At 72.1% G+C, this 55958-nt stretch carries 52 protein-coding genes and 1 tRNA gene (1 of these 53 running past the window's edge); 19 read left to right on the forward strand and 34 right to left on the reverse strand.

Features of this window, described 5'->3' with window-relative positions:
* The 6 genes from HPY23_RS08220 to HPY23_RS08245 form a co-directional block, all read right to left on the reverse strand.
* The coding region (locus HPY23_RS08220) for an ABC transporter ATP-binding protein (RefSeq protein ID WP_200649590.1) at positions 1 to 565 on the reverse strand (565 nt) is incomplete at its 3' end.
* Entirely contained in the window at positions 558 to 1304 is a 747-nt protein-coding gene (locus HPY23_RS08225) for an ABC transporter ATP-binding protein (RefSeq protein WP_060845732.1), read from the reverse strand. The genes HPY23_RS08220 and HPY23_RS08225, both read right to left, overlap by 8 nt.
* Before the next feature lie 4 nt (positions 1305 to 1308).
* Positions 1309 to 2292: a branched-chain amino acid ABC transporter permease gene (locus HPY23_RS08230; RefSeq protein ID WP_091885291.1), complete on the reverse strand. Its 984-nt coding sequence runs from the start codon at positions 2290 to 2292 to the stop codon at positions 1309 to 1311.
* Complete coding sequence (locus HPY23_RS08235) at positions 2289 to 3161, reverse strand: branched-chain amino acid ABC transporter permease (RefSeq protein ID WP_060845734.1); 873 nt, start codon at positions 3159 to 3161, stop codon at positions 2289 to 2291. The genes HPY23_RS08230 and HPY23_RS08235 overlap by 4 nt, the downstream gene beginning before the upstream one ends.
* A gap of 2 nt (positions 3162 to 3163) precedes the next feature.
* On the reverse strand, positions 3164 to 4381 hold the full coding sequence (locus HPY23_RS08240) for an ABC transporter substrate-binding protein (RefSeq protein ID WP_060845735.1): 1218 nt from the start codon (positions 4379 to 4381) through the stop codon (positions 3164 to 3166).
* Positions 4378 to 5196 (reverse strand): GntR family transcriptional regulator, encoded by an 819-nt coding sequence (locus tag HPY23_RS08245; RefSeq protein WP_091885294.1) that lies wholly within the window; start codon positions 5194 to 5196, stop codon positions 4378 to 4380. The genes HPY23_RS08240 and HPY23_RS08245 overlap by 4 nt, the downstream gene beginning before the upstream one ends.
* 302 nt (positions 5197 to 5498) lie before the next feature.
* Here HPY23_RS08245 and HPY23_RS08250 point away from each other — a divergent pair, with 302 nt between their 5' ends.
* The 8 genes from HPY23_RS08250 to HPY23_RS08285 all read left to right on the forward strand — a co-directional run bounded on the left by HPY23_RS08250 (position 5499) and on the right by HPY23_RS08285 (position 16547).
* Positions 5499 to 6545, forward strand: coding sequence for a sensor histidine kinase (locus HPY23_RS08250; RefSeq protein WP_091885297.1), 1047 nt, complete (start codon positions 5499 to 5501; stop codon positions 6543 to 6545).
* An 857-nt stretch (positions 6546 to 7402) separates the two neighbouring features.
* Entirely contained in the window at positions 7403 to 7837 is a 435-nt protein-coding gene (locus HPY23_RS08255) for a TadE/TadG family type IV pilus assembly protein (RefSeq protein WP_063919995.1), read from the forward strand.
* A complete protein-coding gene (locus HPY23_RS08260; RefSeq protein ID WP_091885300.1) occupies positions 7834 to 9468 on the forward strand; it encodes a pilus assembly protein TadG-related protein in 1635 nt (544 codons plus the stop codon). The genes HPY23_RS08255 and HPY23_RS08260 overlap by 4 nt, the downstream gene beginning before the upstream one ends.
* Before the next feature lie 148 nt (positions 9469 to 9616).
* The gene (locus HPY23_RS08265; protein ID WP_091885303.1) at positions 9617 to 12064 is read left to right on the forward strand and encodes a bifunctional diguanylate cyclase/phosphodiesterase; all 2448 of its coding nucleotides are present in this window, start codon (positions 9617 to 9619) and stop codon (positions 12062 to 12064) included.
* Positions 12065 to 12220: 156 nt separating this feature from the next.
* On the forward strand, positions 12221 to 13033 hold the full coding sequence (locus HPY23_RS08270) for a pentapeptide repeat-containing protein (protein ID WP_060845741.1): 813 nt from the start codon (positions 12221 to 12223) through the stop codon (positions 13031 to 13033).
* Between the two features lie 298 nt (positions 13034 to 13331).
* On the forward strand, positions 13332 to 13547 hold the full coding sequence (locus tag HPY23_RS08275) for a hypothetical protein (protein WP_060845742.1): 216 nt from the start codon (positions 13332 to 13334) through the stop codon (positions 13545 to 13547).
* Positions 13548 to 13626: 79 nt separating this feature from the next.
* A complete protein-coding gene (locus HPY23_RS08280; RefSeq protein WP_091885306.1) occupies positions 13627 to 15177 on the forward strand; it encodes a cation:proton antiporter in 1551 nt (516 codons plus the stop codon).
* A gap of 266 nt (positions 15178 to 15443) precedes the next feature.
* Positions 15444 to 16547, forward strand: a complete 1104-nt coding sequence (locus HPY23_RS08285; protein ID WP_276530184.1) for an alpha-hydroxy acid oxidase — start codon at positions 15444 to 15446, stop codon at positions 16545 to 16547.
* A gap of 51 nt (positions 16548 to 16598) precedes the next feature.
* Here HPY23_RS08285 and HPY23_RS08290 read toward each other — a convergent pair whose 3' ends face one another.
* On the reverse strand, positions 16599 to 16862 hold the full coding sequence (locus HPY23_RS08290) for a hypothetical protein (protein WP_048429722.1): 264 nt from the start codon (positions 16860 to 16862) through the stop codon (positions 16599 to 16601).
* 220 nt (positions 16863 to 17082) lie between these two features.
* Here HPY23_RS08290 and HPY23_RS08295 point away from each other — a divergent pair, with 220 nt between their 5' ends.
* Positions 17083 to 17223, forward strand: a complete 141-nt coding sequence (locus tag HPY23_RS08295) for a hypothetical protein (protein ID WP_175539924.1) — start codon at positions 17083 to 17085, stop codon at positions 17221 to 17223.
* A gap of 44 nt (positions 17224 to 17267) precedes the next feature.
* Here the strand turns inward: HPY23_RS08295 and HPY23_RS08300 are convergent, their stop codons facing one another.
* From HPY23_RS08300 to HPY23_RS08310, 3 genes are all read right to left on the reverse strand, one after another.
* Entirely contained in the window at positions 17268 to 17744 is a 477-nt protein-coding gene (locus HPY23_RS08300) for a hypothetical protein (RefSeq protein WP_139234936.1), read from the reverse strand.
* Positions 17745 to 17814: 70 nt separating this feature from the next.
* Complete coding sequence (locus HPY23_RS08305) at positions 17815 to 18138, reverse strand: hypothetical protein (RefSeq protein ID WP_139234937.1); 324 nt, start codon at positions 18136 to 18138, stop codon at positions 17815 to 17817.
* A 338-nt stretch (positions 18139 to 18476) separates the two neighbouring features.
* Positions 18477 to 18552, reverse strand: a tRNA-Glu gene (locus tag HPY23_RS08310).
* A 470-nt stretch (positions 18553 to 19022) separates the two neighbouring features.
* Here HPY23_RS08310 and HPY23_RS08315 point away from each other — a divergent pair.
* Positions 19023 to 19319 carry a PilZ domain-containing protein gene (locus tag HPY23_RS08315; protein ID WP_175539925.1) on the forward strand — a complete coding sequence of 99 codons (297 nt, stop codon included), beginning with the start codon at positions 19023 to 19025 and terminating at the stop codon, positions 19317 to 19319.
* 167 nt (positions 19320 to 19486) lie between these two features.
* Here the strand turns inward: HPY23_RS08315 and HPY23_RS08320 are convergent, their stop codons facing one another.
* From HPY23_RS08320 to HPY23_RS08330, 3 genes are all read right to left on the reverse strand, one after another.
* Positions 19487 to 20869, reverse strand: a complete 1383-nt coding sequence (locus HPY23_RS08320; RefSeq protein ID WP_091885320.1) for a class II 3-deoxy-7-phosphoheptulonate synthase — start codon at positions 20867 to 20869, stop codon at positions 19487 to 19489.
* Positions 20870 to 21007: 138 nt separating this feature from the next.
* Positions 21008 to 21328 (reverse strand): AzlD domain-containing protein, encoded by a 321-nt coding sequence (locus HPY23_RS08325; RefSeq protein WP_091885323.1) that lies wholly within the window; start codon positions 21326 to 21328, stop codon positions 21008 to 21010.
* Positions 21325 to 22059, reverse strand: coding sequence for an AzlC family ABC transporter permease (locus HPY23_RS08330; protein ID WP_091885326.1), 735 nt, complete (start codon positions 22057 to 22059; stop codon positions 21325 to 21327). Before HPY23_RS08330 ends, HPY23_RS08325 begins: the two co-directional genes overlap by 4 nt.
* 176 nt (positions 22060 to 22235) lie before the next feature.
* Between HPY23_RS08330 and HPY23_RS33525 the strand changes: the two genes are divergently transcribed.
* The gene (locus HPY23_RS33525) at positions 22236 to 23057 is read left to right on the forward strand and encodes a helix-turn-helix domain-containing protein (protein ID WP_091885329.1); all 822 of its coding nucleotides are present in this window, start codon (positions 22236 to 22238) and stop codon (positions 23055 to 23057) included.
* A gap of 110 nt (positions 23058 to 23167) precedes the next feature.
* On the opposite strand, the gene gor is transcribed toward HPY23_RS33525, so the two are convergent.
* The 5 genes from gor to HPY23_RS08360 all read right to left on the reverse strand — a co-directional run bounded on the left by gor (position 23168) and on the right by HPY23_RS08360 (position 27731).
* A complete protein-coding gene (gene gor / locus HPY23_RS08340; RefSeq protein WP_091885332.1) occupies positions 23168 to 24565 on the reverse strand; it encodes a glutathione-disulfide reductase in 1398 nt (465 codons plus the stop codon).
* Positions 24566 to 24570: 5 nt separating this feature from the next.
* Positions 24571 to 25710 (reverse strand): O-antigen ligase family protein, encoded by a 1140-nt coding sequence (locus tag HPY23_RS08345; RefSeq protein WP_091885567.1) that lies wholly within the window; start codon positions 25708 to 25710, stop codon positions 24571 to 24573.
* A 101-nt stretch (positions 25711 to 25811) separates the two neighbouring features.
* A complete protein-coding gene (locus HPY23_RS08350; RefSeq protein ID WP_091885335.1) occupies positions 25812 to 26345 on the reverse strand; it encodes a DUF2059 domain-containing protein in 534 nt (177 codons plus the stop codon).
* Positions 26346 to 26407: 62 nt separating this feature from the next.
* Positions 26408 to 27118 (reverse strand): ribose-5-phosphate isomerase RpiA, encoded by a 711-nt coding sequence (gene rpiA / locus HPY23_RS08355; protein ID WP_091885338.1) that lies wholly within the window; start codon positions 27116 to 27118, stop codon positions 26408 to 26410.
* A gap of 184 nt (positions 27119 to 27302) precedes the next feature.
* Complete coding sequence (locus HPY23_RS08360) at positions 27303 to 27731, reverse strand: hypothetical protein (RefSeq protein WP_091885341.1); 429 nt, start codon at positions 27729 to 27731, stop codon at positions 27303 to 27305.
* A 264-nt stretch (positions 27732 to 27995) separates the two neighbouring features.
* Here HPY23_RS08360 and HPY23_RS08365 point away from each other — a divergent pair, with 264 nt between their 5' ends.
* Positions 27996 to 28268: a GlsB/YeaQ/YmgE family stress response membrane protein gene (locus HPY23_RS08365; protein ID WP_060845757.1), complete on the forward strand. Its 273-nt coding sequence runs from the start codon at positions 27996 to 27998 to the stop codon at positions 28266 to 28268.
* 155 nt (positions 28269 to 28423) lie between these two features.
* Here the strand turns inward: HPY23_RS08365 and HPY23_RS08370 are convergent, their stop codons facing one another.
* The 10 genes from HPY23_RS08370 to HPY23_RS08415 all read right to left on the reverse strand — a co-directional run bounded on the left by HPY23_RS08370 (position 28424) and on the right by HPY23_RS08415 (position 36642).
* Complete coding sequence (locus tag HPY23_RS08370) at positions 28424 to 28666, reverse strand: YgaP-like transmembrane domain (RefSeq protein ID WP_060845758.1); 243 nt, start codon at positions 28664 to 28666, stop codon at positions 28424 to 28426.
* Between the two features lie 127 nt (positions 28667 to 28793).
* Entirely contained in the window at positions 28794 to 29432 is a 639-nt protein-coding gene (locus HPY23_RS08375; protein ID WP_091885344.1) for a glutathione S-transferase family protein, read from the reverse strand.
* A gap of 107 nt (positions 29433 to 29539) precedes the next feature.
* On the reverse strand, positions 29540 to 29797 hold the full coding sequence (locus HPY23_RS08380) for a hypothetical protein (RefSeq protein ID WP_091744593.1): 258 nt from the start codon (positions 29795 to 29797) through the stop codon (positions 29540 to 29542).
* Positions 29798 to 29871: 74 nt separating this feature from the next.
* A complete protein-coding gene (locus HPY23_RS08385; RefSeq protein WP_060845761.1) occupies positions 29872 to 30516 on the reverse strand; it encodes a TetR/AcrR family transcriptional regulator in 645 nt (214 codons plus the stop codon).
* A gap of 111 nt (positions 30517 to 30627) precedes the next feature.
* Positions 30628 to 31809 carry a bifunctional 3-oxoadipate enol-lactonase/4-carboxymuconolactone decarboxylase PcaDC gene (gene pcaDC, locus HPY23_RS08390; protein ID WP_091885347.1) on the reverse strand — a complete coding sequence of 394 codons (1182 nt, stop codon included), beginning with the start codon at positions 31807 to 31809 and terminating at the stop codon, positions 30628 to 30630.
* Positions 31810 to 31821: 12 nt separating this feature from the next.
* Positions 31822 to 33180: a class-II fumarase/aspartase family protein gene (locus tag HPY23_RS08395; protein ID WP_091885351.1), complete on the reverse strand. Its 1359-nt coding sequence runs from the start codon at positions 33178 to 33180 to the stop codon at positions 31822 to 31824.
* A gap of 4 nt (positions 33181 to 33184) precedes the next feature.
* On the reverse strand, positions 33185 to 34018 hold the full coding sequence (locus HPY23_RS08400) for a 3-oxoadipate:acetyl-CoA acetyltransferase (RefSeq protein ID WP_091885354.1): 834 nt from the start codon (positions 34016 to 34018) through the stop codon (positions 33185 to 33187).
* Positions 34019 to 34306: 288 nt separating this feature from the next.
* Positions 34307 to 34942, reverse strand: coding sequence for a protocatechuate 3,4-dioxygenase subunit alpha (pcaG, locus tag HPY23_RS08405; protein WP_060845765.1), 636 nt, complete (start codon positions 34940 to 34942; stop codon positions 34307 to 34309).
* A gap of 21 nt (positions 34943 to 34963) precedes the next feature.
* Positions 34964 to 35692 (reverse strand): protocatechuate 3,4-dioxygenase subunit beta, encoded by a 729-nt coding sequence (pcaH, locus tag HPY23_RS08410; protein WP_091744581.1) that lies wholly within the window; start codon positions 35690 to 35692, stop codon positions 34964 to 34966.
* Positions 35693 to 35829: 137 nt separating this feature from the next.
* Entirely contained in the window at positions 35830 to 36642 is an 813-nt protein-coding gene (locus tag HPY23_RS08415) for an IclR family transcriptional regulator (RefSeq protein WP_060845767.1), read from the reverse strand.
* 101 nt (positions 36643 to 36743) lie between these two features.
* On the opposite strand from HPY23_RS08415, the gene HPY23_RS08420 reads away from it, so the two are divergent.
* A complete protein-coding gene (locus HPY23_RS08420) occupies positions 36744 to 37646 on the forward strand; it encodes a DMT family transporter (RefSeq protein WP_060845768.1) in 903 nt (300 codons plus the stop codon).
* Positions 37647 to 37691: 45 nt separating this feature from the next.
* On the opposite strand, the gene HPY23_RS08425 is transcribed toward HPY23_RS08420, so the two are convergent.
* Positions 37692 to 39317: an alpha-D-glucose phosphate-specific phosphoglucomutase gene (locus tag HPY23_RS08425; protein WP_091885357.1), complete on the reverse strand. Its 1626-nt coding sequence runs from the start codon at positions 39315 to 39317 to the stop codon at positions 37692 to 37694.
* Positions 39318 to 39411: 94 nt separating this feature from the next.
* The gene (locus HPY23_RS08430) at positions 39412 to 41691 is read right to left on the reverse strand and encodes a bifunctional diguanylate cyclase/phosphodiesterase (protein WP_329618812.1); all 2280 of its coding nucleotides are present in this window, start codon (positions 41689 to 41691) and stop codon (positions 39412 to 39414) included.
* A 370-nt stretch (positions 41692 to 42061) separates the two neighbouring features.
* Between HPY23_RS08430 and HPY23_RS08435 the strand changes: the two genes are divergently transcribed.
* Positions 42062 to 42595, forward strand: a complete 534-nt coding sequence (locus HPY23_RS08435; RefSeq protein ID WP_091885363.1) for an ankyrin repeat domain-containing protein — start codon at positions 42062 to 42064, stop codon at positions 42593 to 42595.
* A gap of 98 nt (positions 42596 to 42693) precedes the next feature.
* Here HPY23_RS08435 and HPY23_RS08440 read toward each other — a convergent pair whose 3' ends face one another.
* The 3 genes from HPY23_RS08440 to HPY23_RS08450 form a co-directional block, all read right to left on the reverse strand.
* Positions 42694 to 43770 carry a lysylphosphatidylglycerol synthase domain-containing protein gene (locus tag HPY23_RS08440; RefSeq protein WP_091885367.1) on the reverse strand — a complete coding sequence of 359 codons (1077 nt, stop codon included), beginning with the start codon at positions 43768 to 43770 and terminating at the stop codon, positions 42694 to 42696.
* Positions 43767 to 44108: a (2Fe-2S) ferredoxin domain-containing protein gene (locus tag HPY23_RS08445; protein ID WP_244537552.1), complete on the reverse strand. Its 342-nt coding sequence runs from the start codon at positions 44106 to 44108 to the stop codon at positions 43767 to 43769. The genes HPY23_RS08440 and HPY23_RS08445 overlap by 4 nt, the downstream gene beginning before the upstream one ends.
* 243 nt (positions 44109 to 44351) lie before the next feature.
* Entirely contained in the window at positions 44352 to 46445 is a 2094-nt protein-coding gene (locus HPY23_RS08450; RefSeq protein ID WP_175539933.1) for a YgiQ family radical SAM protein, read from the reverse strand.
* A 345-nt stretch (positions 46446 to 46790) separates the two neighbouring features.
* Here HPY23_RS08450 and hutH point away from each other — a divergent pair, with 345 nt between their 5' ends.
* Together hutH and hutG are read left to right on the forward strand one after the other, a co-directional pair.
* Complete coding sequence (hutH, locus tag HPY23_RS08455; protein ID WP_091885374.1) at positions 46791 to 48329, forward strand: histidine ammonia-lyase; 1539 nt, start codon at positions 46791 to 46793, stop codon at positions 48327 to 48329.
* Positions 48326 to 49150, forward strand: a complete 825-nt coding sequence (hutG, locus tag HPY23_RS08460; protein WP_091885377.1) for an N-formylglutamate deformylase — start codon at positions 48326 to 48328, stop codon at positions 49148 to 49150. The genes hutH and hutG overlap by 4 nt, the downstream gene beginning before the upstream one ends.
* A gap of 116 nt (positions 49151 to 49266) precedes the next feature.
* Here hutG and parE read toward each other — a convergent pair whose 3' ends face one another.
* On the reverse strand, positions 49267 to 51369 hold the full coding sequence (gene parE, locus HPY23_RS08465) for a DNA topoisomerase IV subunit B (protein ID WP_091885380.1): 2103 nt from the start codon (positions 51367 to 51369) through the stop codon (positions 49267 to 49269).
* 304 nt (positions 51370 to 51673) lie between these two features.
* Here parE and HPY23_RS08470 point away from each other — a divergent pair, with 304 nt between their 5' ends.
* From HPY23_RS08470 to HPY23_RS08480, 3 genes are all read left to right on the forward strand, one after another.
* On the forward strand, positions 51674 to 51877 hold the full coding sequence (locus HPY23_RS08470) for a hypothetical protein (protein WP_091885383.1): 204 nt from the start codon (positions 51674 to 51676) through the stop codon (positions 51875 to 51877).
* Positions 51878 to 52255: 378 nt separating this feature from the next.
* Entirely contained in the window at positions 52256 to 54076 is a 1821-nt protein-coding gene (gene treZ, locus HPY23_RS08475; protein WP_091885385.1) for a malto-oligosyltrehalose trehalohydrolase, read from the forward strand.
* A 1-nt stretch (position 54077) separates the two neighbouring features.
* On the forward strand, positions 54078 to 55958 hold the 5' portion of the coding sequence (locus tag HPY23_RS08480; protein WP_091885390.1) for a malto-oligosyltrehalose synthase. Its footprint extends 3066 nt past the window's final position; the window shows 1881 of its 4947 coding nt (coding positions 1–1881); its start codon is at positions 54078 to 54080; the stop codon falls past the right edge of the window.

A 55958-nucleotide genomic window follows, 5' to 3' on the forward strand; every position in this document is an offset into this window, starting at 1 on the left:
AGGCGGGGCTACTGTGAGCCCCTATCAACCCCGAATGACGAAGAACCAACATCTCCTCGACGAGGAGCGGCGAGAGCCCGAGCGAGGGCTCGTCGAGGATGAGGAGGCGGGGTTCCGCCATCAGCCCGCGGCCGATGGCGAGCATCTGCTGCTCGCCGCCCGAGAGCGTACCGGCGGCCTGGGCCGCCCGCTCGCGCAAGCGCGGAAAGGTGGAAAAGACCCGCTCGATGTTTTGCGCGCGCCGCGCCCGGCCGCGGCGGTAGCTGCCGAGCACCAGGTTCTCGCGCACGCTCAGGTTCGGGAAGATCTTGCGGCCTTCCGGGACGTGGATCAGCCCGGCCTCGACGATGGCAGAGACCGAGGCGTTGGTGATGGCCTGGCCGTCGAAGCGGATCGTGCCGGTCCGCGCCGAGACGACCCCGGACAGGACCTTGTTGAGCGTCGTCTTGCCGACGCCGTTGGCGCCGAGAACCGCGACGATCTCGCCCGGCTGCACGCAGAGGTCGAGGCCGCGCAGGACCTCGGTGGCGCCGTAGCCGGCGCGGAGCCCGGAGACCTCAAGCATCGACGGCCTCTTCGGCTTTCATGCGGGCGGCCGCGCCCTTGCCGAGATAGGCTTCGATCACCTGCGGATCGGCGCAGACCTGCCGCGGCGGCCCCGAGGCGATCATCCGCCCCTGCGCCAGGACGAAGACCTCCTCGCACAGGGTCATCACCGCCTGCATGATGTGCTCGATCATCAGGATGGTAACGCCGCCGTCGCGGATGGAGCGCACCACCGGTAGGATGTCGCGGATCTCGGACGGGTTGAGGCCCGCCAGCACCTCGTCGAGGAGGAGGAGGCGCGGCTCGGTGGCGAGCGCCCGGGCGACCTCCAGGCGCTTGCGCCCGGCGACCGTGAGGTCGGAGGCCGGCTTGTCGAGCTGGTCGCGCAAGCCCACCCGGGTCCCGACCTCCCGGGCCTTGGCGACGGCGTCGGCGCGTTTCGGATGGCGCAGATAGGCGCCGACCGCGATGTTCTCGGCCACCGTGAGCCCGGCGAAGGGCTGGACGATCTGGAAGGTGCGGGCGATGCCGCGGCGCGCCCGCAGGTGCGGCGCCTCGCCGGTGACGTCGGCGCCATCGAACAGCACCCGGCCCTCGCTCGGGGTGAGGAAGCCCGAGATCATCCCGAACAGGGTGGTCTTGCCGGCCCCGTTCGGGCCGATCAGCCCGGTGATCGAGCCGGCCGGCACCGCGAGCGAGGCGTGATCGACCGCGACGAGGCCCTGGAAGCGCTTGGTGAGGGAATCGACGGCGAGCATCGGGTCAGGCTCCCACCGGGACGGTGCGCTCGCCGCGGGCCTTGCGCCGGCGGCGGAAGGGACGCAGGCCGAGCAGCCCCTGCGGCGCGAAGGCGATGACGGCGATCAGGCAGGCGCCGAACACCACGAGGTCGACCCCCGGGATGCCGCCGGCGAGGTGCTTGGTGATCTCGCCGAGGCCCTGCAGGGCGAGCGCTCCCACGAGCGGCCCGAAGGCGGTGCCGATGCCGCCGACGATCGGCGCCAAGAGTGCCTCGACGGAGATCCAGGTGCCGTAGGCGACGCCCGCATCGAGGTAGAGGAAGGACTGGACGTAGAGCCCGCCGGCCGCCCCGGTGATCGCCGCCGAGAGCGCGATCGCGCGCAGCTTGACCGCGAGGGCGTCGACCCCGAGCGCCCGGGCCGCCTCCTCGTTCTCGCGCACGGCGATGAGGTGGGCGCCGAAGCGCGAGCGTTCGAGCCAGCGCGAGATCAGGAGCGCCACGCCCACGAAGGCGAGGACGAGGAGGTAGAACAGCTTGCGGTCGGCAAACTGCAGGGTCGCGAGGCCCGGCCGCAGGGGCAGGAGCAGGCCGGCCGCCCCACCGGTGAAGTCGGCGGCGTTGGCCAGGATGCGGAAGACCTCCGCGAAGGCCAGGGTGACGAGCGCGAAGTAGGAGCCGCGAAGCCCAGCCCGGAAGCTCAAGTAGCCGATGGCGAGGCCGACGAGCGCGCCGAACCCGATTCCCGCCCCGAGCGCCCCCCAGGCGTTCCAGCCGAGCTTCATCTGCAGGATCGCGGTGGCGTAGGCGCCGGTGCCGAAGAAGGCGGCGTGGCCGAAGGAATACTGGCCGCCGAAGCCGCCGAGCACGTTCCAGCCGAGGCCCGCGAGCGCGATGATCAGCGTCGTGACCAGGAAGTTGAGGACGCTGCCCGACAGCCCGAGGAAGGGCAGGGCGGCGAGCAGGGCCAGGGCGACGATCGCGGGCAGGAGGTCGCGGGCGCTCATGCGCGGGCTCCGAACAGGCCGGTCGGGCGCACCAGCAGCACCAGGATGAAGATCAGGAAGATGCCGATCTGGCCGAGGCTGTCGCCGAGCAGCAGCCCGGAAAAGCTCTCGACGACGCCGATGATCAGGCCGCCGACGAGAGCGCCGGCGATCGACCCCATGCCGCCGAGCACCACGATGGTGAAGGCGACGAGCACGAAGGCGGCGCCCGAGCGCGGGTTGACGTAGTAGGTCGGCATCAACAGGCAGGCGGCGACGGCGAGGCAGGCGCAGCCGATGCCGAAGGTGACGGCGTAGACGTGATCGACCTCGATGCCGACGAGGCGCGCGCCGAGCTTCTCTCGCGCCACCGCCCGGATCGCCCGGCCGGTGTCGGTGCGGTTCAGGACAAGCCAGAGCAGGCCGGTGACGGCGAGCGAGGCGGCGAAGCCGATCACCCGCGGCGTCGAGAGGAGGAGCGGCCCGAGCTCGATCACCTGGAGCGCGGCATCGGAATCGAGCGCGCGGGTGTCGGAGCGGAAGAGCGCGAGGAGCCCGTTCTCCAGCACGATCGACAGGCCGAGCGTGACGAGCAGCACGTTGTTGTCGTTGCCGTGGCTCGCCGGGCCGATGACGAAGCGCTGGAGGCCGTAGCCGAGGCCGAACATCAAGGGCACGATCCCGACCATCGCCCAATAGGGATCGACGTGGACCAGAGCGAAGGCGCCCCAGACCGCGAACATCGCGACGGTGAGCAGCGCCCCGTGCGCGAAGTTGATGATGTGCAGCACCCCGTAGACCAGGGTCAGCCCGAGGGCGATGAGGGCGTAGACCGCCCCCGTCATCAGGCCGTTGAGGGCCGCCTCGATCAGGATCTGGGGCGCGTACATCGTCACGCCTTGAGCGGGAAGTTGGCCTTGGTCTCCGCGAAGGCCTCCGGGGCGATCACCTTGACGTCGCCGCCCTGGACCTGGGTGTTGAGCGGGAGCGCGCTGGTGTTCTGGCCGGTGTCGAACTTCGACTGGCCGTAGGGCATCACGCCGCTCGAGAAGCTCTGGGTCGAGAGCGCCTCGATGATCTTGAGGCGGTCGGGCGCGCCGGCCTTCTCGATCGCCTCGGCCATCAGGCGCACCGCCGAGTAGTTCATCGGCACGTTGTAGGCGAAGGCCCGGCCCGCGGCTTCCGTGCGCTTGCGCAATTCGGCCGTCAGCGGGTTCTTCGGATCGGGCCAGTGGTTGCAATCCATCACGCCCTCGGCCGCCTGCGGGAACTCCTTGACGAAGCGTAGCGAGGAGGCGCCGCCGCCGAGGATCGCGTAGATGCCCTTCGGGCGGACCCGCTGCTGGAGCATCGTGCGGGCGAGCAGCACGAACTCGCCGTAGTAGTTCGAGGGAATCACCAGATCGGGCTGGAGCGAGCGGATGCGCAGCACGACGTTCGCCATGTCGCGGGCCGGGCTCGGATGCGAGACGGTCTCGAGGATCTCGAATCCGAGCTTCGGCAGCTCGGCCTGGAGGAGCTTGGCGAGGCCGGAGCCGAACAGCCCGTCCTCGTGCACGATGACGACGGTGCGGGCCGGCTTGCCGGCGGCGTCGTTGAGGGCGACGAGGCGTTCCAGCGCGCTCTTCGTCACCATGCCGAAGCTCGGCGAGAACCGGAACGTGTTCTTGAGGCCGCGCTTCGTCAGCTGGTCGGCGACGCCGACATCGATCAGGTAGGGCAGGTCGTAGCGCGAGGCCGCCTGGCTCGCGGTGGCGCAGAGGCCGCTGCCGAAGCCGCCGACGATCGCCGCCACGCCCTCGCCGTTCAGGCGCTCGGTCTCCTGCGCCGCCGTCTCGGGGTTCGAGCGGCTGTCGGCGAAGACGATCTCCAGCTTGGCGCCGCCGAGGGCCTTGAGGCCGCCGGCCGCGTTGATGTCCTGGACCGCCAGCTCGGCGCCGAGCTTGCCCAGGTCGCCGTCATTGGCGAGCGCGCCCGTCACCGGCTGGATGATGCCGAGCTTCACGGACGCCCCTTGCGCCCGAAGGATCGCGGGCATCGCCACCAGCGAGGTCGCGGCGAGGCCGGTGCGCAGGACGGCGCGGCGGGAGGGGGCGAGGATCGAGGTCACGGGGCGGGCCTCCTGTGGGCGGGACGGCGGGTGGATTCGGATTTGACCGGGCGCGGCACCGCGGGCGTCCAGCGCCGCTCGCCGGCATCGCCGGTGCGCACGAGGTCCATCTGGAAGGCGTAGCGGTCGGGCCGGTAGAGCGCGTGCAGGTGCTCGACGCCGCGGCCGGAGGGGTCGAACACCACGCGGGTCAGCTCGATCAGCGCCGAGCCGACCTCGAGGTCGAGGGCGCCCGCCACCTCGGGGCCGGCGAGCGTCGCGCCGATCGCCTGGGTCGCCCGGTCGGCGACGACGCCGGAGCGCTCCATCAGCGAGAGGAGCGGCGTCGCCGCGAGATCGGCCTCCGAGTAGGACAGGCCGACCCGCTCGGGGACGTGGGTGGTGAGGTAGGAGAAGGGCTGGCCGTCGATCAGGCGTACCCGCACCGAGCGCTGCACCCGCTCGCCGGGCTCCAGCAGCAGCGCCTCGGCGATGGCGGCGGGCGCCGCGACGTATTCGAACGACAGGAGCCGCACGCCGGTGGCCCGCCCCATGGCGATCAGCCCCGAGAGCAGGTTCGGCAGGTCGGCCACCACCGGCCGGGGGCCGGCCGGCGCCTGCACGAAGGTGCCAGAGCCCGGACGCCGGCGCACCAGCCCCTCGCTGGCCAGGAGGTCGAGGGCGCGCCGCACGGTGACCCGCGCCAGGCCGTGCTCGGCGGCGAGCACCGGCTCGCCCGGCAGCCGGGCACCGCTCGCCAGCCGGCCGCTGATGATCTGGTCGCGCAGCAGCAGGTAGAGCCGGCGCGCCTTGTGGGGTTCGATCGCGGAGGTCACGGGGCCATCCCTGGCTCGTGGCTTGCACGCCAGCTGCGGGAAGTGGATCGCCATCGGATCCGTCACGCCCTGACCTGTCCGATTATGCAGACAGGTTGCTGTCCGTCAATTGGGACAGCACAACTCCGGTTGCACAACTTCGCGCCGCACCTGCACCGGGTCCGGGCCGTCCCCGCGGGATCACCCGTGCCGGTCCCGCGCCTCACCGTGAACCGGATCGAGGCGCGACGCCGCGGCGTCTCGCCTCGCGCGGGCCGCGCTTGTAGACCGGTGCCGCCGTAACGCCATCCGCGATCCTGCCCGTGCCGCCACACGCCACCGACCCCGCCGCGCTGAGCGCGCAGCTCGAGGAGAGCGCCCACCTGCTCGAGCTCGCCGTCGAGGCCGCGGATCTCGGCCTGTGGTGGTTGAGCCTGGAGGCCGACACGCTCAAGGGCTCGCCGCGCTGCCGGCGCATCATCGGCTTCCCGAGCGAGGCGCCGCTGAGCTACCGGCAGTGGCTCGCCATGCTGCACCCGGACGACCGCGACGAGAACCACCGCCTGGTCCAGGCGGCGTTCGATCCGGCCGGCGACGGGGGCTACCGCACGGCCTATCGGCTGCTGCGGCCGGACGGGCAAGTGGTCTGGATCGCCGCCATGGGCCAGGTCGAGTTCGCCGGGGAAGGGGCGGCGCGACGCGGCCTCCAGCTCGTCGGCACCTTCCGCGACATCACCGCCGCCCGGCAGGACGAGGAGGCGCGCGCCCTCCTCACGCGCGAGTTGAGTCACCGCATCAAGAACATCTTCGCGGTCGTCACCAGCATGGTGTCGCTGAGCGCCCGGGACTACCCGGAGGCCAAACCCTACGCGCGGGAGCTGCGCGAGCGGATCGACGCCCTGTCGCGCGCCCACGACTACGTGCGGCCCCACGTCACCGAGGACGGCGCGAGCGGCGGGGCGACGACGACCGTCCAGGGCTTGCTCGACGAGCTCCTGGCCCCCTACCGGGCGACGGGGCCCGACCGCATCCGGATCCGCTGCACCGAGGCCGCGATCGGCGAGCGGTCGGCGACGGCGCTCGCGCTGATCGTCCACGAGCAGGCGACCAACGCCGTGAAGTACGGCGCGCTCGCCGTGCCCGAGGGGATGGTGCGGATCGACGGCACGCGCGACGGCGACACCTACCGCCTGCGCTGGCGGGAGGAGGGCGGTCCTCCGATCGAGCGGGCGCCGGACCGGCAGGGCTTCGGCACGGTGCTGGCGGCCCGCAGCGCCCGCGACCAGCTCGGCGGCGCCATCGCGTACGACTGGGCGGCGACAGGCCTCGTCATCGCGATCGACCTGCCGGTCGAGACCCTGGAGAGTTAGAGCGCTTCACGATCGCGTTGCAATCGCGACGCTCTCTAAGTCATTGTTTTGTTGCATTTTTTCGACGAACCGGATGCCGGTTCGGCGAAGAAAATGCGGCAAAATCGAAATCCGGGAGCGGATCCCGATCGCGGGGTGACCGCACGGTACCGTGGCTCGCAGCCCGGTCGATGCGAACGGACGACCTTGTGTCACCCGGGACCTCATCCCGAGGCATCGGCCCATCCGAGATGGGTCGACTGCGAAGCAGACATCCAGTGGGCGCGGCGATCCCTGGGACCCTCCTTCGAGACCCCCGACCGGTCGCGATCGAAGATCGCCGGCGATCTCCGATCGCCTTCACCTCGCAACGATCTGACGGGTGGGACAGGCAAGCACTGCCGGGGTCACGCCAACGGCGCGTCGCGGGTCGACCCGACGCCGGACCGCGGTCGCAGGGTCATCGGGCAAGACAAGAGTGTGCGGGAGTATGGCCCGGCGACGGCGCCTCCTCCACACTCGAGCCGTTATTCCATGTTAAACCGCAATCATGCCGCTTGAGCATGTCGGAACACGACGTGGAAGAACCTTTATTTCAGTTTCGGCGGGACGATGATTGCTCTGTGAAATGCCTCACAACGTTTATTTGGCTTATTCGACAATTTAATCGGCGGTGATCGCGCCCGGGACGCCGCGTCCGATTGCGGACGGACCGGCGGTTTACCGGCGGATCGTGGCCGGATGCGTACTACGAGCCTGCGAAAGCAGCGCAAATCCGTCTCGCACCGGATAAGTTCGGATCTTTACTGACGACATTAACTTATGTGAAACCTCCGTGCCGTCAAATCAATTCCAGGTTGATCAACCCGGAGTTGCTCATGCCGGCATCACGTAGGCTCGTGGCCGCGTTCGCGCGGCAGCAATCGGGCTCGGCGGCGGTCGAATTCGCGATCGTGGCGCCCGCCCTCCTCGCCATGCTGTTGGGAATCATCGCGTTCGGGAGCTATCTCGGCGTCGCCCACTCCCTGCAGACCGCGGCCAGCGAATCCGCGCGGGCAGCCGTGGCGGGGCTCGATCCGGCCGAGCGGATCGCCCTCGCGACCTCGGCGGCACAACGTAGTGTTGTCGTCGGCTCGGTCCTGCGGGCCGACGCGGTCACCATCGAGGCGAAGCCCGACGACGGCGATCCCAACCTCTTCACCGTCACCCTGCGCTACGACCTGAAGACGACGCTTCTCAACGTCTTCCCCCGCTCGGTGCCGCTGCCCCAGACCCTCTCGCGCTCCGCGAGCATCCGCCGGGGCGGCCTGTGAGGGCGCGGCTCGGACGGCTGCGTGCCGACGAGGCGGGGGCGCTCCTGCCGCTCGTCGCCCTGGTGCTGGCGATGCTGTGCGGCTTTGCCGGCCTCGGGGTCGATCTCGGCCTCGTCTACCTCGAGAAGCGCCGCATCCAGTCGGCGGTCGACCTCGCCGCCCTCGCGGCGGCCCGGGCCAGCGACGCCGCCGCGGCGGCGACGCGGGCCCTCGTCGACAACGGCTACCGCATCCCCGACGACGTCACGGTCGTCCCCGGCACCTACGTCGCCGACCGCACGATCCCGCCCGCGCGCCGCTTCACCCCGGGATCGAGCACCCCCAACGCCGTGCGCATCCACCTCGCCAACACGGTCAGGACCGCCTTCACGCGGATCGTCGGCGGTCCCGCGAGCTTCGTCGTCTCCGGCAATGCGACGGCCCGGCGGGCCGAGCTCGCCTCGTTCGGCATCGGCTCGCGCCTCGTGGGCCTGGACGCCGGCATCGCCAACGCGCTGCTGTCGCGCCTGCTCGGCACGACCGTGTCGCTCTCGCTAATGGATTACCGCGCCCTCGCCGGCCTACGGGTCGATGCCCTGAGCTTCCTGCGCGGCGCCGCCCCCCGGCTCGGCCTCCAGGCCGTGACCTTCGACGACGTGCTGGCCGGCAGCTTGCGCCTGTCGGACTTCGTCGCCCTCCTCGGGCAGGCCGCCGACCCCGCCGGCGGCTCGGGCGCCCGCCCCGCCCTCAACGCCCTGACGGCTGCCCTGAGCGGCACCGGGACCTCGGTGCGCCTCTCCGGCCTGCTTAATGCGGGCGAGATCGGATCGACGCCGTTGGCGCAGACCGGCGAGGCTTTGTGGGTCAACGCCCTCGACATGATCGGCGGGGCGGCCTTCCTGGCCAGTGGCGGGCGCCAGGTCGGGCTCGACCTCGGCACCGCGGTCCCGGGCCTCCTGCGCGCGACGGTCTCGCTGCGCACCGGCGACGCCTGGCGCACCTCGGGCTTCACCGGAATCGGCGGCAGCCTGAGCACGGCCCAGCAGCGCATCCTCGTCGAGCTGTCGATCCCCGGGCCGGTCGGCCTCGTCGACCTCTCCTTGCCGATCATGATCGAGCTGGCGCCGGCCCGCGCCGTGCTGCGCTCGGTCGTCTGCCCGTGGAACGCCTCCGGCGAGCGGACCGCGACGCTCGACGTCTCGACCGGCATCGCCGCCCTGTCGATCGGCGCCGTCCCGACCAACGCCCTCGATCTCGGCAGCCCGCGCGGCGCTCCCGCCCCCGCGACGATCCTCAGGGCGCCGCTCCTCTCCGTCACCGGCGTGTCGTCCGTGCAGCTCGGCGCCTCGACCCGGTCCCTGACCTTCACCGACGACGACATCCGGGCCGGGCGCGTCCGGACCGTGTCGACGACGACGCTCGTCAGTTCGGCGACCGCCTCGCTGCTCGCCAACCTCGACCTCCAGGTCAACGGCCTCTCCCTTCCGGGCGTCATCGATCCGAAGGATCTCGTCACCGGGATCCTCGGCGCCGCGGCGGGGCCGATCGACAGCCTGCTGTTCTCGATCCTCGGCCTCGCGGGCGTGAAGCTCGGTGCCGCCGACGTGGCGGTCACCGGCACGCGCTGCGGCGGCGCCGTCCTGGTGCAGTGACGCCGGGACCCCGCTTCCACCGTCCGGTCGTCTCCCGCCCCGACGGTCCCTCGCTGCCGCTCTTTCCCCCGCCTTCCCCCCTTCGCCGCGCCGGGCCGATCGCCCGCGCGTGCGCCGGGTCACGCCCGTCTCCCCCGGAGGTCGTCCGATGTACCGCCCGATCGCCTGCCTGGTCGACCAGCACGCCGCCTGGGTCGTCCCGCTCGCCGGCCTGATCTGCTGGGTCTCGCTCCACACGGCCCTGCGCCTCAACCGGCACAGCCTCGACACCGTCGGGATGGGGCGCTGGGTCTGGCTCGTCGTGGCGAGCTTCGCGGCCGGGGCGGGGATCTGGTGCACGCACTTCATCGGGATGCTCGGCTACGACCCCGGCTTCACCATCGGCTACCGCCTCGACGGCACGCTCCTGTCGCTCGCCGCCTCCGTCCTCTCGGTGCTCGCCGCCTTCGGGGCGAGCCGGGCCCGCAACCGGGTCGCCGCCTCGCTCGGCGCCGGGCTGATCCTCGGCTTCGGCGTCGCGGCGATGCACGGGGTCGGCACGCTGAGCCTCCAGGTGCCCGGCACGCTCGCCTTCGACCGGCCGCTGGCGCTCGCCGCCGTCGTGGTCGGCTGCGCCCTCGCCGCCGCCGGATTCGCGGTCCACGGCGGTCGCGTCCGGCCCCATACCCGCCTCGTCGTGGCGAGCGTGCTCACGGCCTCGGTCGCCGCCATGCACTTCACCGCGATGGCCGCCCTGGAGATCGTGCCCGACCTGATGCCGGTCGAGACCGGGGCGATCCTGCCCCGCCTCGTGCTCGCCGCCGGCATCACCACGGTGATGCTCAGCATCCTGGGCTTCGGCGTCCTGGCGCTCTTCGCCGACCGCACCCTGCGGGCCAACGCGGCCCTGCGGGCGAGCCAGACGGCGTTGCGCGTCAGCGAGGAGCGGCTGGCGCTCGCGGTCGATACCGACGGGCTGTGGGACCTCACCCTGACCACCGGGGCGATGTGGCTGTCCGACCGCTGGCAGACGATGCTCGGCTACGCCCCCGGCGAGCTGCCCGGCCGGATCGAGACCTGGCAGGCCCTCGTCCACCCGGGGGAGGCCGCGACGCTGGGGCGGCTCCTCGACGAGCACCTGACGGGGCGCAGCGCGGTCTTCGAATGCGAGCACCGCCTGCGCCGGCGCGACGGCACCTGGTGCTGGGTGCTCGCCCGCGGCAAGGTGGTGAGCCGCGACGGCCCCGGGGAGGGCGGGCGGCCGGTCCGCATGGTCGGTCTCCAGGTCGACACCACGCTGCGGCGCGAGGCCGAGCGGCGCATCGCCCACATGGCCCTGCACGACGCCCTGACCGGGCTGCCGAACCGCGTGCTGTTCCGCGAGCGCCTGGGCGGGCGGCTCGCCGGAACCCGGGACCGGCGCGGCGGCGTCGCGGTGCTGGCCTGCGACCTCGACCGCTTCAAGGCCGTCAACGACACCTACGGCCACCCGGCGGGCGACGCGCTCCTCAAGGTCGTCGCCGACCGGTTGCGCGGCGTCGTGCGTCACGCCGACACCATCGCGCGGCTCGGCGGCGACGAGTTCGCCATCATCCTCGACGGGATCGACGACCGGCGCTGCGTCGAGGGCATCGCCCGCCGCCTGATCGACGCGGTGGAGCGGCCGGTCCCGATCGGCGGCGTGGTGGCCGGGGTCGGGATCAGCATCGGCATCGCGCTGGCGGAGGGCGAGACCGATGCCGACGACCTGTTCAAGAAGGCCGACATCGCGCTCTACCGGGCCAAGGCGGAGGGTCGCAACACGTTCCGCCACTACGTGCCGGGGATGGACGAGGCACTCACCCGCCGCTCACGGCTCGAGCGCGATCTGCATGCGGCGCTCGGGGGAACCGGCGGGCTGACGATGCACTACCAGCCGATCCTGCGCAGCGCGGACGGCACCCTGTGCGGTTTCGAGGCGCTGATGCGCTGGCATCATCCCGAGCTCGGGCTCGTCCCGCCCTCCGAGTTCATCCCGCTGGCCGAGGAGACCGGCCGGATCGTGGCGCTCGGTGCCTTCGCGCTCCACGAGGCCTGCCGCGCGGCGGCGCGCTGGCCCGAGGAGCTGCGGGTCGCCGTCAACGTCTCGGCGCTGCAGCTGCGCCAGCCCGGCCTCGAGCAGACGGTGCTGGCGGCGCTCGCCGGGGCGCAGCTACCGGCGGCCCGCCTCGAGATCGAGATCACCGAGAGCATCCTCGTCGAGGACGATCCCGTCTCGCTCTCCTGCCTGCAGCGCCTGAAGGCGCTCGGCGTCTGCATCGCGCTGGACGATTTCGGCACGGGCTACTCGTCGCTGAGCTACCTGCGGCGGTTTCCGTTCGACCGCATCAAGATCGACCGCTCGTTCATCCGCGACATCGCCGACCCCGACACCGCGGCGATCGTCGGCGCGATCGTCGGGATGGCGGCGCATTTCGGCGCGACCGTCACCGCCGAGGGCGTCGAGACGCAATCCCAGCGCGAGGCCGTGCGCCTGCTCGCCTGCGCCGAGATGCAGGGCTACCTCTTCGGCCGCCCGGTCCCGGCCCGGGAGGCCGAGGACGCGATCGGCCGCCATGCCGGCCGCAAGGCCGCCTGACCGCGCCCCGGGGCGTGCCGCCGGGCGGTCGAAGTGACGCGGGCGCGCCGGCCCTCCCGGTGGCCGCGGGCGCGCTATCGTGTGCCCCGGGCGCGATCGACGACGCCCGCCAACGATCGGCCGCCGGGCGATCCGGATCGGCCCAGGGAGGGAACGATGCGACGCCTCGCCCCGATGGCGATCTCCGCCGCCGTCCTGGCGGTCCTCGCCGCCGGCCCGGCCCCCGCCGAGCAGGACATGCTGCTGGGCGCCGACATGGCCTCCCCGGCGATGACGAAGGCCGAGATGAGCCGCGCCGACGTCGAGGCACTGATCGCCCGCGCCTCCGGCCGGCCCGTCGACCTCTCCGACCGGGCGCTGTCGGGCCTCGATCTCTCGGGCCTCGACCTGCGGGGGGCGAACCTCCGGACCGCCCGGCTCAACGCGGCCGACCTGCGCGGCACCGACCTCACCGGCGCCAACCTGGAGCAGGCCTGGATCATCAAGGCCGACCTCACCGGCGCGAAGCTCGCCGGGGCCCGGATGTTCGGGATCACCGCCCGGGGGGCGAACCTGACCGGGGCCGACCTCAGCCGCGCGGTCCCGATCGGCGACTTCCGCGGCGCGACCATGCGGGGAGCCTCCCTCGTCGGCCTGCGCGGCGGGGCGGACCTGCGCAACCAGTCCATGGGCCTGATGCGGGCGGTGTTCGTCTCGGTGAACCTCGCCGGCGCGAACCTGACCGGGGCCGATCTCGGCCGCGCCCGCCTCGACTTCGCGAACCTGACGGGGGCCGACCTCACCGACGTGGCGCTGACCGGCGCCGATCTGTCGGGCGCCGACCTCACCGGCGCGACCGTGGCGGGGGCCGACTTCCGCAGCGCCGATGTCGGCGGGGCGAAGCTCGTCGACCTCAAGGGCCAGGATCGGGCCCGGGACTGGGCGCAGCGCGTCAACGGCGACCGCGCCGTGGTCCGCCGGGTCGAGTGAGCCGGCTCGGTCCGGCTGCGAGCCCGATTCTCGACCTCCTCCCGGGGTGGGATGCGGCTTCCCTTTCCCGTCGGTCCTCGACCGACGGTACGGTCGCCGGAAGACCCGTTCCGGAAACCACGGGAATAGGGCACCAGCTTCGCCGTCCCGTGCCGATGAAGACTTTTTCGTCTGGCTCGATGCCGACCTCCCTCCCGGCGAGCGGGTTTCGCTTCTCGGCAGCAGCGCCCCGCCCTCCGTTCCGCTTCCGTAACGGCATCGCCCCGTCCCGGCCGCAATGGGATGGTGTTCACGGCGCATGACCGACCCGACCCGCATCGACTGGAACGCGCCCGCGCAGCTCGTCGTCTGGCCCGGCGACGAGGCCGGTGAGCGCCCGACCACCACCCTGCGCGAGGCGGTGGCCGCCGCCCGCAGCGTGGAGACCGGAACCGTGTGGATCGTGCTCGCCGACGGGCACATCCTCCGCCCGGCCCGGATCGCCGAGCTGCAGGCCGCCCTGCCGCGGTCCTGACGGGGTTTGCCGGGCTGCGCACGCCCGGCAAACCATCGGGAGCTCTCGCGCGTTGCCCACCCCTGCAACCGGAGGGGTGATGCTGATCTTCGAATGGATCGCGGGCGTGCTCGTCGTCGCGGTCCTGCTCGCCGGGGTGGCGCGGCGCCTCGGGGCGCCGTTCCCGGCCTTCCTGGCCGTGGGCGGCGTGGTGCTGGCCTTCGTGCCGCAGGTGCCCCGCCCGGGGCTCGACCCCGACCTGGCGCTGGCGCTCTTCCTCGCCCCGGTCCTGCTCGACGCCTCCTACGACACCAGCTTGCGCGACCTGCGGCGCAACTGGCGGCCGGTCGCCGGCCTCGTCGTCGGTGCCGTCGGCGTCACCACGCTGGCGGTGGCGCTCGTGGCGCGCGCGCTGGTGCCCGACATGCCGCTCGCCGCCTGCATCGTGCTCGGCGCCATCGTGGCCCCTCCCGACGCCGTGGCGGCGCTCTCGGTGCTGGCCCATGTCCGGCTGCCCCATCGCCTCGTCACCATCCTCAAGGGCGAGAGCCTGTTCAACGACGCCTCGTCGCTGCTGATCTACCGCCTGGCCCTGGGCGCGGTGGCGAGCGGCTCGTTCTCGGCCGCGGAGGTCGCCCCGACCTTCCTGATCGGCGTCGTCGGCGGGATCATCGCCGGTCCGCTCCTCGCGCTGCTCTACGTCCGGCTGATGCGCCGCGTCACCGATCCGCCGAGCGCCGTGGTGCTGCAGTTCATCGCCACCTTCGGGCTCTGGCTCGCCGCCGAGCGGGTCGAGGTCTCGGGCGTGCTGACCGTGGTCAGCTTCGGCCTCACCGTGTCGCGGCTCTCGCCCCAGACGATGCCGGCCCATCTGCGGATCACCTCCAACACCGTCTGGGAGACGGCGGTGTTCGTGCTGAACGTGCTGGCCTTCGTGCTGATCGGCCTGCAGATCGGCCCGATCCTCGAAGGCCTGAGCCCGGCCGAGCGGCACCACTACGCCTTCGTGGCCGCGGCGGTGTTCGGCACCACCGTGGCGGTCCGCCTCGCCTGGGTGCTCGGCGCGCGGATGGTGGCGCGGCTGTGGCACCGGTTCCTCGGGCCGAGCGGACCGCCGCCGGTCGGGCTGCGCTCGGCCACCATCGTGGCGTGGTGCGGCATGCGCGGCCTCATCACCGTCGCGCTGGCGCTCGCGCTGCCGGGCGATTTCCCGCATCGCGACCTCGTGGTGCTGACCGCGTTCTGCGTCGTGCTCGGCACCCTGGTGATCCAGGGCCTGACCCTGCGGCCGCTGCTCGGGTGGTTCTCCCTCGGGGACGAGGACCCGGTTGGCCTCGAGATCGGCCGCGCCCGGGCCGCTGCCTACCGGGCGGCCCGCGACAGCCTCGAGGGCGACGACTCGCCCCATGCCGAGGCCCTGCGACGGGAATTCGACGCCGCGCTCAGCGAGGCCGAATCGCACGACGAGGGCCTGGCGCCGGAGAGCCTGCCCGCCGACGGCTTGCGCCGGCGCGCCGTCGAGGCCGCCCGCGGCGTCATCCTGGACCTGCGCGACCGCGGCGAGATCGGCGACGACGCCTTCTTCCGCCTCGAGGAGGAGCTCGACTGGACCGAGCTGAGCGCGACCCCGCGGGAGGAGGTGATCCCGTGAGTCCCGCGCGGCCGGGCCGCGCCGGATGCAGGGCGAAAACGATGGTCAGACCGGAGCGGTTGAGGGTATTTCGGAGGCGCGAGGCTCAATAAGCCCGCGCGCGGAGGATGACCCGCGCGCCAGAACAGACGCACGAGCGAGACGCCATGCAAGCCACCCGAATGCCCTCGTCGCGGCCGCCGTCCTGGACGTCGCGGTTCTTCACGGGCGGCCCCGTCACCTGCATCGAGGACCTGCGGGTGCTCGCCGAGCGGCGGGTACCGCGGATGTTCTACGACTACGCCGATTCCGGCTCGTACACCGAGGGCACCTACCGGGCGAACGAGGACGACTTCTCCAAGATCAAGCTGCGCCAGCGCGTCGCCGTCGACATGACGAACCGGTCGCTCGCCAGCACCATGGCGGGCCAGCCGGTGAGCATGCCGGTGGCGCTGGCGCCGACGGGTCTGACCGGCATGCAGCATGCCGACGGCGAGATCCTGGCGGCGCGGGCCGCCGCCAAGGCCGGCGTGCCGTTCACGCTCTCGACCATGAGCATCTGCTCGATCGAGGACGTGGCCGAGAACACCGACGCCCCGTTCTGGTTCCAGCTCTACGTGATGCGCGACCGCGACTTCATCGACCGCTTGATCGACCGCGCCAAGGCCGCGCAATGCTCGGCGCTCGTGCTCACCCTCGACCTCCAGATCCTCGGCCAGCGCCACAAGGACGTGAAGAACGGGCTATCGACCCCGCCCCGGATGACGATCCCCAACATCGTCAACCTGGCGACGAAGCCGCGCTGGTGCCTCAACATGCTGCGCACCCAGCGCCGCACCTTCCGCAACATCGTCGGGCACGCGCAGGGCGTGGGCGACCTGCGCTCGCTGTCGTCCTGGACCGCCGAGCAGTTCGATCCGCGCCTCAACTGGGACGACGTCAAGCGCATCCGCGACCGCTGGGGCGGCAAGCTGATCCTGAAGGGGATCCTCGATCCCGAGGACGCGGAGCTGGCCGCACAGAGCGGCGCCGAGGCGATGATCGTCTCCAACCACGGCGGCCGTCAGCTCGACGGCGCACTGTCGTCGATCGAGGCCCTGCCGGGAATCGTCGAGACGGTGGGCGACCGGATCGAGGTGCTGATGGATGGCGGCATCCGCTCGGGCCAGGACGTCATCAAGGCGCTGGCGCTCGGAGCGCACGGCGTCTTCATCGGCCGCGCCTTCCTGTACGGGCTCGGGGCCGGCGGCGAGGCGGGCGTGACCCAGTGCCTCGACATCATCCGCAAGGAACTCGACGTCACGATGGCGATGTGCGGCCTGCGCGACGTGCGCCAGGTCGATGAGCGGATCCTGGCCGGCAAGCCGGCCTTCTCCAACCGGCCGTACTGAGCCCCGTAAAAAGGCTCCGCCCGGCACGAGGGCCGGGCGGAGCGGAATCCGTTACATGCGGTGCATGTGACGGTGCATCATGCGGTGACGCATCATGTGCCGGCGGTGCATCATGTGACGACGATGCATCATGTGGCGGTGCATGCGGTGGTGGCGCATCATCCGGCGCTCGCCGCGGGTCATCTGCACCGTCTCCACCATCGGGGCGGCCTGGATGCCGGCCGGGCTCGCCGGGGCGGCGGAGGCCGCGCCGATGCCGAAGGTGAGGCTGCCGAGAACGGCCGCGGCCGCGAGGCCCAGGGTCATCTTCTTCATCTTGGTGTCTCCTCTGCGCGGCCCCGCCCTGCGGCGGCGCCGGCCCGTTGAGCGGGTCCCTTAAAAGAATCTTCCAACGGTGAAGGTTCCGACGAACCGACCCTTTTTTCCCGACAGCGGGATTTAAAAAAGTGTTGCCGGGTCCGTATCCGCCCGGGCCCTCGCGCGTTGCCCCCGGCATCCCGACGGGTGCCAAGCCTCACCCCAGGGAGCGCCGACCATGCACGAGGGCATTCGCATCCAGGCCGACGCGGACGGCACCTTCACGCTCTACAGCGACAGCCGGGTGATCTTGCGCGGCCTCACCCGCGAGCGCGCCTATCGCCTGGCCGGCCGGCTCGGCGAATTCGTGGAGTATTGAGGCCCGCGCCGGGCACGCCGCCGGCCGGCATTCGACGATTCCGGCTACTTCCGGCCGGCCCGGATCGCGGTCTCGCGAACGGTCCTGCCGTCGAAGTCGTAGCGGATCTTGCCCGGCCCGTTGCCGAGCTTGTCGAGGACGAAGGCCGGGTGGCCCGTGCCCGGTACGAGTTCGCCATCCTCCGCGCAGGTCCCGAATGTCGGCGTCGCGCGCAGGCCCTCGCGGTCGTAGGTCAGCCATGCATACATGGTCGGGCAGGCATTGCCGCCGGTGAACACCCGCAACAGGACGCTGTCGCCCGATTTCGTCACGACCTCGGGCAGGGATTCGCTGTCGATCAGGGCGTCCTTGCCGCCGGGGGCATTGACCACGAGGCCGTGGCCGTTCTCGTTACCCTCGACGCCGTTGATCTCGATCGACACCTTGCCGCGCGGCATGTCGAGCCAGATCAGGGAAGGCTGGCCCTCGGCCAGGGCTGCCGTGGACGCCATCAGGATCGGAAGAAGAGCTGAGCGGCGCATGTGATCCTGATCCCTCCTGCATCGCGAAGCGCGTCCGAGCCGCCCGGCGGTCGGACAGGGTGCGCAACTGCTACGGCTCGGCACCGAGCCTGCCGAGGCGCTCGCAGCCCGCTCTGGTCGCGGCCGTGTTCGCTTTCGCGGTCGCGGTCATGCCGTCGACGGCCGTGTCATAGAGGCGAGCGAAGGTCGCCGCAGCCATCCCCTTCGAGGTGAAGCGCTTCTGCAGGTCGGCCCGCCGCAAGGCCGCGGCCGCGTGATCGATCTTGCCGCAGGCCATCGCGATGGCGGTGGACTGGCCGCTCGCCGTGACGACGGCCTCGTCGTCCCGGGGGTCGATGACCTGAGCCCGCGACGGTCCGGACAAAAGCAGCACCGCCGCGAGGACGATCGCCATCTGGCGTGGCTGGCAGGTCATGTCCGGCTCCCTCCCGCGATCCGGCTTCGCCCCGCACCCGGAGCAATCCCTCGGACCGCGACCGAATACCCCGCCGCGTCGGCGGCGGCCATTAGTACCGGTGAGCTATGGACGCGCCGCCGCCGCCGGGGCAGGCGGGCACAACCTGCTGAGACAGGGGATTCGACCGGCGATGCCGTTCAACGCGGGGCAGGGGGGGCTCAGCGGGCCGGACTGCGGCAAGCGGACGGCATCTGCGCTCGCCCGCGCCATGGGCCAACACAGCCATCTAACAATTTCGAAGATGAACCCGCGGCCAAAACAACTCTTCGAAGAGTTGGCGCTCCCAAGGGGACTCGAACCCCTGTTTTCGCCGTGAGAGGGCGACGTCCTAGACCGCTAGACGATGGGAGCTGTCCCGGCGGGATGGCCGGTGTATAGCGACGGTCGGGTCGGGGCGCAAGCCGTGGAGCCGGCAAATCGGGCCATCCCCGCTCCTGCTCCGCCGGGAGCGACGCATTCGGTGGACCGAGGCATGCCGCCGGACGGCCGGATGGAAGGGCCCGGCCTTCCCGCCATCCGCGCCGATGCTCGGAAGTCCACGCGATGCCGCACGGTCCGCCGGCCGTCGGAGCGTGCGATCTCGCCCGGGGCCCGAGGCCCTTTCGCTTATGCCTTACGATATAGGCATCGGACAGATCCGGCGCGATACTCGTCAATCGTCGTAAATATGTTTTAACTATCAGGAAATATGCAATATTCGACGTGCAATAATATTTTCATACCCTGGGTAACAGGGCGCAACGATCGTGATAGGTCGCCACTCCGACAGGATACAGGGCGCAGAATGAATGACAGGCGACGCGGCTGGGACGAGGGGAGAGTTGCAGAACGTTACGGCATTTCCCGTCCGGGATGCCAGGATCGATCCCCGCTACCCCACCTCGATGCCGGCAACGGTCCTGCCGTCGTTCCACGACCGGATCCCCTGCGTCATTCGCGATCTCTCGAATGGTGGCGCCAGAATCGGCCTGCCCCCCCGCTATGCGCTCCCGGGCCGCTTCTGGATCGTCGTCTGGCACGTCGAGATCACCCGCCGGGCGCGGCTTGTCTGGCGGTGCGGCGCGTTCGCCGGGATCGCGTTCGAACGGCCGCTCGGACGTCCGTCGCGTCTCCGATGAGCGAGGGCGATGGTCGCGCTTGCCGCAACGCGGCCGTCCGGCACCGCGGCGGAGGCCCGGACACGGCATCGGAGATCATCGTCGGACGCAAAAAAAGGCCCGGGAGGGGCGCCGCCCGCCGGCGGCGCCCCTCCCGGGCCCGAGACCGTCCCGATCGGGCGAGGTGCCTACTCGGCGGCCTCGATCCGGGGATGCTCGTGCTGCTTGCGCTCGCGCTTGACGAGGTCGGCGGTCAGGAACGCCACCTCAAGCGCCTGCTCGGCGTTGAGGCGCGGGTCGCAATAGGTGTGGTAGCGGTCGCGCAGGTCGTCCGCCGTCAGCGCGCGGGCGCCGCCGGTGCACTCGGTGACGTTCTTGCCCGTCATCTCGAGGTGGATGCCGCCCGCATGCGTCCCTTCGGCCTGGTGGATGTCGAAGAAGCCCTGGATCTCCTTCATCACCCGCTCGAACGGCCGGGTCTTGTAGCCGCTCGCCGTCACGGTGTTGCCGTGCATCGGATCGCAGGACCACACGACCTTGCGGCCCTCGCGCTGCACCGCCCGGACGAGCGCCGGGAGGTGGTCGCCGACCTTGTCGGCGCCGAAGCGGCAGATCAGGGTCAGGCGGCCGGCCTCGTCGGCCGGGTTGAGCTGGTCGACGAGCCGAATCAGGTCGTCGGCCTTAAGCGACGGACCGCATTTGAGGCCGATCGGGTTCTTGATGCCCCGGGCGAACTCGATGTGGGCATGGTCGGGCTGGCGGGTGCGGTCGCCGATCCACAGCATGTGGCCCGACGTGGCGTACCAGTCGCCGCTGGTCGAATCGACCCGGGTCAGGGCCTCCTCGTAGCCGAGCAGAAGCGCCTCGTGGCTGGTGAAGAAATCGGTCTGGCGCACCTCCTGGTGCGTCTCGGGGTTGATGCCGATCGCCCGCATGAAGTCGAGGGTTTCGGTCATGCGCTGCGCCAGGTCGGCATAGGCCGAGGACTGGGGCGAGTCCTTGACGAAGCCGAGCATCCAGCGATGCGCGTTCTCGAGGTTGGCGTAGCCACCGGTCGCGAAGGCGCGCAGCAGGTTCAGCGTCGCGGCCGACTGGCGATAGGCCTCGGTCTGGCGGTTCGGGTTCGGCACCCGCTCGGCCTCCGAGAAGCCGATGCCGTTGACGATGTCGCCGCGGTAGCTCGGCAGCGACACCCCGTCGACGGTCTCGACCGGCGAGGAGCGCGGCTTGGCGAACTGCCCGGCGATGCGCCCGACCTTCACCACCGGCGAGCCGCCCGCGAAGGTCAGCACCAGCGCCATCTGCAGGAAGACGCGGAAGAAATCGCGGATGTTGTCGGCCGAATGCTCGTCGAAGCTCTCGGCGCAGTCGCCGCCCTGGAGCAGGAACGCCTCGCCGGCCGCGACCTTGGCGAGGTTCTGCTTCAGCTTGCGCGCCTCACCGGCAAACACCAGCGGAGGAAAGCTCGCGAGCTGCCGCTCCACCGCCGAAAGGGCCGCGGAATCCGGATAATCCGGGACCTGCTGAATCGGCAGCCGCCGCCAGCTCGTGGGGGTCCAACGCTCGCTCATCGTCCTCTCCTACCGCACCTCTTCGATAACCGGTCAGGTCGGTCGCGGAAGCCGGGCTTATAGGGGGGTTTGCGACGCGGCGCGAGGGGGGCGGTGCTCGCGAATTGCAGCCCTGCCGTACGGCTGGTGCCGTTAGAGCTACGGCAGAACTGCCTTGAACAGCGCGAAGGCGCACAATCCCGACAGCACCGTGAAGAACAGGCTGCGGCCGAGGAGGCCGACGGCGAGCGCGGCCGCGGCGGCGAGGACCGAGACGCTCCAGCCGCCCGCGGTGCGGGCGGGATGCACGACCAGGTCGACGGCGACGATTGCCGCCATGATGGCGGAGGGCACGAAACCGAGCCACAGCACCACCACCCGCGGCAGGGGACGCCGCGACAGGAGCAGGATCGGCCCGGCGCGGGCGCACAGGGTGACGGCGGCGCCGAGCAGGATCGCCGTGACTAGGGTGCCGTTCATCGGACCTCCGCGGTGCGGGTCGCGGTCGCGGCGGTGGCGGCCGTCGCCCCGGCGACCGCGCCGACGAGGAGGGCGACGTTCGGCGGCAGGATTGCGAGCGCCGCCGCCGCGACGCTAGCCGCGACCGCGACGCAGACGAGATCCGACGCCCGGCTGCGGCTCGCCAGGACCGTGAGCAGCAGGAGCCCGACGAACATGGCGGTGAGCCCGAAGGACAATCCGTCCGCGACGGCGGCCGGCAGGGTCCGGGCGAGGACCGCCCCGAGGCCGTTCGCCGCGATCCAGTTCAGGTAGGCGGTGAGGTTGACCCCGAGCAGCCACCGGAACGGCAGCGCGCCGTGCCGGACGGCATGCCCGGAGGCGACCGCGAAGGTCTCGTCGGTGAGGAGCGCGCCGCCGACGCATTTCTGCAGCGGGGTCTGGCCGCGGAAGTAAGGCGCCAGCGCCGCGCTCATCAGCAGGTAGCGGACGTTCACCAGCAGGATCGCGGCGGCGATCGCGAGCGGCCCGGCGCCCGCCGCCGTCATGCCGTAGACCAGGAATTGCGCGGAGCCCGCGTAGAGCAGCGCGGCGAGGAGGAGGATGTCCGGGATCGAGAACCCGGCCAACGTCCCGACGCCGCCGGCGGCAAAGCCGATGCTCCAGTATCCGAGGACGGTGGGAAGACAGGCCGCGACCCCCTGCACGAAAGGGCCGCGGGGCGGAGGGTCGATCGGGATTCCAGGGGGCATCGCGTTCCTCGCCGGCCTTCCGGACCGGCCCCGTGCCGGGCGACCGTCGCCGCTGCGGCAGGACGCCTACCCGCCCGGGGGCCGCCGCCGATAGGACGGACCTGCTCTTGGGAAAATCCTGCGGTCGACCCACCCCGGGCGCGGCACTACACCGACGGTACTCGGGCGATACGGCGATGACGGACAGGATCGAGCTCTGGCACGACAGCGGCATCCTCGGCGGGATCGACATCCTGCGGGCGGAATGCCGGACCTGCCGCTACGGCGCGCACGCGCACGATGCCTTCGTGATCGCGGCGTTCCGGGCCGGAGCCCAGAAGTACAGCATCGCCGGGACGCACGGCGTGGCCTCGCCCGGAACGGTGATGATCATCCCGCCGGGCGAGGTGCATACCAGGGAGAGGGCGGCACGGGACGGCGGCTGGATCTATTCGGCCCTCTACCCGGGCGTCGCGGCCCTCGAGACCCTGTCGGACGGGTTCTTCAACCGCGGCACGCTCGATCTCGGGGCGGGAGGCCTGATCGAGGATGCGGCGCTGGCGGGGGCACTCGTGTCGGCGATCGACGTCGCCTCCCGCCCGGTCGAGGCGTTGCGCCGGCAGGAGGCGATCTGCCGGGCGCTCGCGCTCCTTCTCCGCCGCCACGGGCAGCGCGCGGGCCGGTCGATCCCAGGGCCGCCGCCGACGGCCCCGATCCGGCGCGGCATCGACTACGTCATGGCCAACCTCGATCACCGCCTGAGCGTCGAGGACGTGGCCGCCGCGGTCGGGCTGAGCCCGTTCCACGTCATGCGGCTGTTCAAGGCCCGCACGGGCATGACCGTGCACCAGTTCGTCGTCCACCGGCGGCTGGAGGCCGCCCGGGCGGCCCTGGCGGCGGGCGCGGCGCCGGCGGAGGCGGCGGTCCGCTTCGGCTTCTACGACCAGAGCCACTTCACCGGCCATTTCCGGCGCGCCTTCGGGACGACCCCGCGGCGCTACGCCGATGCCTGCCGGTAGCGGCCGCGCTCCGCAGACTTGCGTTGGCAGGCCAACGCTTCGTCCGCTTGGGTCGTTGTTGTGTCGCAGATTTTTTTCGCAAAACCGGTGACCACTTTTGCGAACTCTGCTCAGCCCACCGCCACCGGCTGCTTGACCACCGAGGGCGTGCGCATCGTCACCAGTTCCTCGCCGGCCGTCGGGTGGACCGCGATGGTGCGGTCGAAATCGGCCTTCTTGGCGCCCATCGTCACCGCGATGCCGACGGCCTGGATGATCTCGCCGGCATCGTGGCCGAGGACGTGGACGCCGACCACCCGGTCGCTCGCGCGATCGACGATGACCTTCATCAGGATGCGCTCGTCGCGCCCCGACAGGGTCGCCTTCATCGGCCGGAAGCGGGCCTCGTAGACGTCGATCTCGCCGTGGAGGCGGCGCGCCACCTCCTCGCCGTGACCGACGACGCCGATCTCGGGGGTCGAGAACACCGCGGTCGGGATCAGGTCGTGGTCGACCGCCCAGGGCTTGCCCCCGAACACCGTGTCGGCGAAGGCGTGGCCCTCGCGGATCGCGATCGGGGTGAGCGCGGCGCGGTTGGTGACGTCGCCGACGGCGTAGATCGACGAGGCGACGGTCTGCGAGAAGCGGTCGACCGGGATCGCCCCGGCCGAATCGAGCTCGATGCCGGCCTTCTCCAGCCCGAGCCCGGCGACGTTCGGGCGCCGCCCGGTCGCCACCAGCACCTGGTCGACGAGGAGTTCGCTGCCGTCGCTCAAGGTGGCGAGAATCGCGCCGTCGCGCCGGTCGAGGCGGTGGACGGTGGTGTTCAGGCGCAGGTCCATGCGCTTGGCGTAGGCCTCGCCGAGCGCCTGTCGGATCTCGCCGTCGAAGCCGCGCAGCAGCCGGTCGCCGCGGTGGAGCAGGGTGGTGCGGGTGCCCAAGGCCGCGAACACGCCCGCGAACTCGACCGCGATGTAGCCACCGCCGACCACCAGGATCCGCTCCGGCCGGGTTTCCAGCTCGAACACCTCGTTCGACGTGATGGCGAGCTCGGCGCCGGGGATCAGCGGCTCCTTCACCGGATGCGCGCCGACCGCGATCAGGATGTGGCGGGCGCGCACCAGGGTGCCGGAGCGGACGAGGCGCACCGTGTGCGGGTCCTCGATCACCGCCCGGTCGGCCACGACCTCGACGCCGGCCCGCATCAGGTTGGTGGCGTAGATGCCCTCGAGCCGCGTCACCTCGGCGTCGCGGCGGGCCTTGAGGACCGCCCAGTCGAAGCGCGGGCTGCCGACCTCCCAGCCGAAGCCGGCGGCGTCCTCGAACTCGTCGGCAAAGCGGCCGGCATAGACCATCAGCTTCTTGGGCACGCAGCCGCGGATCACGCAGGTGCCGCCGACCCGGTACTCCTCGGCGAGCTGCACCCGGGCGCCGTAGCCGGCGGCGATGCGGGCGGCCCGCACGCCGCCGGAGCCGCCGCCGATCACGAACAGGTCGACGTCGAAGGCATCGTTGCGGGTCTCGGTCATGGCGCTCACCGCTCGTGCGTTGGGTCTTGCGATTGATAGGGCAGGGCGCGCAGCCAGGCGATGGCCGCGCCGACGCCGGCGGTCCACCAGGCCTGCCAGGCGCCGTGCTCGACGAAGGCGACGATCCCGGCCCCGGCGAGCAGGGCCAGCGCCATGGTGCGGGCGGTCGCCGTCCAGCCCGCGACCGCCCGCAGGGTCAGCAGGAGGACGAGGGCGGCGAGCGCGGCACCGACCACCCCGAGCTCGGCCCAGACCTGCAGGAAGCTGTTATGCGGGTGCCCGACCGCCAGCATGAAGCGCATCTCGGGCTCGACCCGCTCGGCGACCGGCAAGTCCTGGAACCGCGCGCTGGTGCCGTAGCCCGCACCCCGCCACGGATCGGCGGCGACCGCCGCGCCGAAGCTGCGGGCGATGGCGACCCGGGCCCGGGTGCTGCTGCCGGCGAGCCGCTGGTGCAGGGCCTCGGGCATCGTGCGGGCGAGGAGGTCGCCCTCGACGGGGGCGAGGACCAGAGCGCCGAGGAGCGCGGCCCCGGTCAGCCCGAGGCCGAGCCGCGCCGGCAGCCGGCGCAGGGCGAGGAAGGCGAGGGCACCCGCGGCGAGCCCCAGCACCGTGGCGCCGCTGACCGAGCGCCAGGCCGCCGCGGCGAAGATCGCGAGCGCTGCGGCCGCGAGCACCCGCCGGCCGGTGGCCGCGAGCACGAGGGCGAGGGGGCCGACCAGCAGCATCATGGTGAGGAGCGGCCGGTTGAACGCAAAGGCGGCGACGCGCTGGCCGAGCGCCTCACGGATCACCAGGCCGGAGGCGAGATCGGCCATGACGTAGAGGCAGGTCGCGACCAGGATCCAGGCCGCCGGCGCCGCGACGCGGCCGAGATGCGGCGGCGCGAGGCGCGCCACCAGGTAGGCGCCGAGCAGGGCCGGCAGGAACTCGGACAGGGTGCGCAGCGACAGGCCGGGCAGCGGGCTCCAGGCGAGGCTGATGCCGCACCAGGCCAGGAAGGCCAGGGCGGCGACGCCGACCGGGGTCGCCAGCGGCGCCAGGAGGAGCGCCCGCAGCGGCCGGCCGGAGGCGGCCGCACCGGCGAGCAGCAGGAGCCCGGCGAGGCCGACCACGACCGGGCTCGACCGGTTGGCGACCGCCATGCAGGCCGGCAGGGCCGCGATCACGACGGCGCCGAGACGATCGAGCGTCGCGGCCCTCCCGCCGGCAGGCGAGGCCGATGTCCCGGCGGATGCCGCGCCGATCACTGAAGCTGGTGGCCGCGCTTGCCCATCTCGGCCCGGACCCGGACCATCATGTATTCGGAGACCTCCTGGGTCCAGGTCTGCATCGCCTGCACCATGTCGTCGAGGACCTGGGGCTGGGTCTCGACGTAGCGCTTGCCCGCCGGCGAGCGGAAGAAGGTGGCGACGTCGCGCAGCTCCGCCTCGGTGAGCTTGTTGGCGTAGATGCGCGAGGCGGTCTCGATGATGCGCTGCTTCTGCAGCTCGAGCTCGGGCTGCAGCTTCTCGAGGACCTCGCCCAGGTCCTTGCTCAGCTCGGGCCGGGTGACCGCCGCCTGCTTGATCTGCTCGCCGAAGGCCGGGAGGATCGAATCGAACGAGCGGGCGATGCCGGAGGAGAGCATCACCTCCTTGGCGAGCGCCAGGTGGCTCGGGGTGATCGTGCCCGCCTGCGGGGCGACGGGGGACGCCGGCTTGGTCTGGGCGAGGGCGGGGGTCGCCAGGGACGCGGCGAGCAGGCCCGCCAGGAGGATACGGGAACGGCGCGGGGACATCGTGTTGCTCCGGAAGGCGGCGCCCGCACGGGGGCGGCCGCGACGAGGATGGTGAGGGCGCGTCAGGCCGCCCCGAGGGTGACGATGCGGGGCTGGCCGTCGGCCGCCTCCGCGACGATCGCGCCGGTGGCCAGCCCGATGAACAGGCCGTGCTCGACCACGCCCGGCACCGCGACGAGGGCGCGTCCCAGCGCCTCCGGGTCGGGGATGCGGGACAGGCCGGCATCGAGGATGAAATGCCCGCCATCGGTGACGAAGGGCGCGCCGTCGGCGCCCTTGCGCACGGCGAGCGGCCCGGCGCAGCCGGTGGACCGGAGCGCCGCCGCGACCGCCAGGGTGGTGGCGACGAGGCCGAAGGGCACCACCTCGATCGGCAGGGGGAAGCGCCCCAGCGTCTCGACGCGCTTGGCCCCGTCGACGATCACCACCATGCGGCGGCTCGCCGCCGCCACGATCTTCTCGCGCAGGAGCGCACCGCCGCCGCCCTTGATGAGGCGGAGCTGCGGGTCGATCTCGTCGGCGCCGTCGATCGTCAGGTCGAGGTCGGGCGTGGCGTCGAGGGTGGTCAGCGGGATGCCGGCGGCCTCGGCGGCCCGGGCTGTCGCCTCGGAGGTCGGCACCCCGACGACGGTGAGGCCGGCCCGCACCCGCTCGCCGAGCAGCTCGACGAAGAGCGTCGCCGTCGAGCCCGTGCCGAGGCCGAGGCGCATCCCGTCCTCGACCAGGCCGACCGCCCGGGCTGCGGCGGCGCGCTTGAGCTCGGCGGGGCTCAACGCCGGCCCCCGCAGGACGAACGGATGAAGGCAATCAGCATGGCATCCCGCCGCATGTGGTCTGGCGTCGGCGGGTCCAAAAACGGCCGGCCCCGCCGATCGAGACGCCCCTAGCACGCGGTCGGGGGAGGCGGAAGCGGCGTTGCCGCGCTGCGGCGCCGGGCCGGCCGAAGCGGCTTGGCGTTCAGGGCTTGGTCGCCGGGGCCGGAGCCGCCCCGGTCCGCGGGGCCTCGCTGCCGGCATTGCCCTGCGGCGTGCACACCACCGCGTCGTCGAGGACGTAGCAGATGCTCATCGCGCCGGTGCGGTGGTTGACCCGGAAGACGCCGGCCTCGCGCAGGTGACGCGACGCCACCAGGCCGTACTCGGACGGGGCCTGCGGACCGGCGCCCTCGCCGGGTCCGAAGCACAGGGTGGTGCCGATCGTGTTCTCCTGCAGGCCGTACTGGCAGGAGATGACCTCGCCGGTGGCCTTGTCGACCCGGTAGACCCGGTTGAGGTCGGCCTGGGGGGCCGGCACGAACTCGTAGGACGCCGCGTGCGCCGCGCCCGCCAGCAGCAGGCCCGCCGCCGCCCCGGCCGCCCGGACCCGATAACCCGTTCTCCCGCGCATGGCGCGCCGCTCCTCGACACCGTGGCCCGACGGACCCGCGCGCCCGCACGGCGCGACGGCCGACTCGTCCGCCTGCGCGCGTTATATCCTACTCCGGCTTGTCCCGGGCTTGGCACCCGGATCCCGGGTGGAGGGCGCCGGCCCTTTCCGCCGTCGGACAGTCCGGGCGGGACAGGAAAAGCCAGACAGTCCCGCCTTCCGGCGCAACCTCGGCCCGGCCCGTGCGTTTCATCAACATAGAAGCGGAGCCGAAGGGCAGCCCCCATGCTTGCGATCCTGTGGACCATCATCATCGGCTTCGTCGCCGGTGTCATCGCCAAGTTCCTCATGCCCGGCACGGCCAACGAGCCGAGCGGCTTCATCATGACGACGCTGCTCGGCATCGTCGGCGCCTTCGTGGCGACCTTCCTCGGACAGGTCACCGGGTGGTATCCGCCGAACGAGGGCGCCGGCCTGATCGCCTCGGTCGTCGGCGCGGTCGTCGTGCTCGCGATCTTCGGCCTCATCCAGGGCCGCCGCCGCACCACCGTGCTCTGATTTCTCGACTGCCGGCGGGATCTTCCCGCCGGCCTTTCCTTACCGACGAACGAAAGACCCGCGCCGGGATGCCGGCGCGGGTCTTTTGTTCGTCTGTCGCGAAGAACGGTCCCATGGAGATCCGGGGCACCCGCGGGCGCCCCGGAATCGTCCGATCAGATGCGAGCCGGGCTGTGCCCGCTATCGTTCATCAGCGACTTGGCGGCGCAATGGCCGGTGGCGCCGCGGATCGCCAGGAGCGAGCCGGCGACCAGGGCCGCGAGGCTCAGGAACTTGTTCGGCCGGGGCTGGGCCGCCGCCGCGGCGAGGCCGAGGCCGAGCACGACCGAGATGGTGCGCTCCTTGGTGGTCAGGTTGCGCTCGCCGCTGAAGACGTCGTGGATCAGGTCGCTGGCCATGGTGGGCTCCGTGTGGCTGGGGCGCGGAGGATTTCCGCTGCGTCGCGGTGCGAACGCGGGCGGAGGCCGGACGTTCCCGGCGACGTGGGCCCTCCTGCGCCTCTCCCCGGCGGAACGCGGGGTCGGATCATCCTTGCTGCATCTCGGCGTGGATCCGGTCGTCGATCTCCCGGGCGCGCACGGCCGCAGGACGGTCGACGAGACGGGCGACATAGGCCTCGTAGGCCGGGCGCCGCTCGATCGAGCCGAACTGCATACCCCAGATCAGATGGGAGCCGACATAGAGGTCCGCGGCCGAGAAGCGCCCTCCGGCGAGGTACTCGCGGCCCGAGACGGCGCCCTCGAGGGCGTCGAGGACTTCCGCCATGCTGCCGTAGCCGACCATGGCGCGCATCCGCGGCTCGTCCGGCACCACGACGCCGAGCGCCTTGTCGGTGACCGCCGCCTCGACCGGGCCGGCGGCGAAGAACAGCCAGCGGTAATAGGCGCCGCGCTCGGGATCTCCCACGGCCGGGGCGAGGCCGGCCTGCGGGAAGGCATCGGCCAGATAGGCGCAGATCGCCGCCGTCTCGGTCACGGCGACGCCGCGATGGACCAGGGCCGGCACCTTGGCGAGGGGGTTGATGGCCCGGTAGGACGCGTCCTTCATCGTCGGGCCGTAGCCGAGGATCTCGGTGCGGTAGGTCGCCCCGACCTCTTCCAGCATCCAGCGGACGATCCGCCCGCGGGACATCGGATGGGTGTAGAAGACGAGTTCGTCGGTCATGGGCTGCCTCCCTGCGCGGGGAGGGAAGCAGCCCGGTCGGTGATTCGCAAGCCGAAGCCGCCTGCCTCACGGCGCGATACGCGCCGTCATAGGCCGACCGTCTACGCCTAGCCCCGCTGCGGCCGCAGGACCCCGTCGGTCGTCTTCGGGTCGGGGGCCGGCGCGGAGGGCCGCACGGTCCCGGTCGTGTCGGCGTCGCCCGGGCGGACGCGCTCGGGGAGCGTCTCGTGGGCGGGCGGCATGTTGGGAGCCGTCTCGCGGCTGCGCTGGGGGCTGTCGGCGAGCGGCTTGTCGACGACCTGCGCGACCACCGGCGAGGCGGCCAGGACGGCGAGCAGGACGAGACGGCTGGTGCCTCGGGTCATCGGGCTGTCCTCCGCGACTGCGACGGGTCTTCACGAGGAGCAATCGACCGGCGGCGAATCCGGTTCCCGGCCGGTCAGCGCAGGGCCAGCATCCCGACGACCGCGTCCCCGACCATCCGCTTGTGGCGGGCGCGCAGTTCCGGCGCGTCGAGGTCGACGGAGAAGATCGCCCCGAAGGTGTGGCGGTTCGAGACCCGGAAGAAGCAGAGCGCGCTGATCATCAGGTGGACGTCGAGGGGATCGACGTCGGCGCGGAACACCCCGTCGGCCTGCCCGCGGGCGATGATGTCGGTGATGGTCTGGATCACCCCGAGGTTGAGCCCGCGGATCGTCTCGGAGCCCGAGAGGTGCTCGGCCCGGTGGATGTTCTCGATCGCGACGAGGCGGATGAAGTCCGGATGGGCCTCGTCGTACTCGAAGGTGAATTCGACGAGCCGGCGGATCGCCTCGGCGGGCGCCAGATTGCCGAGGTCGAGGTCGGCCTCGACCTGGCGGATGTCGGCATAGGCCTTCTCCAGCACCGCGAGGTACAGGCCCTCCTTGCCGCCGAAGTAATAGTAGATCATCCGCTTCGACGTGCGGGTGCGCTCCGCGATGGCGTCGACCCGCGCACCGCTGAGTCCGAAGGCGGAGAACTCTTCCGTCGCGACCGCCAGGATGTCGGCCCGGGTCCGCTCGGGGTCCTTGGTGCGGGGAGGGCGGGGCGTGACGGCGTCCATGGTCCGGAGGGTTCGGGGAGCGATGGGGGGCGGCAGGAGGCAGCCGGAATGCCGCCTGCTCTACCACCCCGCCCGCCGCGGTGCATCCGGTCAGGCGAGTTCGTCGCCCGGTCAGGCTATCTCGTCGCCCAGCACGTCCCGGGCCCAGCGGAACGCGCCGTTCGCCGCCGGCACGCCGGCATAGATCGCGGTCTGGATCAGCAGCGCCTGCAGCTCCGCCACGGTGACGCCGTTGCGCAGGGCCGGGCGGACATGGAGCTTGAACTCCTCCTCGCGACCGAGCGCCACCATCATGGCGAGCGTCACGAAGGACCGGGTCTTCCACGGGATGCGCGGGTCGCCCCAGACCTCGCCCCAGGCGGTGCGGGTGATGAAGTCCTGCCAGGGCCCGGCGAAGTCGCCGGCCGCGGCCAGCGAGCGGTCGACATGGGCCTCGCCGAGCACGCTCTTGCGGTTGGTGAGACCGGTCTCGAACGCGACCGCGCCCGTCGCCGTCTCGGGCGCTCCGCGGTGCCGGTCGAGGAAGCCGAGGAGATGGGCGGCGGTGGCGGCCGGCTGCTCGACGGAAAGGAGGTGGGCGGCGTTCGGCAGCACCACCAATTCGGCGTGGCGGATCCGATCGCAGATCTCCTGCGCCATGGCGGGCGGCGTCGCCGGGTCGTCGCGGCCGGCGATGACCAGGGTCGGGGCGGTGATGCGGTCGAGCACCGGGCGCAGGTCCATGCGGCCGATGGCGTTGCAGCAGACCGCGTAGCCGGCCGAATCGGTGCCGGTGAATTGGGCATGCACTGGCGCCACCGCGTCTGGGGACTTGGCGGGGAAATCGGGCGTGAACCAGCGGGTCATCGTCGCCTCGACGATCGCCGCCGTGCCCTTCTCGCGCACGAGCGTGGCGCGCTCGTTCCACGACGCCTCGCTCGGCATGAAGGCCGCGGTCGCCATCAGGGTCAGGCTGATCACCCGGTCGGGATGGCGGCTCGCCGCCGCCTGCCCGGTCATGCCGCCGAGCGACAGGCCGACGACGTGGGCGCGGGGGATGGCGAGCGCGTCGAGGAGGCCGATCAGGTCCTCGGCGAGATCCGCGACCTCGATTTGGGTGTCGCGCACCTGCGAGGCGCCGTGGCCGCGGGTGTCGTAGCGCAGCACCCGGTAGCGGCCCCGCAGGTAGGGCACCAGCGGGTCCCACATCGCCAGCGAGGTGCCGAGCGAGTTGGAAAAGACCACCACCGGCGCGCCGCTCGGACCGGACAGCTCGTAGTTCAGAAGGGTGCCGTTGGCCTCGATCTGGGGCATGGGAACCTCGTTTTACGCGGAGTGCAGGAAGGCGGCGAGGCGCGAGACTTCCGCCAGCGCCCGGTCGGCGGTGCGGGCCCCGGCCCGGATGGCGGGGGTGAGGTCGAAGGCGGGCTCGACGTCGGCGCCCGCCGCCTCGGGCCGGGCGCGCAGCACCTCCCGGAGCGGGCCTTGCCCGTCGCGGACCGCGCCGGCGGCATCCTCGACCAGGGCATGGGCGGCCTTGGCGCCGATCACGGGCGCCAGCCGGCTCGCTGCGGCGTCGGCGAAGAGGAGGCCCTGCGTCACGTCGAGGTTGCGACGCATCCGCCCAGGGTCGGGGACGAGCCCCTGGGCGAGGCCGCGGGCCTCGCGCAGCGCTCCCGAGGCGAGGCCGAACAGGGTCGGCAGGGCGTGCCACTCGGCGTGCCAGGCGCCGGCCGGCCGCTCGTGGGCCGCCGCCATCCCGTCGATCAGCGTCAGGCTCGTCCCCTTGGCGGCGCCGAAGGCGGAGAGGATCACCGTCGAGGAGACGGGATTGCGCTTGTGCGGCATCGCCGAGGAGCCGCCGCGGCCCGGCACGTAGGGCTCGGCGACCTCGCCGACCTCGGTGGTGGCGAGATGCGCGACATCGGTGGCGAACTTGGCGAGCGCGCCCATCAGCAGGGCGAGCCACGAGCCGGTCTCGGCGATGCGGGCGCGGCGCGTGTGCCAGGGCGCGAGGTCCGGATGCAGGCCGAGCGCGGCGGCGAAGCCGTCACCGACGGCCTCGGCCTTCTCGCCGAGGCCGGCGAGCGTGCCCACGGGGCCGCCGAGCGAGGCGGTGAGGACCCGGTCGCGCAGGGCCGGCAGCAGGGCCGCCACCTCGGCGATGCCGAGCGCCCAGATCGCCGCCTTGAACCCGAAGGTGACCGGGGCCGCATGCTGGCCGTAGGTGCGCCCGACGCACGGGGTCTCGCGGTGCTGGCGCGCCAGGGCGGACAGGCCGTCGAGGATCGCCTTCAGGTCCGCCGCGACGAGGTCGAAGGCGTCGCGGACCTGGAGCACCAGGGCGGTGTCGGCGATGTCCTGGGTGGTGGTGGCCTTGTGGAAGGCGGGCTCGAGCTCGGGCGGCAGGGCGCCCTGCACCGCCTTGACGAACGGGATCACCGGCACGCCGGACACGGCGGTGCGCCGCCCGAGAGCGGCGGGATCGAGCGCCGCCGCGCCGATCGCCTCGATGGCGGGGCTGAGGGACGCCGGCACGAGGCCGGCCTCGGCTTGCGCCCGCGCGAGGGCCGCCTCGGCCCGCAGCATCGCCGCCACCCGGGCCTCGTCGGCGAAGACGGCGCGCATGGCGTCCGTGGCGAAGAGGGGCCCGAGCAGGGCGGAGTCGAGGGCCGAGAGCGTCATCGGATCAGGCCACGGGCTTCAGGTGGAGCTGGGCGCGGGCCTCCGCCGCGGTCGCGACCTTGCGGTTGTGGCGCGTCACCATCTCGGCGGCGAGCGACACCAGTTCGGCGTTGCTCGCGGCGAGCCGGTCCTTGGTCACCCGGATATTGTCCTCGAGGCCCGTGCGCACGGCGTCGGCCCCGCGGGCGAGCGCCCAGCCCATGACGCGGGCCTGCTCGCGGCCGATGCCGGCGGCGGTCCAGGTCGCGCCCGGGATCACCCGGCGGGTCTCGGCGAGCAGGATGTCGAGCAGGTGCTCGTCGGCCGGCATCGCGTTCTTCACGCCCATCACGAACTGGACGTGCGGATGGGCGTCCATCAGCCCCTCCTCGATCAGCCGCTTGGCGCCGTGGATGTGGGAGAGGTCGAAGATCTCGATCTCGGGCCGGATGCCGTTCTCGCGCATCGTGCCGGCGAGGTTGTCGACGAGCGTCGCGTGGTTCTCGTAGACGATGCTCGGGAAGTTGACCGAGCCGGTCGAGAGCGAGGCCATGTCGGGCCGGTGGACCAGCGAGAGGCCGCGCGCGCTCGGATCGCGGCCGCGGCCGCCGGTCGAGAACTGCACGATCATGCCGGGGCAGTGCTTGCGCACGCCCTCCTGCACCGCCGCGAACTTGTCGGGGTCGGAGGAGGGGGACTCGTCGTCGTTGCGGACGTGGATGTGGACGAGGGTGGCGCCGGCCTCGAAGGCTGCGTGCGTGGATTCGACCTGCTCGGCGACGGTGGTGGGCACCGCCGGGTTGTCCTTCTTGCGCGGGACCGAGCCGGTGATCGCGACGGCGATGACGACGGGGTTCATGGGGGGCTCCTGGGGTTATTTTTGGCTCTGTCGCCACGATGAGACGTGAGGACGCGACCGAGTGATGGTCTTCCGCTCCTTCCCACCTGCAACCTCATCCTGAGGTATTGGCGATCTTCGATCGCTGGCGATCACAGATCGCACGCGATCGAAGATCGACTGACCTCGAAGGAGGGTTCCAGAAATCTTAGTCATCTCTGGAGCCCTCCTTCGAGGCCACTATGCGGCACCTCAGGATGAGGTCGTGGGTGGGATGAGGAGTCGTGTGTCAGGCGGATGGGGCGAAGCTCACACGTCGAAGAACACGGTCTCGTTCGGCCCCTGCAGGTAGATGTCGAAGACGTAGACGGTCGTCCCATCCCGCTCCTCGCGCTTCGCCAGCAGGCTGTCGCGCAACGGTCCGCGCTCGACGAGGTTCAGCACCGGGTCGGCGGCGTTGGCCTCGACCTCGTCGGCGAAGTAGAGCCGGGTCTGGAGGCCGATATTGATGCCGCGGGCGGCGATCCAGAGGTTGACGTGCGGTGCCATCGGGCGGTGGCCCTTGCGGCCCTCGACCGGGCCGGGCTTCACCGTCTCGAAGAACCACAATCCGGTGTCGAAGTCCGAGCCGGTGCGGCCCCAGCCGCGAAACGTCTCGTCGAGGGGCTTGCCCTCCTGGCGGTCGGCCGGGTGGTTGTAGCGGCCCGCGGAATTGGCCTGCCAGATCTCCAGGAAGGCGTCGCGCACCAGGGAGCCGGCGCCGTCGAAGACTCGCCCCTCGATCCGGATGCGCTCGCCCTTGGTCTCGGGCCCGGCGAGCACGTTGGTGAAATTGGTCTCGAAGATGTCGAACCCGGCCTGGTGCGGGATCAGCCCGATATGGACGTAGGGACCCGCGGTCTGGGACGGCGTCTCCTGGAGACGAACGGGAAGCGGCTGGACCATCGGTTCAGTTCCCCTCAACTCTCAATTTCCCTGGAGCTTGTTCTCGAACAGCGTCTGCTGGCGGCCGCGCAGCACGATGTCGAACTTGTAGGCGAGCATGTCGAGCGGCACCGCGGCGCCGAGGTCGAGGGGGGCGATCAAGCGCTCGGCGGCCGAGCGGTCGGGGATGCCGAGCACCATCGGGTCGCGCCAGATCAGCGGGTCGCCCTCGAAGTACATCTGGGTGATGAGGCGCTGGGCGAAGCCGGAGCCGAACACCGAGAAGTGGATGTGCGCCGGGCGCCAGGAATTGAGGTTGTTGCGCCAGGGATAGGGCCCGGGCTTGATCGTGCGGAAGTAGTAGAAGCCGTTCTCGTCGGTGATCGTCCGGCCGCAGCCGCCGAAGTTCGGGTCGATCGGGGCGAGGTAGCGGTCGTTGCGGTGGCGGTAGCGCCCACCCGCATTGGCCTGCCAGAACTCGACCAGGGTGTGGGGGATGCCCCGGCCGTTCTCGTCGCGGACGTGGCCGTGGACGAAGATCCGCTCGCCGATCGGCTCGCCCTCGCGGGCATAGTTGAGGATCAGGTCGTTATCGAGCGCGCCGAGCTCCGAATGCCCGAAGGCCGGGCCGGTCACCTCCGACAGGGAGGATTGCAGCGAGATCATCGCCCGGCGCGGCGAGCGCAGCACGCTGGTCTTGTAGTCCGGCGTGAAGGCCGGCGGGTGGATCGAGCGGTCCCTCTGCAGGAACTCGCTGTCGGCGTGGGTCATCGCTTCCTCCTGGGGGCCTTCCGGGGCCCGTGACGGGTCGTGCGAGGGGAAGAACCCCCGGTGGCTCTTGGCGGCCCGGTCGTTCGACGCGCCCGCGGGACTTACCACCGTCCCGGGGCCCGAGCCATTTCAGGGCGTCATCCGGACGCGACGGGGGCCCGGCCGCCGAGCGCCCCGAGATACTCGGAGAAGGCGCCGACCGAGGAGAGGTCGGCGGCAGCGGCGAGCAGATCCGGCGCGATGGCGTCGCGCTGCGCCTCAGTCAGGCGCAGGCTCGGGCCGGCGACGCTGAGGTTGCCGATGGCGCGCCCGGTCTGCGGATGCACGATGTTGGCCGCCATCGCGGCGGCGCCCGGCGTGTTGGTGTCCCGCACCCAGGCGTAACCCCGGGCGCGGGCCTCGTTGACCAGGGCCATGAGCGCCGCGACCGTGCGCGGCGCGTTGGGGCCGAACTCCTCGGGGGTGCCGAGGCCCTGGCGCATCACGAGGCCGAGCGCCTCCTCGTCGGTCAGGCTCGCGAGCCAGGCGATGCCGGTCGAGCTGGTCGAGAGCCGCGCCTCGGTGCCCATGTCGCCGTCGTAGCGCAGGCCGGTGCGGGCGCCTTGCGCCTTCGCCACCCAGACGAGGCGCGGGTAGTCGACCACCGCGAGCCGCGCCAGCTCGCCGCTGACATCCGCCAGCCGGTCGAGTACCGACTGGGCGATGTCGACGACGCCGGTGCGCGAGAGGTGCTTGAGGCCGAGCGTGGCGAACTTGGTGGTCAGCAGGTAGCGCCCGGTCTCGCCGTCCTGCACCACGTAAGAATGCTCGGCGAGCTCGGCCAGCAGCCGGTGGGCGCCGCTCTTGGGGATATCCAGCGTCTCGGCGATGGTCTGGAGGGGCAACCCGCGCGGATGGTTCGCGAGGAGCTCCACCAGGTCCAGGGCGCGCCGCAGCAGGGAGCCGGCCATCTCTCGTGCTCGAATTCCGCGCTCTCAAATATGGAACGCGGTTCTGGATTTGAATGGAGTTCCGTTCTAAGTCAAGGGAGCGAACGAGAGAGGAAGCGGGCATGCGCGGCACGGGCCAGCACGAGACCCTGACCGGCATCGCCCTGATGGTGAGCGCGGTGGCGGGCTTTGCCAGCATCGACGCCTCGGCGAAGTTCCTCAGCGGGACGATGAGCCCGATGCTGATCGTGGCCCTGCGCTACCTCGTCAGCTTCGTCATCGTGGCGGGCTTCCTCGCCGGGCGGCGCGACATCGTCGGGCTGATGCGCACGCGCCGGCCGGGCCTGCAGGTGCTGCGCTCGCTGTGCCTGGTGACCGCCACGATGTGCTCGTTCGTTGCCCTGCGCTACCTGCCGCTGGCGCAGGTCACCTCGATCACCTTCGCGTCGCCCCTCGTCGTGGCGCTGATCGCCGGGCCGCTGCTCGGCGAGCGGATCGGCTGGCGCCGGGTGGCGGCGGTGCTGGTCGGATTCTCCGGGGTCCTGGTGGTGAGCCGGCCGGGGCTCTCGGGGATGCACCCGGCGGCTTTGCTCGCGGTCGTCACCGCGCTCGTCAACGGGGTCTACATCGTGGTGACGCGGATGCTCGCCGCGTACGACCCGCCCGAGACCACGATGTTCTATACCGGCCTCGTCGGCTCGGTGCTGACCGCGCCGGCCCTGCCGTTCCTGTGGCAGACCCCGACCGAGGCCTCGACCTGGATCGGCATCGCCTCCGTCGGCTTCTTCGGGGCGCTGGGGCACTGGCTGCTGATCCTGGCGCACCGTCGGGCCCCAGCCTCGACGCTGGCGCCCTTCGCCTACGCCCACCTGCTCTGGGCGGTGCTCCTCGGCATCCTGGTCTTCGGCCATCTGCCCGATCACTGGACGGTGATCGGCGGCGCGGTGGTGGCGGCCTCCGGGCTGTACCTGCTCTATCACGAGCGCCCGCGGGTCGTGCCGCCGGGGGAGGAAGGGGCGGTGTAGCACCGCCGCTCCCTCCCCCGCGCAAGGGGAGGGGTCGGGCCCGCCCTACGTCACGACCGACGGCTCGGTCCGGCCGGTATGCTGGACGATCCCGGCGATGGCCTCCGCCGCCGCCACGACGGGCGCCAGCATCTCGGCGGTCGGCGCATCGAGCCGGTCCTTCGAGAAGCGCTCGAGATAGACCCGGAGCGTCGCCCCGACCGTGCCGGTGCCCGACAGGCGGAAGACCACCCGGGCATCCTCGCGAAACAGGATCCGCACGCCCTGGCGCGCGGTCACCGAGCCGTCGACCGGGTCGGTATAGGCGAAGTCGTCCGCCGCCTCGACGGTGAGCCCGCCGAAGCTCCGCCCCGGCAGCCCGGCGAGCTTGTCGCGAAGGGCGGTCATCAGACCCTCGGCGGCGGCGCTCTCCACCTCCTCGTAGTCGTGGCGGGCGTAGTAGTCGCGGCCGTACGTCGCCCAGTGGTCGCGCACCACCTGGTCGGCGGGCTTGCCGGTCGCGGCAAGCAGGTTGAGCCAGAGCAGGACCGCCCAGAGCCCGTCCTTCTCGCGGACGTGGTTCGAGCCGGTGCCGGCGCTCTCCTCGCCGCACAGCGTGATCCGCCCGGCATCGAGCAGGTTGCCGAAGAACTTCCAGCCGGTCGGGGTCTCGAAGGCCGGGACGCCGAGAGCGGCCGCGACCCGGTCGGCGGCGCGGCTCGTCGGCATCGAGCGGGCGATGCCGGAGAGACCCGCCGCGTAGCCCGGCGCCAGATGCGCGTGGGCGGCCAGGATCGCCAGGCTGTCGCTCGGCGTGACGAACAGGTGGGGCGCCACGATCATGTTGCGGTCGCCGTCGCCGTCGGAGGCCGCACCGAAATCGGGCGCGGCCGGGCCGGTCATCTCGACCATCAGGTCGTGGGCGTGGACCGGGTTCGGGTCCGGGTGGTGGCCGCCGAAATCGGGCAGCGGCTCGGCGTTGATCACCGTGCCGGCGGGGGCACCCAGGCGCCGCTCCAGGATCTCCACCGCGTAGGGGCCGGTCACCGCGCTCATCGCGTCGAAGCGCATCCGGAAGCCGGAGCGAAAGAGCGCCGCGATGGCCGGGAAGTCGATCAGCGTCTCCATCAGCGCGGCGTAATCCGCCACCGGATCGATCACCGTGACGGTGGCCTCGCCGAGCGCGACGTCGCCCAGGGTGTCGAGGTCGATGTCGGCGGCCTCGACGATGCGGTACTCGCCGATCGCCTTGGTGCGGGCGAAGATCGCCTCGGTGACCGGCTCGGGGGCGGGACCGCCGTTGCGGCCGTTGAACTTGATGCCGAAATCGCCCTCGGGGCCGCCCGGGTTGTGGCTCGCCGAGAGCACCACGCCGCCGATCGCGCCGTACTTGCGGATCACGCAGGAGGCGGCGGGCGTCGAGAGCAGGCCGCCGCGGCCGACCAGGATGCGCGAGAAGCCGTTGGCCGCCGCGATCCTGAGGGTCGTCTGCACCACCTCGCGGTTGAGGAAGCGCCCGTCGCCGCCGACCACCAGCGTCGTGCCGGCCCGGTCGGGCAGGCAGTCGAAGATCGCCTGGACGAAGTTCTCGACGTAGCGCGGCTGGCGGAAGACCGGCACCTTCTTGCGCAGGCCCGAGGTGCCGGGCTTCTGGTCGGGAAAGGGCTGCGTGGGGACGGCCTTGACGGTCATGGAGTCTCGTCTCGGGAAGAGGCGGCGGGACCGGACGGCCCCGCCTGCCCGGCTTATGCCGCCTCTTGCCCGCGCCGGCCAGCCCGCGCGCCGCTCATGCCGCGTCCTCGGCGGCGTCCGGCTCCGCCGTCAGGTGCTGGAAGCCGCCGATCGGGCCGGGACGGCCGATCAGGTAGCCCTGCGCCTCCTGGCAGGCCTCGGCGCCCAGGAAGGCGAGCTCGGCCGAGGTCTCGACCCCCTCGGCCAGGACCGGCAGGCCGAGGCCCCGGCCCAGCCCCAGCACGGTGCGCACGATGGTGGCGGCCTGCTCGCTCGAATCGACCGAGCGGGTGAAGGAGGCGTCGATCTTGATCTTGTCGAACGGGAAGGCGCGCAGGTTCGACAGCGACGAGTAGCCGGTGCCGAAATCGTCCATGGCGATGCGCACGCCGAGCGCCTTGATCCGCCGCAGGGTGGTAAGCGCCCGGGGCAGGTCGCGGATCAGGGCCGTCTCGGTGATCTCCAGTTCGAGGCGGGCCGGCGACAGGCCGGTGGCGAACAGGATCTCGTGGACGAGCTCGGCGAAGCCCGGGGCGTGGAGCTGGACCGCCGAGACGTTCACCGCGATGCGCAGCGGCTTGTCCCAGGAGGCCGCCTCGCGGCAGGTCTCGCGCAGCACCCACTCGCCGATGGCGAGAATGCTGCCGGTCTCCTCGGCGATCGGGATGAACAGGTTCGGCGGGACGGTGCCGCGCTCCGGGTGATGCCAGCGCAGCAGCGCCTCGAAGCCGACCGCCTCGCCGCTGTCGATGCGGGTCTGCGGCTGGTAGACCACCCGCAGCTCGCCCCGCTCGACGGCATGGCGCAGGTCGTGCTCGATCTGGCGCCGCTCGCGCACCTGCACGCCCATCCGCGCCTCGTAGAAGCGCAGGCGCCCGCGTCCCTCCTGCTTGGCGCGGTAGAGGGCGGTGTCGGCCTGGACCATCAGGGTCTCGGCGTCGTCGCCGTCATGCGGGTAGACGGCAAGGCCGAGGCTCGCGGCGGCGATCGCCCCGGCCGGGCCGGTCTCGGCCTGGCGCAGGGCCGCCAGGATCGCCTCGCCCAGGGCTTCGGCACCGGCCGCGTCGAGGTTCGGGGCCAGCACGGCGAACTCGTCGCCGCCGAGCCGCGCCAGCATCTGGCCGGGGGCCAGCACCCCGGCGATGGCGGCGCAGACCGAGCGCAGCAGGGCGTCGCCGGCCGCGTGGCCGAACAGGTCGTTGACCTCCTTGAACCGATCGAGGTCGGCGCAGAGCACCGCCAGCGGCCGCCCGGCGGCCTGGGCGAGCGCGATCTCCTGCACCAGCCGGTCGTTGAAGCTCGCCCGGTTCGGCGCGCCGGTCAGGGCGTCGTGATGGGCGAGGTAGGCGATCCGCGCCTCGGCACGCTTGCGCGCCCGCAGGTCGCGCACCGCCATCGCCGCGTGCGGGCGGCCGGCGAAGTCGATGACGCGGCGGATCACCTCGACCGGGACGAGCGTGCCGTCGGCGCGGCGCAGCTGCGCCTCCGGCACCTCGACGTCCTCGTCGGTCCCGGGCCGGAGCGGGTCGGCCGCCTCGCCCAGGATGGCCGAGAGCGGCCGGCCGGTGAGGGCGTCGGGAGGCACGCCGACGAGGTCGGCGAAGCTGTCGTTGACGGTGACGATGCGGTCGCCGTCGCAGACGACCAGGCCCTCGACGGCGGCGTTGGCGAGGCCGCGCATCCGGTCGCCCTCGAGCGCCGAGCGGCGCTCGTCGCGCAGGTGTAGCCACAGGCCCGCGAAGGCGAGGACGAGGATCGTGATGCTGCCGACCGCGACCGCGACCGCCATCATCTCCGCCGGCACCGCGGTGCCCGAGAGCGCCCGGCTCGGATCCGGCTCGATCACCGCGGCGGTCATCGCGGTGAAGTGCAGGCTGCAGATCCCCGCGACCATCAGGCCGGCCCCGAGCACCTTCGTGCGCACCGAGCCGTCGCGCAGGGTGGTGGCGAGCGCCAGGCTGCCAAGCCCGGCCCCGGCGACGAGGGCCGCCCCGACCAGGACCGGATCCCAGGCGATGCGGCCCGCGACCTCGAAGGCCGCCATGCCGGTGAAGTGCATCGCGCCGACGCCGACGCCGATCTGCGCGCCGCCGAGCCAGGGGGCGGCCGGCAGGCCGGGCCGCAGCGCGATCCAGAACCCGGCCGCCGTCATGCAGACCGCGATCATCAGCGACAGCCCGGTCAGCCCGAGGTCGTAGGCCGAGGCGAGGCCGGGCGAGAAGGCCAGCATGGCGATGAAGTGGGTCGCCCAGATCCCGGTGCCGCCGGCGAGCGCCCCGGTGAGCAGCCACAGCCTGCGCGCCCTGCCGGCGTGGCCGCGCGCGTAGTCGAGCAAGGTCAGGCTAGTTGCCGCAGCGAGATTGCACACAACCGCAGCGAGCAAAACGAGCTTGAGATCGTGATTGTGGGCGATGCAATCGTAGAGGGCGGTCACAACGGGCGTCTCTCTAGGGAGATCTATGTCGCGAGAGACGTACGCCTCCGTTGATGAACTTACAGTCGGCCATTTGGTCGTTCGGCCTGATTCTCGGGCGTGTAGTGAATGCAGACCTAATGGGCTCGATCAATCCCGGGGCGAGCGGATCGCGGCCGTCTGCGTCGGGATGGGGCGACCGTCCCGGCGGGGTATCCGCTCGGTAGGGGGCACCACTTGGCGGCACGGGCCCCCGCCCGATATCCCGCGCCGAACACGACGGATGAGAGCGATGCAGAACGACGAGCCCGGCGCCCCGGCGCGCCCGACCCTGGACGAGGACACGATCGCCTTCGCGGGCCGGGTCTTCGGCTATGCGCGCCTCGGTCACCACGCGGAGCTGGGCGAGCTTCTCGGCATGGGGATGCCGCCGAACCTGCGCAACGACAAGGGCGACACGCTCCTGATGCTCGCGGCCTATCACGGCCATGTCGAGACCGTCGGCGTGCTGATGGCGCACGCGGCCGATCCGGAGATCGCCAACGACCGCGGTCAGACCCCGCTCGCCGCGGCGGCGTTCAAGGGCGCGCTGCCGGTGGTGCTCGCGCTCCTCGACGGGGGGGCGGCGGTCGACGGGGCCGGGCCGGACGGGCGCACCGCCCTGATGGTCGCGGCGATGTTCAACCGGGTCGAGATGGTGGAGACCCTGCTCGCCCGCGGCGCCGACCCGGCCCGCCGCGACGCCGGCGGCCTCACCGCCGAGGCCGCGGCCCGCGCGATGAGCGCTCCCGACACGCCGGAGGTGCTGGCCCGCGCGGCGCGCTAGAGCATTCTTCGGCGACGCGAATGCCGGTTCGTCGCAGACAATGAGGCAGAATCAAAGACCTGGAGAGCTTCGCGATTGCAGCGCGATCGTGAGGCTCTCTAGATCGCGGGTGGGGCGGCGGGCGGGACCATCAGCCCGCGCCGGGCCTCGATCATCTGCCAGGCCAGGAGCGCCGGCAGGCCCAGCACGACGTCGGGCACGCGCTTGACCAGGGACAGGGCGAGCGCCGTGTGGGGATCGATGCCGAACAGGCTGCCGAGGAGCACGAAGCCGCCCTCCTGGACGCCGAGCCCGCTCGGAACCGGGAAGGCGGCCGACTTGATCGCCTGGCTCAGGGATTCGAGGACCACCGCCTCGGCGAACGTCACGCCCTCGATGCCGATGCAGCGCAGCGCGATCCAGATCTCGAGGGCGCCCAGGAACCAGGCCGCGAGGTGGAGGAGGAAGCCCTCCGCCAGCGGCAGCCCGCGCCGACGGTCCCAGACCGCGTCGAGCGCCGCCTGGACGCCGCCGCCGACCGGCGCCGCCCCGCCCTCGGCCGCGAATCGGCGGGCGAGCGCGCTCACCCGGCGCTCGACGAAGGCGGCGCCGCCGTAGCGCTGCACGGCGAAGAACGCGGCCAGCACGACGCCGCTGAGCGCCAGGCCCTTGGCGCACCAGGCCGCGAGGGTGGCCGCCTGCTCGCCCTCGAGCCGCGAGAGCAGGACGACGCCGGTCAGGGCGAACAGCGCCTGGGTGACGACCTGGAAGAACATGTCGACCAGGATGCCGGCGGCGCTCGCCGCGCCCGTGACGCCCCAGAAGGTGAGGAGACGCGCGCCCAGCACCTCGCCGCCGACCGAGGCGACGGGCAAGAGCACGTTGACGCCCTCGCGCACGAAGCGCAGCAGCACGAACGGGCCGGAGGCGAGCCCGACGAGGCCGGAGAGCACCCGGGCCCAGGCGATACCGCAGAGCCCGACGATCACGACCCGCACCAGCACCACCGCTACGATGCCGAGCACGCCGACGCGCCCGAAGGCGTCCGCCACCGCCCCGACGTCGTTGGCGGCGACGAGCCACAGCGCCAGGACCACGCCGACCGCGGCGCCGAGGAGCGGCACCCGCCGCAGCAGGCGCCGGCCGAGGCTCGGGCGACGGGCCTCGGGGTGCGGGACCGCGTCGCCCGCCGTCATCGGTCCCCGTCCCGGACCGGCAGCAGGGCGTCGAGCATCGCCTCGGCGGAGAGCGTCGGATCGAGCACCAGGAGGCGGCCCTCGCCGAGAGAGCCGGCGGTGGCGAGCGTGAGGCTGCGCTTGGGGCACAGGCCGAGGCAGCCGGTCTCGACCACCCGCACCTTGCGGCCGCGACGATCGGCCTTGAGGGCCCGCTTCAACCCGCCCCGCACCGCCTTGGCGCCGACGCCCTGACGCTTGGCGCATTTGGCGCACACCATCACGATCTCGGCGAAGGGGGCGGAAGCCGCCTTGGCCGGTCCGCGTTTCGTCACCGCCAGCTTGCTCACGCGGGTCACCGTCTCCCGTTCCGCGATCCATCCGAGCCGGAGTTACCCTCCGGCCGATGCGCGTGCAACGCGCGGCATGGACGCGGCCGAGCATCCCGCCCGGGGACGCGCACCCGCCCACGCGGCCGGCATCCGACGTCCGCGGGATCGCGTCGCGATGCGCAAATCGGCTTCGCTCGCGCGGGGAGGGCCGGCGACTCCACCGCGCGGGCGGGTGATGCGACTTCCGGAAGCCGTCCTCCGGAAGCCGTCTCACTTCCTGATCGGGACGCCCTTCGTGGTGAACCGCTGGCCGGCGGGCTGGCGCGCCGGCCGCTGCGGTCCGCGCGCCTTGCCCGCGCCAGCCTTGCCCGCACCCAGGCCCGTCCCCGGCGGCTGCGAGAACGGCACGAGCTGGTCGGGCCGCGGCCCGATGAGGTCGGTGCGGCCCATCTCCCGCAGCGCCTCGCGCAGCAGGGGCCAGTTCTCGGGGTCGTGGTAGCGCAGGAACGCCTTGTGGAGGCGGCGCTGGCGCAAGCCCTTGATCGCCTCGACCGGCTCGCTACCGCCGCGCCGCACGCCCTTCAGCGTGTTGACCTCGGTATGGTACATCGCCGTGGCGGTCGCCATCGGCGACGGCAGGAAGGTCTGGACCTGGTCGGCGCGGTAGTCGTTCTTCTTGAGCCACAGCGCGAGCTGCAGCATGTCCTCGTCGGTCGTGCCGGGATGCGCCGCGATGAAGTACGGGATCAGGTAGTACTTCTTGCCCGCCTGCTTGGCCGCCTCGTCGAACATCTCCTTGAATCGGTCGTAGGTGCCGATTCCCGGCTTCATCATCAGGTCGAGGGGGCCGCGCTCGGTGTGCTCGGGCGCGATCTTCAGGCGGCCGCCGACGTGGTGGGTGACGAGTTCCTTGACGTATTCGGGGCTGCGGACCGCGAGGTCGTAGCGCACGCCGGAGGCCACCATCACCTTCTTGACGCCCTTCACCTCCCGGACCTTGCGGTAGAGCCGGATCAGGTCGTCGTGCGAGGTGTTGAGGTTCGGGCAGATGTCCGGGAAGACGCAGGACGGCAGACGGCAGGCCGCCTCGATCTTCGGGTCCTTGCAGGCCATCCGGTACATGTTGGCGGTCGGCCCGCCGACATCCGAGATCACGCCGGTGAAGCCCGGGGTCTTGTCGCGGATCCGCTCGATCTCGCGCAGGATCGAGCCCTCCGAGCGGTTCTGGATGACGCGGCCCTCGTGCTCGGTGATCGAGCAGAAGGTGCAGCCGCCGAAGCAGCCGCGCATGATCGTCACCGAGAACTTGATCATGTCCCAGGCGGGGATCTTGGCGTCGCCGTAGGACGGGTGGGGCGCCCGCGCATAGGGCAGGTCGTAGACCGCATCCATCTCCGCGCTGGTGAGCGGGATCGGCGGCGGGTTCAGCCACAGGTCGCGGTCGCCGTGGCGCTGGACGAGCGGGCGCGCGTTGCCGGGATTGGCCTCCCGGTGCAGCACGCGCGAGGCGCGGGCATAGGCCTCCTTGTCGTCCTTGACGACGTCGTAGGCGGGGAGCCGGATCACGGTCTCGCCGGCCTTGCGGGAGGCGGCCTCGTCGGCGGAATCGAGGTCGTCGGCCGGCAGCTCGATGTAGTGCTCGGGCACCCGGCGAAACAGGGCGACGCCCCGGACCGAGTCGAGCTCGTGCGGCGCCTCGCCGGCGGCGAGGCGGTTGGCTACCTCGACCACGGCGCGCTCGGCGTTGCCGTAGAGGAGGAGGTCGGCCTTGGCGTCCGCCAGGATCGAGCGGCGCACCTTGTCGGACCAGTAATCGTAGTGCGCGATCCGGCGCAGCGACGCCTCGATGCCGCCGAGCACGATCGGCACGTCCTTGTACGCCTCGCGGCAGCGCTGCGTGTAGACGATGGTGCAGCGGTCCGGCCGCTTCCCGCCCTCGCCGCCGGCCGTGTAGGCGTCGTCGTGGCGCAGGCGCCGGTCCGCCGTGTAGCGGTTGACCATCGAATCGAGGTTGCCGCCTGTGACGCCGAAGAACAGGGTCGGCCGGCCGAGGGCCTTGAACGGCTCGGCCGACTGCCAGTCAGGCTGCGCGATGATGCCGACCCGGAACCCCTGCGATTCGAGCAGGCGGCCGATGATGGCCATGCCGAAGCTCGGGTGGTCGACATAGGCGTCGCCCGTCACCAGCACGATGTCGCAGGCGTCCCACCCGAGCGCCGTCATCTCGGCGCGGCTCATCGGCAGGAACGGCGCGGCCCGTCCGCGGGGCGGCGACGCGCAGGTCAGCGGCGGCACGGTAGCCGGGAGGTGGGGGGCCGGGGATCCGGGGGCCACGGATCGTTCGGCGGAAGCTCGGAGGTCCATGGCGCGCATGAATAGGCCGCCGGGGCCGCGAGATCAACGAATGGCAGGCATGAGGCCGGACGACGGGCCGTCGCCCGGCCGATCGCACGGCCGCCACCCGGCTCCTTTCAACGCTAGACATGACACGCGGGGCAGCACCGCGCCCCGGGTCGCAAGCCCCCGCATAGCCCGGCTCGCGCTTGCCAAGCCTCGTTACATGTCTATACATATTAGGACAGCCAACGGCGCATCGCCGCGCTCGCCTGCGTCGATCGGGCGGGGCACGGGTGGTCGTCGGCGACGGCGCGGCCGCGTCGTCCTTACCTTGCGCCCCGCGCGCGTCGTCGAGCGAACGAGGACCTCGCCATGACCCTGACCTTCCATCCGGGACACGTGTCGCTCCAGGACCTCGAGCGCGTCTATCGCGACGGCGTGGCGGCGCGGCTGGATGCGGGCTGCGATGCCGCCATCGAGCGGGGCGCGGCCCGGATCGCGGCGATCGCCGAGGGCGAGGCGCCGATCTACGGGATCAATACCGGCTTCGGGAAACTGGCCTCGATCCGGATCGCGCCCGGCGACCTCGCCACCCTCCAGCGCAACCTGATCCTGTCGCATTGCTGCGGCCTCGGCGAGCTCCTGGAGCCGGACGTGGTGCGCCTCGTGATGGCGCTGAAGCTGATCTCGCTCGGCCGCGGCGCGTCGGGGGTGCGGCTGGCGATCGTGCGCCTCATCGAGGCGATGCTCGCCCGCGGCGTCGTCCCGGCCATCCCGGGCCAGGGCTCGGTCGGCGCCAGCGGCGACCTCGCGCCGCTCGCCCACCTGGCCGCCGTGATGATCGGCGAGGGCGAGGCCTTCGTCGGGGGTGAGCGGATGCCGGGCGGCGAGGCGCTGCGGCGCGCCGGGCTCGAGCCGGTGGTGCTGGCCGCCAAGGAAGGGCTCGCGCTCATCAACGGCACGCAGGTCTCGACCGCGTTGGCGCTGGCCGGGTTGTTCCGCGCCTTCCGGGCGCTGCGGGCCGCCCTCGTCACCGGTGCGCTGTCGACCGACGCGGCGATGGGCTCCTCCGCCCCGTTCCACCCCGAGATTCATGCGCTGCGGGGCCATCGCGGGCAGATCGAGGCCGGGGCGGCCCTGCGCGCGCTCCTCGACGGATCGGCGATCCGCGAGAGCCACGTCGAGGGCGACGAGCGGGTCCAGGATCCCTACTGCATCCGGTGCCAGCCCCAGGTCGTGGGCGCCTGCCTCGACCTCCTGCGCCAGGCCGGCCGCACCCTCGAGATCGAGGCCAATGCCGTCACCGACAACCCCCTGGTCCTGTCCGACGGCGAGGTCGTGTCGGGCGGGAACTTCCATGCCGAGCCGGTCGCCTTCGCGGCCGACCAGATCGCGCTCGCGGTCTGCGAGATCGGCTCGATCGCGCAGCGCCGGATCGCCCTCCTGGTCGACCCGGCCCTGTCCTTCGGCCTGCCGGCGTTCCTGGCGCGCAAGCCCGGCCTGAATTCCGGGCTGATGATCGCCGAGGTGACCTCGGCGGCGCTGATGAGCGAGAACAAGCAGCGGTCTCACCCGGCCTCGGTCGATTCGACGCCCACCTCCGCCAACCAGGAGGACCACGTCTCGATGGCCTGCCACGGCGCCCGCCGCCTGCTGGCGATGACCGAGAACCTGTTCGGCATCCTGGGCATCGAGGCCCTGGCGGGCGCCCAGGGCGTCGAGCTGCGCGGCCCGCTGCGGACGAGCCCGGAATTGGAGCGGGCGCTCGCGGCGATCCGCGCCGCGATCCGTCCGCTCGATGAGGACCGCTACCTCGCGGACGACCTGCGGATCGCCGCCGGCCTGGTGGCGCAGGGCGCGATCGACGCCAGCCCGTCGCCCGGCATCCTGCCGGGTCTGGAGGCGGCATGAGCCCGGTCTCCGTGAGCCCGGCCGAGGTCGCCCGGGGCTCGTCGCCGGTCATCCTGGCCCTGCCCCATACCGGCACGGACGTTCCGGCCGACATCCTCGCGCGGCTGAACGACGAGGGCCGCCGGCTGCGCGACACCGACTGGCACATCCACCGGCTCTACGACGGGCTGCTCCCGGACGCGACGACCGTGCGGGCGACGTTCCACCGCTACGTCGTCGATGCCAACCGCGACCCGTCCGGTACCAGCCTCTATCCGGGGCAGAACACCACCGGCTTGGTTCCCGTCACCGATTTCGACGGTGCCCCGATCTGGCGGGACGGCGCGGGCCCGGACGAGGACGACGTCGCCGACCGGATCGCGCGCTTCCACGCGCCCTACCACGCCGCGCTCGCCGCCGAGGTCGCGCGCGTGCGGGCGCTGCACGGGGTCGCGATCCTGTACGATTGCCACTCGATCCGCTCGCGGATCCCGTTCCTGTTCCCGGGCACGCTGCCGGATTTCAACATCGGCACCGACGGCGGGCGGACCTGCGACCCGGCGATCGAGCGCGCGGCGGCCGAGACCTGCGCGGCCGCCGCCGGCTACACGAGCGTCGTCAACGGCCGTTTCCGCGGCGGCTGGACGACACGCCACTACGGCCGTCCCGAGTCCGGGATCCACGCGATCCAGATGGAGCTCGCGCAGGGCTCGCACCTGGCGACGGAAGCGCCGCCCTTCGCCCTGGACGCGGGCAAGGCCGCGCGGCTGCGGCCGGTGCTCGCCGCCGTCCTGGGCCGCCTCGAAGCGATGGCCGGCAACCTGAGGAACGCCGCGCCGTAACTGGCGCGGCGTACGGCCGAGGGAGACGGGGCGAAAGCCCCCGATGGATCCCGGGTTCGCCGGGGCCTGCGAGCGCCGGACGAGGCCGGGCAGGCCCGTGGGGGCACCCCGGCGTGTCAGATGTCGAGCTCGATCTCGTCGGCGAAGACCGCGCGCTCGGAGATGAAGGCGAAGCGGGCCTCGGGCTTGTTGCCCATCAGCCGCTCGACCGTGTCGCCGGTGGCCTCGCGCGCCTCCTCCACCACCTCGACCCGCAGGAGCGTGCGCTTCTTGGGGTCCATCGTGGTCTCCTTGAGCTGCCCGGGCATCATCTCGCCGAGGCCCTTGAAGCGCCCGATCTCGACCTTGCCCGACTTGAAGGTGGTCTTGAGCAGCTGCTCCTTGTGGCGGTCGTCGCGGGCGTAGGCGCTCTTCGCGCCCTGCGTCAGCCGGTAGAGGGGCGGGACCGCGAGGTAGAGGTGCCCGCCCTCGATCAGCTTCGGCATCTGCCGGTAGAAGAAGGTGATGAGCAGCGAGGCGATGTGGGCGCCGTCGACGTCGGCGTCGGTCATGATGATGACCTTCTCGTAGCGAAGGTCGTCGTGCCGGTACTGGTTGCCGAGGCCGCAGCCCAGCGCCTGGGTCAGGTCGGACAGGAGCTGGTTGGCCCCGAGCTTGTCCCGGCTCGCCGAGGCGACGTTCAGGATCTTGCCGCGCAGGGGGAGGATCGCCTGGGTGGCGCGGTCGCGCGCCTGCTTGGCCGAGCCGCCGGCCGAATCGCCCTCGACGATGAAGATCTCGGAGCCGGCGGCCCCGGCCTTCGAGCAATCGGCGAGCTTGCCCGGGAGGCGCAGCTTGCGGGTCGCGGTCTTGCGGGCGACCTCCTTCTCCTGGCGCCGGCGCAGGCGCTCCTCGGCCCGGTCGATCACCCAGTCGAGGAGCTTGTTGGCCTGGGCCGGGGAGGCGGCGAGCCAGTGGTCGAAGGCGTCGCGGATCGCCGCCTCGACGATGCGGGAGGCCTCCAGCGTCGCGAGCTTGTCCTTGGTCTGGCCCTGGAACTCAGGTTCGCGGATGAAGACCGACAGCATCGCCGCGCAGGTCGCCATCACGTCGTCGGCGGTGACCGAGGCCATCCGCTTGACCTGGCCGACCCGCTCGGCGTGGTCGCGCAGGCCCCGCAGCAGCGCCACCCGCATCCCGCTCTCATGGGTGCCGCCCTCCGGCGTCGGGATGGTGTTGCAGTAGGACGAGGAGAAGCCGTCGTCGTTCGACAGCCAGACCATCGCCCATTCGAGCGAGCCGTGGCTGCCGGGCTTCGTCACCTTGCCGGCGAAGACGCCGTCCGCGACCAGTTCCTTGCCGTCGATCTCGCGGGCGAGATAGTCCTTCAGGCCGGCCGGGAAGCGGTGCACGGCCTCGGCCGGCACGTTCTCGACGCCTTCCAGCAGGCTGGGCGCGCAGCGCCAGCGGATCTCGACCCCGCCGAACAGGTAGGCCTTCGAGCGCGCCATCTTGAACAGGCGACGGGGATCGAACCTGTGCTCGCCGAAGATCTCGGCGTCGGGATGGAAGCGCACCTTCGTGCCGCGCCGGTTCTGCACCCGGCCGATCGTCTCGATCGGCCCCTGCGCGTGGCCGCGCGAGAAGGTCTGGCGGTAGAGCGTCTGGTTGCGGGCGACCTCGACCTCGAGCACGTCGGAGAGGGCGTTCACCACCGAGATGCCGACGCCGTGCAGGCCGCCCGAGGTCTCATAGACCTTCGAATCGAACTTACCGCCGGCATGCAGCGTGGTCATGATGACCTCGAGCGCCGACTTGCCGGGAAATTTCGGGTGCGGGTCGACCGGGATGCCGCGGCCGTTGTCGGTCACGACGAGGCAGCCGTCCTCCTGCAGCTCCACCTCGATGAAGCTGGCATGTCCCGCCACCGCCTCGTCCATCGAGTTGTCGATCACCTCGGCGAAGAGGTGGTGCAGGGCCTTCTCGTCGGTGCCGCCGATATACATGCCGGGCCGGCGCCGCACCGGCTCCAGCCCCTCCAGCACCTCGATCGCCGAGGCGTCGTAGCCGGCCTCCGCGGCGTCCGCGGGCGGGGGCACGGCGACCGGCTTCGTGCGCTTGAGCGCGTCCGCCTTCAACGGATCCGCGGGCGGCTTTCCTTCGAGAGGCTTGCCTTCGGGAGGCTTTCTTTCGGCAGGCTTGCCGCCCGCGCCGAACAGGTCTCGTGCGGCCTCGCTCACGCGACGGCCTCGCGGTGGGGGAAGGGCTCTGGCAGCATTCGAGGTCATCCTCTCCCTATACCGGAACAAACGCGGAACAAAAAGGGGCTTCCGGTGGCTTCGGGCGTGGCATGGTCGCGTGGGGCGGCCGGTCCGGGACCGCCGCGCCGCAGAACCCGTACCAGAGTCACCGAGACGTAAACAAATTCCCTTAAGGTCCGGTGACGCGCACGGGCTCGGCCGGAACCTCGGCCATGACCGCCCGTTGTCGAAGCGGCCGCGCGATCGCCGGCCGGACAGGCCGCGCCGCAGGAGCGACCCGACGATGAGAGCCGCCAGACGCCAGGTTCGCCACAGCCGGACCCGCCACCTTACCCTCGCCCGGGCCGAGCAGGCCGCCGGCCAGGCCTTCGGCTTCGCCGAGGAGGGTGTCGCCGCAGCGACCGTCGGCCTCGGCCGGATGGTGATGACGGCGACCGGGGCTGCCCTGGCGGTGGCGCTCGCCGCGACCCTGGCCTGGGCGTTCTGAGGCCGGCGCGCGCCCGGCCGCACTTCTCCTCGCGCTCGCCCGCCTCGCGGGTCTTCGCGTTTGCCCGCTCCGCGGGCCGGGCAGCTCGTCCCATCGACGGGAATCCGGACGCCGCTCCAAACCGGATCCGGCTCGCCTTGGCTCGCCGCCACGGAGATTCGGCGAAAGTCCCCGGGTTCGTGCCGGCCGGCCATTGCCGGGAGGATCGCCCGCCTTAGCTCCCGCGGCAAGCTCGGCCCTCTCAAGCTCGGCTATTGCAGCTCCGGCCTTTCGCAGTGCGGAACCTGGGCAGGCCGGCTGAATTTCCCAGAGCGAGACGGCACCCCACGCCGCTCGCCCTCGCTTTTTGCCCTCACTTTTTCGAAGGATGGTGGCCCGATGCGGCGCGCCCACAGCATGCCATTCGGTGCGGAGATCGGACCGGAGGGCGTGCGTTTCGCCCTATGGGCGCCGACCGCGACGAAGGTCGCCCTGGTGCTCGACGGGAGCGAGCATCCGCTGCCGGATTCGGGCGAGGGCTGGCGCCATCTGACGGTGCCGGGCGTGCGCGCCGGGGCCCGCTACGGCTACCGGATCGACGGCGATCTCGTCGTGCCCGACCCCGCCTCGCGCTTCCAGCCCGAGGACGTCTCGGGGCTGTCCGAGGTGATCGACCCCGCCGCCTTCCCGTGGACCGACGGCGCCTGGAAAAGCCGTTCGTTCGAGGAGACGGTGATCTACGAGGTCCATGTCGGGACGGCGACGCCCGAGGGCACCTACGCGGCCCTCGCCGACAGGCTCGAGGCCCTGCGCGACCTCGGCGTGACCGCGATCGAGCTCCTGCCGCTGGCCGACTTCAAGGGCAGCCGCAACTGGGGCTACGACGGCGTGCTGCCCTACGCGCCGGATTCGGCCTACGGCACGCCCGACGACCTGCGCCGCCTGGTCGACCGCGCGCACGGCCTCGGCCTGATGGTCTTCCTCGACGTGGTCTACAACCACTTCGGCCCGGCCGGGAACTACCTCAACGCCTACGCCAAGACCTTCTTCACCGAGCGCCACCAGACGCCCTGGGGGGCGGGCATCAACTTCGACGGCAAGACCAGCGGCCAGGTGGTGCGGGACTACTTCGTCCACAACTCGCTGTACTGGCTGGAGGAGTTCCACGTCGACGGCCTGCGCTTCGACGCGGTCCACGCGATCCAGGACGATTCGGAGAAACACTTCCTCGGTGAACTCGCCGAGCGCATCCGGGCCGCGTTCCCCGACCGGCCGATCCACCTGATGCTGGAGAACGAGGCCAACCAGGCCTCCTGGCTCGAACGCGGGGCCGCCGGCCGGCCGCGCTTCCACAGCGCGCAATGGGCCGACGACACCCATCACGGCTGGCACATCCTGCTCACCGGCGAGGAGGCGGGCTACTACGAGAGCTTCTCCGACAAGCCGGCCGCCCACCTCGCCCGCAGCCTGGCGGAGGGCTTCGCCTACCAGGGCGAGCCGTTCAAGACTCTCGACGGCCACCCCCGCGGCGAGCCCTCCGGACACCTGCCGCCATCCGCGTTCGTCACCTTCCTGCAGAACCACGACCAGGTCGGCAACCGGGCGCTCGGCGAGCGCCTGAGCCATCTCGCCGAGCCCGACAGGCTGGCGCTGGCCCGGGCCGGCCTGCTGCTCAGCCCGCAGATCCCGATGCTGTGGATGGGCGAGGAATGGTCGGCCTCGACGCCGTTCCTGTTCTTCGTCGATTTCGCTCCCGACGAGGAGCTGAACAAGGCGGTGCGCGACGGCAGGCGTCGCGAGTTCAAGAGCTTCGCGGCCTTCGCCGACGAGGAGAAGGCGAAGACGATCCCCGACCCCACCGCGGAGGAGACGTTCCGGCGCTCGACCCTCGACTGGGCGGAGCGCGACCGCTCGCCCCACCGCGAGGTCCTGGCCGACACGACCGCGCTCCTGGCCCTGCGCCAGCGCGAGATCGTGCCGCTGACGAAGACCGCCTGGCAGGGCGGGCGCTACGTCCTGCCGCGGCCCGACGTGGTCGACGTCACCTGGTCCTATGCCGGGGGCGATCTGCGCTTCGTCGCGGCGTTCGGGGGCGAGCCCTTCGCCCTCCCGAAGCCTCCCGGCCGCGTCGTCTGGCGCTCGCCCGGCGTGACGGAAGGCGAGAGCGGTTCCCTGGTCCTGCCCGCCTGGTCGGGCGTGTTCGTGAAAGAGGTGCGTTGAGATGGCCGTGACCGAGGATGTCGTCGCGCGGCTCGCCGATGAGGCGGGCATCGCCGCCGACTACACCGACGCCTTCGGCCAGCGCGTCGAGACCCCGCTCGGCGTGCGCCAGGGGCTGCTCGCCGCCCTCGGCCTGCCGGCGGGCACCGAGGAGGAGGCGCGGGCGAGCCTCGGCCGCATCCGCGCCCTGCGCCACGGCCTCGTGCCGCCGCTGGTGCCGGTCGAGGCCAGGCGCGCCGCGCGGGTGCCGGTCCGGCCGGAGGGCGGCTCCGGCACGCTGAGCTGGCGGGTCGTCGACGAGCGCGGCACCGCCCGCGACGGGCGGGTCGTGCTCGCCCCCGGCACCGAGGCGATCGAGCTGCCGCCGCTCACCCCCGGCTACCACCGGCTCGTCGTGACGCTCGGCGAGCGTCGCGCCGAGGCGACCGTGATCGCCGCGCCCCAGCGCTGCTGGCGCCCGCGGGCCCTGGCCGAGGAGGGCGCCCGGGACTGGGGCCTCGCCGCCCAGCTCTACGGCCTGCGCTCCGCCGACAATCTCGGCATCGGCACCTACGCGGATGCCGGCCGGGCCGCCGCCGATGCCGGCGCGAAGGGCGCGGCCTTCCTGGGGCTCAGCCCGGTCCACGCCCTGTTCTCGACCGACCGCCAGAAGGTCTCGCCCTACTCGCCGTCGTCGCGGCTCTTCCTCGAGACGCTTTTCATCGCCCCCGCCGCCCTGCCGGGCTTTCCCGGCAGCCGGGCGGAGGCGCTCCTGCGCCAGTCCGACTCCGAGATCGCGCGCCTGCGCGACGCCTCGCTCGTCGACCATGCCGGCATCTGGCAGGTGCTCGGCCCGGTGCTGGAGGCGCTGTGGCAGGATTCGCCGGCCCGGGCCGGGCGGGACACCGAGTACCTCGCCTTCCGCGCCGCGGTCGGCGAGAACCTGGAGGCCCACGCCACCTTCGAGGCCCTGGCCGAACATTTCGCGCAAGGCGGCGCCAACTGGCTCGGCGACTGGCCGGAGGCCTACCGCCGCAACGGCACGCCGGAAGTCGCGGCCTTCGCGGCCGAGCACCAGGAGCGAGTCGCCTACCACGCCTGGCTGCAGTTCCTCGCCGACCGGCAATTCGCCGAGGCCGCCGCGCAGGGCCTCGCCACCGGCATGCGGCTCGGGCTCTACCGCGACCTCGCGGTCGGCGCCGACCGCGGCGGCTCGGAGGTCTGGTCGCATCCCGAGCGCTTCGCCGCCGGGCTGTCGATCGGCGCGCCGCCGGACATCCTGGCGCCGAACGGCCAGGATTGGGGCCTGCCGCCCTTCGATCCGCTGGAGCTGGAGCGCGACGGCCTCGCGGCCTTCCGGGCGCTGGTCCAGGCCAACATGCGCCACGCCGGCGCGATCCGCATCGACCACGCCTTCCAGCTCGCCCGGCTGTTCCTGATCCCGGTCGGCGGCGGGGCGAAGGGCGGCGCCTACGTGGCGATGCCGTTCGAGGCGATGCTGGCGGTCCTGCGGCTCGAGAGCCACCGGGCGAAGTGCCTCGTGATCGCGGAAGACCTCGGCACCGCGCCGGCCGGCTTCTCCGACGCGCTGATGCAGGCCGGCATCCTGAGCTACCGCATCCTGTCGTTCGAGCGGGGGGAGGGCGGCACCTTCAAGCGCCCGGCCGAGTACCCGCGCGACGCGCTCTGCGCCATCACCACCCACGACCTGCCGACCTTCGTCGGCTGGTGGCGGGGTGTCGATACGGAGCTGCGCCAGTCGCTCGGCCTCTACGACGCCGACCGGGCGGGCGCCGAGCGCGACGAGCGGGTGCACGAGCGCCGGCGCCTCGCCGAGGCGCTGAACCAGGAGGGCCTGATTCCGACGAGCGAGGTGCCGCCCGAGCCGCCCTTCGAGGCGGCG

Source organism: Methylobacterium ajmalii, assembly GCF_016613415.1.
Taxonomy (GTDB): domain Bacteria; phylum Pseudomonadota; class Alphaproteobacteria; order Rhizobiales; family Beijerinckiaceae; genus Methylobacterium; species Methylobacterium ajmalii.

Bases quoted from the DNA above. Each gene is read 5' to 3' on its own strand.
- HPY23_RS08225 (WP_060845732.1), bottom strand. From the start codon at position 1,304: ATGCTCGCCGTCGATTCCCTCACCAAGCGCTTCCAGGGCCTCGTCGCG.
- HPY23_RS08230 (WP_091885291.1), bottom strand. From the start codon at position 2,292: ATGAGCGCCCGCGACCTCCTGCCCGCGATCGTCGCCCTGGCCCTGCTC.
- HPY23_RS08235 (WP_060845734.1), bottom strand. From the start codon at position 3,161: ATGTACGCGCCCCAGATCCTGATCGAGGCGGCCCTCAACGGCCTGATG.
- HPY23_RS08255 (WP_063919995.1), top strand. From the start codon at position 7,403: ATGCCGGCATCACGTAGGCTCGTGGCCGCGTTCGCGCGGCAGCAATCG.
- HPY23_RS08265 (WP_091885303.1), top strand. From the start codon at position 9,617: ATGTACCGCCCGATCGCCTGCCTGGTCGACCAGCACGCCGCCTGGGTC.
- HPY23_RS08270 (WP_060845741.1), top strand. From the start codon at position 12,221: ATGCGACGCCTCGCCCCGATGGCGATCTCCGCCGCCGTCCTGGCGGTC.
- HPY23_RS08275 (WP_060845742.1), top strand. From the start codon at position 13,332: ATGACCGACCCGACCCGCATCGACTGGAACGCGCCCGCGCAGCTCGTC.
- HPY23_RS08280 (WP_091885306.1), top strand. From the start codon at position 13,627: ATGCTGATCTTCGAATGGATCGCGGGCGTGCTCGTCGTCGCGGTCCTG.
- HPY23_RS08285 (WP_276530184.1), top strand. From the start codon at position 15,444: ATGTTCTACGACTACGCCGATTCCGGCTCGTACACCGAGGGCACCTAC.
- HPY23_RS08290 (WP_048429722.1), bottom strand. From the start codon at position 16,862: ATGAAGAAGATGACCCTGGGCCTCGCGGCCGCGGCCGTTCTCGGCAGC.
- HPY23_RS08295 (WP_175539924.1), top strand. From the start codon at position 17,083: ATGCACGAGGGCATTCGCATCCAGGCCGACGCGGACGGCACCTTCACG.
- HPY23_RS08300 (WP_139234936.1), bottom strand. From the start codon at position 17,744: ATGCGCCGCTCAGCTCTTCTTCCGATCCTGATGGCGTCCACGGCAGCC.
- HPY23_RS08305 (WP_139234937.1), bottom strand. From the start codon at position 18,138: ATGGCGATCGTCCTCGCGGCGGTGCTGCTTTTGTCCGGACCGTCGCGG.
- HPY23_RS08320 (WP_091885320.1), bottom strand. From the start codon at position 20,869: ATGAGCGAGCGTTGGACCCCCACGAGCTGGCGGCGGCTGCCGATTCAG.
- HPY23_RS08325 (WP_091885323.1), bottom strand. From the start codon at position 21,328: ATGAACGGCACCCTAGTCACGGCGATCCTGCTCGGCGCCGCCGTCACC.
- HPY23_RS08330 (WP_091885326.1), bottom strand. From the start codon at position 22,059: ATGCCCCCTGGAATCCCGATCGACCCTCCGCCCCGCGGCCCTTTCGTG.
- HPY23_RS33525 (WP_091885329.1), top strand. From the start codon at position 22,236: ATGACGGACAGGATCGAGCTCTGGCACGACAGCGGCATCCTCGGCGGG.
- gor (WP_091885332.1), bottom strand. From the start codon at position 24,565: ATGACCGAGACCCGCAACGATGCCTTCGACGTCGACCTGTTCGTGATC.
- HPY23_RS08345 (WP_091885567.1), bottom strand. From the start codon at position 25,710: ATGGCGGTCGCCAACCGGTCGAGCCCGGTCGTGGTCGGCCTCGCCGGG.
- HPY23_RS08350 (WP_091885335.1), bottom strand. From the start codon at position 26,345: ATGTCCCCGCGCCGTTCCCGTATCCTCCTGGCGGGCCTGCTCGCCGCG.
- HPY23_RS08360 (WP_091885341.1), bottom strand. From the start codon at position 27,731: ATGCGCGGGAGAACGGGTTATCGGGTCCGGGCGGCCGGGGCGGCGGCG.
- HPY23_RS08365 (WP_060845757.1), top strand. From the start codon at position 27,996: ATGCTTGCGATCCTGTGGACCATCATCATCGGCTTCGTCGCCGGTGTC.
- HPY23_RS08370 (WP_060845758.1), bottom strand. From the start codon at position 28,666: ATGGCCAGCGACCTGATCCACGACGTCTTCAGCGGCGAGCGCAACCTG.
- HPY23_RS08375 (WP_091885344.1), bottom strand. From the start codon at position 29,432: ATGACCGACGAACTCGTCTTCTACACCCATCCGATGTCCCGCGGGCGG.
- HPY23_RS08380 (WP_091744593.1), bottom strand. From the start codon at position 29,797: ATGACCCGAGGCACCAGCCGTCTCGTCCTGCTCGCCGTCCTGGCCGCC.
- HPY23_RS08385 (WP_060845761.1), bottom strand. From the start codon at position 30,516: ATGGACGCCGTCACGCCCCGCCCTCCCCGCACCAAGGACCCCGAGCGG.
- pcaDC (WP_091885347.1), bottom strand. From the start codon at position 31,809: ATGCCCCAGATCGAGGCCAACGGCACCCTTCTGAACTACGAGCTGTCC.
- HPY23_RS08395 (WP_091885351.1), bottom strand. From the start codon at position 33,180: ATGACGCTCTCGGCCCTCGACTCCGCCCTGCTCGGGCCCCTCTTCGCC.
- HPY23_RS08400 (WP_091885354.1), bottom strand. From the start codon at position 34,018: ATGAACCCCGTCGTCATCGCCGTCGCGATCACCGGCTCGGTCCCGCGC.
- pcaG (WP_060845765.1), bottom strand. From the start codon at position 34,942: ATGGTCCAGCCGCTTCCCGTTCGTCTCCAGGAGACGCCGTCCCAGACC.
- pcaH (WP_091744581.1), bottom strand. From the start codon at position 35,692: ATGACCCACGCCGACAGCGAGTTCCTGCAGAGGGACCGCTCGATCCAC.
- HPY23_RS08415 (WP_060845767.1), bottom strand. From the start codon at position 36,642: ATGGCCGGCTCCCTGCTGCGGCGCGCCCTGGACCTGGTGGAGCTCCTC.
- HPY23_RS08420 (WP_060845768.1), top strand. From the start codon at position 36,744: ATGCGCGGCACGGGCCAGCACGAGACCCTGACCGGCATCGCCCTGATG.
- HPY23_RS08425 (WP_091885357.1), bottom strand. From the start codon at position 39,317: ATGACCGTCAAGGCCGTCCCCACGCAGCCCTTTCCCGACCAGAAGCCC.
- HPY23_RS08435 (WP_091885363.1), top strand. From the start codon at position 42,062: ATGCAGAACGACGAGCCCGGCGCCCCGGCGCGCCCGACCCTGGACGAG.
- HPY23_RS08440 (WP_091885367.1), bottom strand. From the start codon at position 43,770: ATGACGGCGGGCGACGCGGTCCCGCACCCCGAGGCCCGTCGCCCGAGC.
- HPY23_RS08450 (WP_175539933.1), bottom strand. From the start codon at position 46,445: ATGGACCTCCGAGCTTCCGCCGAACGATCCGTGGCCCCCGGATCCCCG.
- hutH (WP_091885374.1), top strand. From the start codon at position 46,791: ATGACCCTGACCTTCCATCCGGGACACGTGTCGCTCCAGGACCTCGAG.
- hutG (WP_091885377.1), top strand. From the start codon at position 48,326: ATGAGCCCGGTCTCCGTGAGCCCGGCCGAGGTCGCCCGGGGCTCGTCG.
- HPY23_RS08470 (WP_091885383.1), top strand. From the start codon at position 51,674: ATGAGAGCCGCCAGACGCCAGGTTCGCCACAGCCGGACCCGCCACCTT.
- treZ (WP_091885385.1), top strand. From the start codon at position 52,256: ATGCGGCGCGCCCACAGCATGCCATTCGGTGCGGAGATCGGACCGGAG.